Here is a 57,671-nt window from a genome sequence, read left to right as displayed (position 1 = left end):
CTACTGCAGTTGCCGCATCTTCCAATGCCTTAGCATAGCGCAATTGTCTGAATGCTTCCTCTGCTTCGAGTAAACGTGCATGAACATTTGGATGCGACGCACGATAACGATTTCCATACTGAATAATTTTTTCAGTTAGCTCTACATTTTCTAACATTTCTTTTGCTTTATGATGTACATCTTCCATGCATGCCTCTGCCTTTTCCAAATAACCATCGACCAATGTCATATTTAAAGGAACTTCCTGCAAGCTTTGCATAGCAACATAAATATGCTCTTCCGCTTCTTCTAATCGGACATCCATTTCTTCTGGGATACCTGGAATATTGGCTTTTTGAATCATACGATCCGTATCATGCAATAATATTTTTAAGTCATCCAGCTTTTCTCGAGCTTTGTTTTCGTCGATGCGAAGATTTTTTAAACGGTTTGCGAAGCGATCCTGCTCTTCGTATAATCGATCAATCTCTTCCGCAATTTCGTTCAGTTCTTCCTGAAGACTTGAATAAGCTGATTTCTCTTCCTCTACTCGGAGAGCAAGCATGCTAAATTTCTTATCTAGCTCCTCTAGCTCTTTTAGACAGCTCTGTGGTATTTCAGCTTCTTTTTCAGGTAAACGATAACTTTGCTGTACATAAGTCGCTTCTTCATTGATCGCTCTAGTAGCTGTAGTTACTTCTCTCAAACGAATAGCTGTCTGGTCCTTATAGCTATCCACGTACTTTTTAGCTATTACTTCTTTTTCCAATAGATCATAGAACGTTTCAATTTCTTCTTTTATCTCTCCCACACGAATCAATGGCTTACCAACATCTAGACTAATAATAGAGGTCTTTAACTCTGCAAGCTCTGCTTCTAAATCATCTAACTTTTTAGTCATTTCTAAATGCTGCAAGTAATAAGAACTTGCTTCCATTTCCTTTTGACCGTTTCGTAGCTCATGTATCGTAGCAGGGATTTTATGCTGAATCTCAGTAAGTAAAGTTGGAATTTCATGTATTTTATGAAAGAACTTTTGTCCTTCATCTTGTATGTTGATCACTATTTCTCTAGCGCTTAAGTAGTTTCCAGTATCCGTTAGCTGGTCAAATTCCTCAAAGAGTGGTAAGAAGGATTCTAATTTAGCCTCTAGAGCAGGAGCTGCTTCGCCAAAAGAATATTGATGGGCTAACAATGTTTTTCTTGCTGAACGATGTTGGTCCTTAAGCTGTTCTATTTCTATGCGGTTTTTTTCCTCGCTACCGATTAGTTCCTCTAACTCTTTGATAATACCTGACATTTTCTCATCACAAGTAGAAATCAAAGTTTGAAGTTCTTTTTCGATTTTGGTGGCCTTCATAAAAAGGAACTTATCTACATATTCTTCCGCATCAAACAAAAGAACGTCAATCTTAGGCATATGTACATCCATTACTTCGGTCCAATTATTGCGCCATCTTTCAAACATTTCTTCTGTTTGCCCATTCATATTTAGCTGTTTAACTTTAGTCATTTCCTCTAAAATAGGCTTGTTTTGAATTTGGTGCTTTTCATGCTCTAAGCGAGCTATTTCTGTTTGGTGTTTCTTTCGTATGATAAATGCAATGATTGCAATTACTAAAAGTACAATGACTGCTGGGATGATATACCTCATCGTAAGCCCCCTGTTCCTGTTCCAAAATCAAAAAGTGCGAATTGTATCTTACTATATATATTACCATGCTTTTTATGTTATTGTTTCATTAAATAAGAATAAACCTAAGAAATGTTAAAAAATAATGTAACTTTCTACAAAAGGAGCCCAACTGCTATGAAAAAAGATGGACATATACATACCCCTTACTGTCCTCATGGAACACTGGATAGTTTTAACCAGTATATTGAAAAGGCTATTCTAAATGGTTTTCAAGAAATCACTTTTACCGAGCATGCTCCGTTGCCTTCCAGCTTTATAGACCCCACGCCAGATAAAGATAGTGGTATGGATTTTCATCGCTTAGAGGCATATTTAACGGAACTAAATCAGTTGAAAAAACAGTATAAACGAGATATTGTTATATCTACAGGCTTAGAGATTGATTATATTTCAGGTTTTGAATCAGAAACTACGGAGTTTTTAAACAACTATGGAAGTTATTTAGACGATTCCATTCTATCCGTACATTTTTTACACGATCAAAATCAATATGTATGTATCGATTATTCTAAGGAAGTTTACCTGAGATTCGTCGAAAAACTTGGTAGTCCTATGTCTGTCTATAAATTGTATTACAAAACGTTGATGGATTCAATAACGAGCGACTTAGGAATATATAAGCCAAAACGGATTGGACATATTACCCTTGTACATAAGTTTCAGCATGCACTTTCTGAAATTGTTGATGATCATGAAGACATCTTAGGTATATTAGTAGAAATGAGGAATAGATTGTTAGAGTTAGATGCAAATAGTGCAGGCTTTGCTAAGCCTTTTTGCAAAGAGAGCTATCCTCCAATTCCCTATATTTCTTTGGCAAAGGAATTAGGTGTACCTATAGTTTTTGGATCAGATGCGCACCAAGCAAAAGATTTACACCAGTATTATAAATGTTTTAATAATATCTTGTAGATTGGAGAATGTATATGTTTCAAACAACTAACTATTCAACTGACTTGTCCGCTAGCTATTCATTATTGTGTAAACAGCTAGATGCTCTTTTAGAGGGCGAAACTAATGCAATTGCCAACTTAAGTAACGCCTCTGCTCTTTTAAACCAATTCTTCGACAAAATTAATTGGGTTGGATTTTACCTAGTCGAAGATGGTGGACTTGTGCTTGGGCCATTCCAAGGTCTACCTGCTTGTGTTCGTATTTCACTTGGTAAAGGCGTATGTGGTACAGCAGCGGAAACACAGGAAACAATTATCGTACCTGATGTTCATGCATTTCCTGGTCATATAGCTTGTGATGCCGCTTCACAATCAGAAATTGTTGTTCCTATTGTAAGAGAGGGTAAACTTCTCGGAGTTTTAGATATTGATAGCCCTATAAAAGATCGATTTACTGCTGAGGATGGAAAAGGACTAGAACAGTTCGTAGATGTCCTTATTAAGCATATATAACTTCTAGTTAACTAGATTGAAAGAGGATGTGATGACTTCTGTCATTTCATCCTCTTTCGTTTTGTTACAATTTATCTAAGGCTTGCTCTAAATCTCTAATAATGTCTTCTGTGCTCTCGAGACCAACTGACAGCCTTAGTAATCCATCGGTTATACCCATAGCAATTCTCTCTTTGCTAGGTACTACAGAGTGGGTCATAGTTGCTGGATGTTGGATTAGTGTCTCGGCATCCCCTAGGCTTACTGCAATTTTAATGAGCGAAAGAGCATTCATAAGCTGCTGTGCTTTTTCCTTACCACCCTTAACAGCAAATGAAATTAGTCCTCCCCCGTTTTTCATTTGCCTTTTTGCTACCTCATACTGAGGATTTTTTTTATCGAAAGGATAATAAATGGACTCAATAGAAGGATGGGACTCTAAAAATGTAAATACTTTTTCTGCGTTACTAGAATGTCTATCCATTCTGACATGTAACGTTTTTAACCCTCTAATCAACAGCCACGCATCAAATGGTGATATGATGCCGCCAAAGTCCTTCTGAACAGTCGAACGAATTATGTCCATTTGTTCTTTTTCCTTACCTACTAGAATCCCTGCTATAACATCTCCATGACCGTTAATATACTTCGTTGCACTATGCAGTACGAAGTTTGCTCCTAAGTCTAACGGATTTTGTAGATATGGAGAACAGAAAGTGTTATCCACTACTACCGGAATTTTGTGTTTCTGTGCAATTTTGACGATTAATGCGATATCTACGATTTCCATCGTTGGATTGATCGGTGTTTCCACGTAAATACATGTCGTATTTGGTTTAATAGCTGCCTCAATTTCTTCTTCGGTTGACAACTTTTCCAAGCTATGCGAAATATTATATTTTTCCTCCATTATGTTTAGTAACCCAAATGTACAACCATAAATTCCTCTTGTGCATAAGATATGGTCACCCGCTTTAGTTAAATATACTAGGATTGTACTTACTGCGGCCATCCCCGACCCAAAAGCAAGCGCACCCTCTCCATTTTCTATCGCTGCCATTCTTTGCTCTAGCACTTGAACAGTCGGATTACCTAGTCGGGAATAGATCCCTCCTGCTTCCTCTCCTGCAAACCGTTTCGCACCTTGCTCTGCATTTTCAAATGCAAATGTAGAAGTTTGATAGAGTGGAACTGCTAAACTGTCACGATGGTCCTCTGTGGCGTATCCTTGATGAATAAGTGATGTTTCTTTTTCCATTGATGATTTTCCCAAAATCGTGCACCCCTTTTGTAAACGCTTTCAAATATAGTGTACACATATTTCCAAAAAAAGAAAAGGCAACTCATCTTAATGACAAGTTACCTCATAGATACATAGCTGGTTTTTTCCATTATTTTTCGCTTCATATAGTGCAATATCTGCATGATGAAACAAATTATGAAAGTCTGCATCCTCTCTTTTACTCCACCCAGATAAACCAACAGAAACGGTCACACTTGGATTTGTATAAATAGGGATTATTTCTAAGAGGTCCGCACAAATTCTCTTACCTTCCTCCACAGACATCTGGGGAAAATATAGAGCTAGCTCTTCTCCACCCCATCTTGCACCTATTCCTACATTTTCTACTCTTTTCTCTATTACCTTCGCAATTTGTTTAAGAATGCTGTCTCCGATCTGATGGCCATGGGTATCATTCACTTGCTTAAAGTTATCAATATCCATTAATACGAATATCCCACTAGTATCATTAATCATAGACTCCTCTACGTATCTATCTAAATAGCTTCTTGCGTAGAGATTCGTCAGGTGGTCACGATCAACCATTTCTTGTAATTTATTGCGCAGCGCGGAATTAGTAAGGGCCAAGGAGGAATGCTGTATTAAGGATTGCATTAATTTGAAGCTATCAAAGGAAAAATAGTACGGATCGCTGTGCAATACTATGCTAAACCCAGTAATATTTTCTTGTTCTCTTAAAGGAATTGCCACAAGAGATCGATATGCAACGTTCGCATTACTTAGTCGATTGAAATCAGCCACAAACAGTGAATCCTTAAGCTTTTTAAATTGGTTTCCTACATGTTGAATATACATTTGACCTTCTAATGTGTAAAAATAATCAGAGTTTGCCACACTTATCGAGTATTCATCATCCTCTATAAATACAAAACAAACATGCTCTGGCTGAAATGATTTTATTAGTTGATTTCTTAAGAATATGACCATGTCTTCTTGTGATAAATTCATATTCAATTTATGAGTCGTCTCATTGATTAATTGTAAGTCACCAACTAAACGGTGAGACTGAATAAACAACTTAGCATTTTCTAGGGCGTTTCCAGCAGTAGCAGCAAGCATCTTCATAAATTCCTTCTGCCTGATTGAAAACAGATAATCCATCGGGGTAGATACTTGTAGGATACCGTAGATCCCCTGCTTCCCCTTAATTGGTATATTTAATAGTTTCATCTTCGAATTTTCTACTAAATCTGAAGTTATTTCTCCGGATACGTACGCTTCAACAGTACTTGGTCTCTCCGAGGTATAATCAAATAGTTTATATGGAACAGAAGTTTTACGATCTTGATCGTTAGAGAGAATCAATGTATTTTCAAAGTCAGGAAAAGCATCCTGAACAGCCAATAGTGTGCCTTTTAAGATTTGATCTACCTCAAGTGTAGAATGGAACATCTTTGTCACGTTAAAAAGATTTCTGTATTGCTGCTCCTGTTCTGTTAAGAAGATAGACTTTCTAACCATTCTTACTAATTTACTAATGATTAATATAAATTCATTTACTTCAGATGTCTTAGCGAATTTTTCCCATTTCTCTGTTGCTTCCATTACTAACATCCCAAGAATCTCATGATCCTCGCTTCTAAGCAAAATAGAAACTTCACCACACTGTTTTTCCCCTTTTCTTATAAAAGGAATCTCTGCATAGTCTTTTTCATAGAAGAAACCTTCTATTTCTATCCATCTAATGGCTTCTCTTTTTTTAGCGAGTGAGTGATTCCAATTCAGTTGAATGAAAGTATGGGCATCCTGTTTATAATAGGTGGCAAACCTAACGTCAAAAAACTCAGCCAACAATACTTTGAGTTCTTCAAACCAATTAGTCTCACTGTATTGACTGAAAGTATAATCGGTCCATAAATCAAAAACTCTACCTTTAAATTTTGTTAAGTCTATATCGTTTGCCATCTATTACACCTCTTAGCTTTCGGAGAGAAGTTATGATACTTTTATCCCAATACCCTTATAATTCAATTTGACTATAAAATTACCGTCTTGTCAATATATTCAATTTCCCAAAATAGCTATAATATTAATTAACTAATGTATATGATTGACTTTCAACAGTGCACGAGATACAATAGTCTTTGTGTAAAATAAATGCAGCAGTTGTATGGATTAGATTGTTCATTTTGTTCCTCTATTTAAAATAGATGGTGTATCCCGTAACCCTCGGCTGCTAGGGCGATGATACATGAAAACGAAATGGCTGCTAGTCTGAATGCATCTGGTTCTTATTTTACAACAAAATAAAACCAATACAAAGGAGGAGTCATTCATGGCTCGCTATACAGGTCCAGCATGGAAATTATCACGTCGTCTTGGTATCTCACTAAGTGGTACTGGTAAAGAATTAGAAAAACGCCCATACGCACCAGGACAACACGGTCCTAACCAACGTAAAAAATTAACTGAGTACGGTCTTCAATTACAAGAAAAACAAAAACTTCGTCACACTTATGGTGTTAACGAACGTCAATTCCGTACTTTGTTTGATAAAGCTGGTAAAATGCAAGGTAAACATGGTGAAAACTTCATGATCCTTCTTGAAACTCGCCTTGATAACATTGTATACCGTTTAGGTCTTGCTCGCACTCGTCGTGGAGCACGTCAATTAGTTAACCACGGTCATATCATGGTTGATGGTAAACGCGTTGATATTCCTTCATACCGTTTAAAACCAGGTCAAGAAATTTCACTTCGTGAAAAATCTCAAAACCTAGATGTTGTAAACGAATCTATGGAAGTTAATAACTTCGTACCAGAATACCTTACATTTGACGCAGACAACAAAGTTGGTACTTTCGTTCGCCTTCCAGAGCGCAGCGAATTATCAGCTGAAATCAACGAATCTCTAATCGTTGAGTTCTACTCTCGTTAATTCTGTCGCTTAGTAACCGACAAGCAAAACCCTAGGAATGTGGTTAATTCAACCTCCCTAGGGTTTTTTCTTATGTTTATCCGTCTCTATATATCCGAAGAGAGAAAATCAGGTCCCTCTTACTAGACGGTCTTAACATCTTAGTATGTACGTACCGGTGAAATGAGATGTAAATAAGACGCATTGCCTATTGGTTCCATTATGATCGGTCTCATGGATTCACCAAAGCTTATTTTAACCTCTTCTTCCTGTATAGCTTTTAAAGCATCCATTAAAAAACTACCATCGAGCGAAATATTTAAGCTTGTCTCACCAGTAATCTCCGTAATGGGTAAGATTTCTTCAATTTTTCCTATCTCTGAGGAGTTGGAGGAAATTTTTATTTTTGAACCATTCATTATTTCAAGATGAACATTGTTATTCTTCCATTCGCTTGCAAAAAGACAAGCTCTATCTATCCCCTTTAATAGCTGATTGGTATTAAGAGTAATTATTGTGTTCGCATTACTTGGGAACAATCCGTCGACGTTAGGATAATTGCCATCGATCAATCTAGAAAATAGAGAGATTGTATTTGTTTTAAATGTCATATACCGGTCTGATATAAAAATATGTATTACACTATCTTCATTACTTATTATTTTGGCTAGTTCATTCAAACTTGTTCCTGGTACGTTGAAAGACCCCTCTATATTTGATTTTATTTCAATATCTCTTAAAGCCAAACGTTGGGAATTGGTTGCCACACACTTTAATCGCTGATCTTTAAATGACATGTTCACTCCGGTTAAGACAGGCCTAGACTCACTCTTTGAAACTGCAAACACAGTTTGTTTAATAATTTCCAGTAATTCAACACTTGGAATTTTAATATATTTATCCTCATCGATTTTAGGGAGGCTAGGGTAATCATCTGCATGAAACCCGTATAATTTCGTTACAATGTCTTCGGATTGAATGGTTACTACTTGTTTTTCATCTACTTTTATATGTATTTTTCCAGGTAGCTTCTTAACAATTTCACTTAAGTATTTTGCTGATACTACAACACTCCCTGGCCTATAAACTTCCAGCACTTTTACTCCATCATTCATCAAAGGGATAATTGTCTCAATAACAATATCAGAATTACTTCCCACTAGCGTTAAGCTATTTTTATCAGCAGTAATTTTAATACCTGTAAGAATAGGAAAAGGCGTTTTGAAAGTCACGGCTCTATTAACATCTAAAATTGCTTTACTAACAAAATCATTATCAATTATAAATTCCATCTAAAGGTTCACCTCATTTTAATCATAAGTATTCCTAATTCGACAAACTCCTTCCCAATACCTCCCTTATACATGACTCCGCTTTTATTTATAAAAATCTTTGTGATAGTCATAAGATCGTATTGTTGATGAAATGTTACACTTAAACGAACGTCACAGTTAGTTGATAAAAATATTTTTTTTTAAACAAAGGAGGGGTAAATATGATTTGGTTAATAGTACTTCTTATTCTTTTTATTATTATCGCTTTTGCTCTCCTAGTTGATTGGAGAAATAAGAAAATTAATAACAATAACCAGAATCCAATAAATCCAAATGCAAAACCAGGGGAAAGTTCTAATCATACGTTGGGAGATAATAGATATTCAAATGGTGAATAACTAAATTACACCTAAATTAGTGAAATTACACATAAAAGAATCACATAAAAGTGCCCTCGTAAAGTCAGCTCTCAACGGCGATCAACTGTTCTAGCATAATCTCTATTTTAAGATCCCTGATTTCTTGTAAGATATCTCTCCATTCTTAATGTTTGGAGAGCAGGCAACGGTTCCATCGGGAATAGCGCGAGCTGAAGACCCCGGACTGAGCACAGCGATGGAAACGGCTGAAAATGTGCCCGCGGAAAGCGTTCGCCGCAACGGAAAACAACTACTTTGCCAGATCGTAGAACTTACGAAAATTTCTAACTACACAAATTACAAAAACAAAAAAATGAAGATCACTCATTTGAGTAATCTTCATCTTTATATATGCTAAATATCATTATTTCGTAGGCATTTCTATGTCCACATATTTGTTGTGCTATTTAGTGTACTTAACAATCCTTGATTATATTCTACCCATTTCTTCATTTCTCGCTCTACCGCTTTGTTTTGCCATTCAAACCAAAAGGTCGGACACTCGCTGCAATGGCTTTCGACACCTTTATTATTGCGCAAATCCCTACATGTAAATAACGTTTTTTTACGGCAATTATAGCAATAAATTTCTTTTTCATCTAATAGCATATACGTCCCCTCCAATTACAATAAATTATTGACCATAAAGTGGATATTAATACCTTTAAATGGTTGTACTGGAGATTTAGTATCATTTAATCTACTTCATTTATAATCTGCCTAAATGAAAAAAGTCTCGAAACCAATGGCTCCGAGACTAGATAGTTATATTCTTGCATTTATAAACTGTATACTTCTATCTGCTATTAGCTCCTTATCGGCGTCTAACGTAGCAACATGGTAGCTATTTTCTAGCTCCACAATTTCCTTTCCAACAGAGGAAATTGCTTCATATATTTGAAAGGAATTCTCTGGAGGAACTACATGATCCTCTGTAGATTTAAATATTAGAGCAGGTGCAGTTATTTTAGATAGATTATCACGTACTAGCCTTGATAGTAGAATGATATCCGACATAGATTTCACTGGTGTTCTTGGGTAAGCTAACTCCTTTATCCCTGCCTGCTTAATGTCAGAACCAATTCCCTCTACAAATCGAGTCTCACTTTGAGAAAGGGTTTCATAATTTTCAATCATGTCAGGCATATAGACGGCAGCGTTTATCGGCATAATGCCTTTAATGTCAGGGTAGTTTTCGGCCAAGTATAAAGTAAGCGTACCACCCATAGATAATCCACAAACAAAGATGTCGGAGCAAGTTTCCTGAAGCTTATTCAACCCTTTTTCCACGTCTTTTATCCAGTCTTCATAGCTTGCACGCTCCATATCCTCTGGATCTGTACCATGACCGGTAAGTCTCGGTCCAAAAACAGTAAAGCCTGCTTCGGCAAACCTTTCCCCTAAATAATGCATACTTTGAGTGGAGCCTGTAAATCCATGTATAACTAACACCCCTACATGATTTCCCTCGTAGAAAAACTCCTCTGCACCCTCTAGCACTTCATAATTCACGATTCCATCCCCCTTATAAGTTTTTACTTAACGACATTTCACACCATTATTCCTCTACCACGTTTCTATCTCATATAAACTCTATTTTATTCAAGCCAACCATTTTCATTTGCTTTGTTTACTGCTTGTTGTCTACTTTCCACGTGAAGCTTTTGGATAGACGAGGATAAATAATTACGGACAGTACCCTTCGTTAAGAATAATCGTTTTGTGATTTCTGAAGTAGTTAACCCTTCTTTAACGAGACGGAGGACGTCCCTTTCTCGGTCATTCAGAGGATTCTCTACTTTCATGAAAAGAGTGGCTGCTAAATCTCTGCTAACAACCCTTTCACCAGCAGCCACCTTTCGAATAGACTCTATTAACAAATCAATTGGCTCGTCCTTCAGTAAATATCCAGTTACGTTACTGTCAATCGCTTTTTGTAAATATCCCACCCGTGAAAAAGTAGTTACTATCATAACTTTACTTGGAATCTGCTCCTCTTGTATTTTTCGAGCGAGCTCCAGTCCCGTCATATGTGGCATTTCAATATCTAAAATACATACATCCGGTGTTTCCTTTACAATTAGCTCCCAGGCTCTCTGACCATCTTGTGCCTCTCCAACAACCTCTATATCTGCTTCAAAGGATAGTAAAGAAGAAAATGCGCCTAAAAGCATTTTTTGATCCTCAGCAATTACTACTCTTATCACTATGTATCCTCCTTACGAATGAATTGGTAATGTGATTGTTATTATAGTGCCTCCAGAGGAACCCTCTTTTACAAGTACGTCGCCTTGTAAAGAATGCATCCGCTCCTTCATCGAGACTATACCATTTCCAAATCTCTTCATCTCTAAACCAATTCCATCATCCTTGATATGTACGTAGAACACCTTATCTTTAAACTCTGTATAGATTTCACAACATTTCGCCTGACTATGTCGAAGTATGTTTGTTGTCGCCTCTCTAACACAAAGAGATATCATGGTTTCCTCTACATTAGATAATGGTTGGCGAAAGTCGTGATTAGATTGAACATTAATTCCCGCAGATGTTAGTACTTGCTCCGAACGTTCTAGCTCACTTTCGAGAGATATAAATTTCATATCCGTCACCAGTTCACTTACCTGCTTCATAGCAGTTCTTGTAGTTGCTAAAATATCGTCTAACTCACCCTTAACCTTAGCTTGTTCCGTGCCTACTAATTTGGAAGCAAGCTCTGTCTTCAGCTTAATAATTGTTAAAGTATGGCCAATTGTATCATGTAGATCTCTAGCAATTCTCTGTCTTTCTTCTTGCTGAACAAGCTGTTTATTTACTTCGGATAATTTAGATTGTAAACTCGATGTTTTTAAAAGAAAATACCGTAGTATGGGCAAAGCAAGCTGAATAATCATTAACGCTACTATTACAGCAAAGTCAATGTTATCGAGCTGCTCCTTCCAAAGAAAAAGGAAAAACAAGGAGGCAATTCCTACTATCCCAAGTCCAATGTGAAGTTTAAACTTAGCTCTCCCCAACAAATCCGCAAACAAAAAACCAAAAGTAATAATTACAGAGCCCTCGAAAAAGCTTAATACGATTAGAGAGGAGTAACCTACCATTACAGCACATAGAAGTCGCCAGTCCTTATGCCACAATGAAATATAAAAAGAACTAACAATCATCAATAGAAATATAAGCTTTACGCCATTGTGTAAGACTGAATCTGATAGCATGACAACAGTAATAAGAAAGATAATGGAGGCTACATCAATGATTAAGTATTTGGTCGCCTGATCTTGTGGGTAAAATTTTATGATGGTCACCTCTATTTACAAAATTATTTGGAGACTACAGCTACCGCTTTTCTTCTTAACCACTCTAATGGTCCAGTTCGAAGCTTGTTAATACAAAAATAGGCAAATAGGAATTGAAAAAGTGTTATACTGAGCCAAATGCCGATTATAGATAGACTTCCTACTTTCCCACCTAATCCAAGACCCCAGCCATAAAAAATTATAGAGGCTAAAAGATTCTGTGAAACATAGCAGCTTAGTGACATTTTCCCGACTTCTTCTAATCGAGACCAAAGCCACTCTACCTTTCTATATTCTACTAATATACCAAATAATCCTATATAGCCAAGAGACATGATTGGTGCGAATAAATAACGAGCTGGTAAATCGAAGTCCCCACCAGGTATAAAAATAAGGAGATTTAATGGAATTCCTATATACAAACCTAATTGAAACAATTTTTTTCGCTTATGTTTACCAATCTCTGTTTTAGAAAATGTGCCCGAGCGCATAAGAAAGACGCCTAATAAAAACAAGCATATATTCATTGGAACGATTAAAATAACTTCTAATCTAAAGTAAATAAAATTGAATAAGCGATTTTCCACCTGACTTAACCATGTTCCGCTTTCATATAGGGCAGCTCCCTCATAAGTCCCCAATGACATGTTTAATCCCCCTAGTAGAGAAGCTACTAAAACTAATAGAATAATGCCAGCATGAAAGCCACCTAATCCAATCATTATTTTTTTCATAAAGGCATCTCCTCGTTTAAGCACAAGAGCAACGATTAAACCAGTGATCGCATAGCTCATCAGGATGTCATATTCCATTACTAGGGCAAAATGTATAAATCCCTCGACAAGTAAAAATAATAATGTCCATACATACACGCCTGGCCACGCATTCCCTTTACGTTTCGCCTGCTGGTATTTTATCTCTAGACCTACTCCAAACATAATGGTTAATAACCCTAGAAACTTACCGTTTACGAAAAAAAGAACGAGCATCCTCAGAAAATCGTCTAATGACCACCACCCGGTATAGTTAAAAGTTGTTGTATAAGATAGGTCTCCCAAATAAGCAAAAATCCAAATATTAGTCCCTAGTGTTCCAAGCACTGCAAATCCGCGAAGAATATCAATTAAGCGCAATCTTTCATTTGTCATCAAATTATCCCTCTTTCGTCTGAAGTAAGAGCTCCTGCCCTTATCTAAAATAATAAAGTGAATTGAATGATGCTAACATTCACAGCAGTCAGAAGTATAAGATGACACATGTCATAATTAATCAAAAAAGACAAGCGATGAACCATCTCGAAAATTTCCGAAATGGTTCATTACTTGCCTTTTCATCTAAGTTTTCTATCGTGAATGCGTTTTAACCAATCCTCTAAATAGGCATCAAATAGTATGGGCCTTTCAATTTGTAGATTATGGCCTGCTCCATCTAAAATGGCGTACGATCCCTGATGGAAGTTGTCTTTTAAATGGAAAGCATCCTCAAAGCCCACTACATCGTCCTGCCTTCCAAGTAAGAAAACAGAAGGTTGATCAAATTTTGGTTCTTTAAACCAGCTACCAAACGAATAATTACCGGAGATTTTTTCTAGAAATGGTTGATCTGCTCGATTCATGCCACTGACGATTTCTTTCGTCCATCGATTGTATGTCAGTTCATTTAATACGACACAGTTATCCTCAAATGCCGCTTTTATATCGCTTCCCAAGGTTTGTAAGAATAGCTCATCCTTTGCTGCTGTTTGTTTAACAGGAAGTGTTCTTTTATCACGAGCGGCATAAATAACGGGGCAAATAAAGAAAGCGCCTAGAACAGAAAAACTTTCCCTAGCGATTACTCCACGTGCCAAATAACCTCCATATGACTCTCCTGCTATTAAAAATGCCTCATTTTGGATTTCCTTTTCTATAAAACCAGTCACTATATCTAACATATCATCGGTATTGTTTAGATGAGCGAATTGCTTGGATTTACCCATTCCAGGTAAGTCTATGTATATTCTTTTATAGGCAGCTCCTGACTTTTGAAAGAAAGGCTCCATACATCCCTTCATCAACTCCATATCAGGGGAAAACCCATGAAGCATTAAAATAGGGGTTCCTTCTCCGTATATTTCAAAATAGATTTCTACGTCCTTTATTGATGTGTACATATTATTGTTCTCCTCCATTACTGACAAGCGCCAAGTGGATTACCATCCGGATCAAAAAACGTAAAGTACTTCTTATCCCCATCGCCGTCTAGTGAGTTTACCGCAATTCCTTTAGACTTTAACTCATCGTAAAGCTTCTCTATATCCTCGGGTATAAAGTTAACATATTTCCCTACGCCAAAATTATTCGAAGGAAATTTCATAGGAGTATGATATTCGACCTTGACTAAACAAACGACAGTCGGTGATTCACTTGATATTTTCATGACTGCAGCTTCTTCCTCTATATAGTTTAGCTGGAAACCTAGTACCTCCTCGTACCAGCGTGCTGAAACCTTAGAGTCCCTCACAGGGATAAAAATCCCCTCTACACCCTTAAGTAATGACTTGTTCAAGTTGTATCCTCCTCTCACGTCTTCTGTATAACTATTCGTTGGCTCACTGGATTTTCCTTCTTTATTTGATACCTTTCGTGAAAGAAAAAAAACTTGAAGCTGTTAAATATCAGCTTCAAGTTTTTTAGTTCTTTTCCATATTCTCGATTAAGTCTAATAATCTTTGTCTTTTGTCATCGGCTTCTTCATGAATGATTTTAAATTCATAGCCAGTCTTTTCTTCATTAATTGAAATCTCTAGAAGATCTCCTTCTTTAGCGTCAATTGTAAACTTTTCTTTTAAAATAACTAGCTTGTCCGATTTATCATTCTTACCAAAAAGAATAACAAAAAAATCGTCGAAATGATCAAGTATATATTTTTTCGCTTCCATGTATTCTAACCCCCTTTTTTAAAAAGCTTATGTATTTAAAAATAATAAGAATTTATTTTATTTATTTTCAGAGTAAAGTTCCTAAATCTTATTCTATACTATATACTTACTTATTTTCACCTATTTTGTCTACTATTTATATAAACTTTTTAAAACGTTCATAATTCCACCTTTTTAATGAAACAGAAGAAATTTTTTCTATTTTACTTAGATATTTATTACATTTTATAAAAAGTTGACTAAGACATTATAAATTAGACGTTTTTTGACAAAAAAAGTTACTTCTCAATAGTATGAGAAGTAACTTAAAAATTATACGAATTTAATCATTTTATAATTTTTCTTTCCTCTTCTAATAATCATAAATTCATCTTCTAGTCTATCCTCTTGCCCTACAACATAACCAATTTCTGTAATTCTCTCTCCATTGATCGAGATAGCACCATTCGTTACATCTTCACGAGCCTGTCTTTTAGATGGAGACACTGTCGCTTCCACTATAAAGTCAACTATGTTTTTATCCTCTTTTTCCATTTCCACGGTTGGAACATCCTTAAAAGCATCTTTCATTTCACTTGCTGTAAGTGCTTTTAAGTTTCCACTAAATAGCGCCTGAGAAATTCTCACTGCTTGGTCTAATGATTCTTGACCATGTACTAGGCGAGTCATTTCTTCTGCAAGTGTTATTTGGGCTTTACGTAAGTGCGGCTCATTTTGCACGGTTTCTTCTAATGCTTCAATTTCAGCTCTCTCTAGGAAAGTGAAAATCTTCAAGTATTTAATCACATCTGCATCGGCTGTATTAATCCAGAATTGGTAAAACTCATACGGTGAAGTTTTTTGAGCATCTAACCACACAGCGCCAGAGGCAGATTTACCGAACTTCGTACCATCCGCTTTCGTAACCAAAGGAATTGTAATACCAAATGCCTTTGTTTCTTCTTCATGTGTTTTACGAATCATTTCTAAACCAGTCGTAATATTCCCCCATTGATCGGATCCACCTACTTGAACACGGCAGCCATAATGATTGAATAAATGGTTGAAGTCGATACCTTGGATTAATGTGTAGGTAAACTCTGTGAATGAAAGTCCTGAATCTAAACGTGAAGCAATAGAATCTTTCCCAAGCATGTAATTGATATTAATAAGTTTTCCGTAGTCTCTTAAAAATTCAATAACAGACATTGGTCCAATCCAGTCCCGATTGTTTACCATCTGTGCTCCATTTTCAGATTGAAAATCAAAGATTCGTTCCATCTGCTTTTTAATCCCTTGGACATTTAAATCAATTTGATCAGTAGTTTGCAGCTGTCTTTCCTCCGAACGACCGGAAGGATCTCCAATCATTCCGGTAGCTCCTCCTACTAAAAGAATTGGACGATGTCCGTGCATTTGAAATCTACGAAGTGTTAGGAGTGGAACGATGTGTCCAATGTGCATACTGTCTGCAGTTGGGTCAACTCCACAATATAGAGAGATTTTTTCAGTAGATAGTAGTTTATCCATTCCTTCTGCATCCGTTTGTTGATACAAAAGACCTCTCCATTGTAGGTCTTCAATTAATGAGTTTGTCATTTTGTTTCCTCCTTTTATTGGATTGAGCAATACCAAACAAATTGCCTATAAACAAAAAAGTCCCTACATGATAAAAATCATGCAGGGACGCTTAGTCATTAGCGCGGTACCACCCAGCTTGAAGGATCAATCCTTCCGCTTTTTCACATGTAACGTTGTGAAAACGTATAACTCCAAGCCTGTAATTCGCTTTTATACACTGACTAACTTTCACCGACCGTTAGCTCTCTAAACAGTATGTATAATCACTACTTCGGACTTTTCTTCGTTAAATGATATACCTATTTTACCTAATTTGTTTCGGATGTCAATAAGTATCGTCTAACATATTGGACTATGATATAATATTCATGATTTGGAGGTCGAGAAATAAATGAATAAATGGATGGAGAAATTCCACTTATATAAAGAGAAAGTAGATGCCTGGCAATCAACCAAGTGGGCAAGAAGGTTACGTATATCTTCAAGTGTCGTATGGAATTTATGCTTAATATTTTTAGTAGTCGGCCTCATACTTGGAGCATTTGCTACAGCTGTGGGAGCAGGCTATTTCACTTCTTTAATAAAGGATGAACCTTTAAGAAAGAAAGAAGAAATGCGAGCAGCCGTGTTTAATTATGAAGAGACTTCTGAAATTTACTTTGCAGGGGATGTCTACCTTGGGAAGCTAAGAACAGATTTGGAAAGAACTGAAACAGATCTTGCGAATGTCTCCCCTTATGTCATTGATGCAGTGTTAGCTACGGAGGACGAATACTTTAAAGTCCATAACGGGATTGTTCCTAAAGCCATCTTCAGAGGTCTATTACAGGATATGACGAACTCAGATACTCAAACGGGCGGTTCTACATTAACCCAACAGCTAATTAAAAATCAAATCCTTACTAATGAAGTTTCTTATGAACGAAAAGCTAAGGAAATTCTTTTAGCAATGCGACTTGAGGAGTTTATGAGCAAGGACGAAATTTTAGAGGCATATCTTAATATTATACCGTATGGTAGAAATGCAAACGGTCGTAATATCGCTGGAATCGAAACTGCAGCACAGGGAATTTTTAATGTAAAGGCTAAAGACCTGACTCTCCCACAGGCTGCTTACATTGCGGGTATTCCACAAGCCCCTTTTAAATACACCCCTTTTAGTAATGGTGGAGTATTAAAAGAAGGCGACTCGTTAAAGCATGGTATCGATCGCATGAAAGTCGTATTATATCGGATGAAAGAAACCGGATATATAACAGAAGCGGAATACCAAGCATCCGTTAACTATGATATTACAAAAGACTTTAGACAAAAGGAAACATTGCCAGAGGAAAAATATCCATGGCTTACCTTTGAAATTGAAAAGAGAGTTAGAGATATTTTAAGTGTGCAGCTAGCTCAAAAGGATGGAATCGATTTAGAGGCATTGGCTAACGATGATCCTCTAATTGAAAAGTATAATATTATGGCACAGCGTGCTGCTAGTACAGGCGGGTATCGTATTCATACTACTATTAACAAAGATATGTATGAAAAAATGCTTCAGGTAAGAGATGCATTTGAATCTTATGGACATACTTATACTAATATTAGTGTTAAGGATCCTATTACTGGAGAAACAATCACAAAGGATTTCCCTGTACAAGTTGGAAGTATGCTAATAGAAAATGGAACTGGCCGTATTCTCTCGTTCTTAGGTGGTCGAGATTATAATGTAGAGCAATATAATCATGCTACTCAGGCAGTACGCTCCATGGGTTCTACGATTAAGCCATTGGTAGTTTATGCTCCAGCTATTGAATATGGTGTAATTGGAGCAGGAAGTCCTCTTGCAGATGTTAAATTTAATATAAATGATAATGGAAACAAATGGGAGCCTTCTAACTATACAACGGAACAAGAGCTTGGAATTATTTCCGCTCGACAAGCAGTAACCACTTCTCAAAACTTATCGACCATTAGACTTTACGATCAAATAAAAGACAAAAAGCCAACTGATTTCATGATGAAAATGGGCTTTGAAAGCATCGAAGAAGATGAATATGCTAACCTTGCACTTTCGATTGGAGGCATGAGAAAAGGTGCTTCTTTAGAAGAAAATACAAATGCATACGGAACTTTTGCGAATAATGGTCAATTTGTTGATGCATATATGATTGAGAAAATTGTAGACGTGGAAGGCAATGTTGTTTATCAGCATCAAGTAGAGCCTGTCGATGTATTTAGCCCGCAAACAGCATATATTATGACTGATATTTTAAGAGATGTTATGACACAGGGTACTGCTAAACTGGCAAGCTCTCGTTTAAAATTCCAATCTGACTTTGGAGCGAAGACTGGTACAACACAAGGACATAGTGATTCATGGTTAGTAGGCTACAATCCAAATGTTTCATTGGGTGTTTGGCTTGGTTATGACGAGCAAAAGCTAACATTATTCCATATGAACAATCGTTATGGGCACCCAAGTGTACGTATTAATACACTTTGGTCGAACATGATGAATGCAATGTATGACATTAACCCTGAGCTAATAGATGCACCAAATGCTTTCCAAGCGCCTGAAGGAGTCGTTTCAAGATCATTCTGTGGTATTTCTGGTCTAGCACCTTCTACTGCTTGTGAGCAGGCAGGTCTTGTAAAATCTGACTTATTTAATGCGAAGGTTATGCTTCCTACGCAGGCAGATGATAGTCTAGTATCCTCATCTTATGTAGTCATCAACGGTAGTAAATATCGATCATTGGATTCTACTCCAAGCGAATTTGTTACAGCGGGTGGTCACGGAGTAAGTGAGGACTTCATCAAACGAATGCTTGGTCGATTTGGTGGAGATGCGAGTAAGCTATTCCCGAACGACTCAACATTTGCTAGCAATGTAGTATCAGAAAAGGTATTTGAGGCAGACGGTACGCCACCTGCTCCAGTAACTACCTCTTTGACAGGTAATACAATGACATGGACGAAATCGGCTTCTAGTGATGTAGTCGGATATCGAGTATATCAAGTCGTTAATGGTAACAGAGTGCTAATGGCGACTAAGAAAGAGGCAGAAAATTATAGCTATCAAATCACTTCTCCAGGACAATATGTAGTAGTAACAGTTGATATTACCGGATTACAGTCTGGTGCTTCCAACATAGCTACCATTAATGCTCCAGAACCTGTAATACCAGTTCTTCCCCCGGAGGAACCGGTAGAAGAAGTGCCTGAACAGCCTGTCCCAGGTGATGGTAATGGCGGTGGCGGTGAGGTAATCATTACACCTCCAGTCGAGCCTACCCCACCACCGGAAGAAGAATCTACACCATAAAATAAAAAACGTGAAATCGTATGGACGCCAAAGGTCCTCATCGATTTCACGTTTTTTCTATAAGCTTTTACTTAAGACAGGTTGTGTAAAATCCTAGACTACAAAAAATATCCTTTCCAAAATCAGGTATTATATAATAAAGAAGCTTAGGAGGAATACGATGAAAAGATTAAATTTAATTAAATTTATAGAGGATGATTTTAGTTATTATTTCAGCCTTGTATCTAATGAATCTTGTGGTTTTAATGAGTCCCATATCGAGTATTACATTCAAAAACGAACGAAATGAAATAAAACTCCGTTTAATTTTTAGAGAGTTATTATTTTGTTTCTTCTTCATCTATTTTAGTATTTGTAAATGCTGGTTTTATAAATGGAGAAATAGTTAAATCATTTACGGATGTCGCATTATTTTTTTGCTTAATCTCAAAATATTTATCGACAAGTCTTCGTGCTATAGGCGTAGCAAAATTTGTTTTGTATGATGATTCCAACGAAGCGTGTGGGATAACGAGGGCGTATGCTATTTCAGGATTTTCATACGGTGCAAAACCGATATGTGTTAAGTTTACAGTATTAAATGTTTGCCACATTTCTGTATCAAAGTAACTAGATTGAGCAGTACCTGTTTTTCCTCCCCCTGTAAACGAGGCATTCCCAAAGGCTTTATTCGCCGTACCTCTGCTACTAAAGTATACAAGTCTCATCCCCTGACGAACACGTTCGATTTCCTCGCGTGTATTATCTACTGTATTTAATATAGTTGGCGTAATTTCTTTTACTAAGTTACCAAGTTGGACGCCATCTTCAGAAGGTTCTCTAATTTCTTTCACAACATGTGGTTGAATTCTATTACCACCATTAGCAAGCGTTGAAACAAATTGAGCTAATTGCAATGTAGTGTAAGTATCATACTGTCCAATACTTAAATCTAGTAGCTTACCATCTTCAAATCCATCTGGAACCCTATTCACTTCTCCTGGCAAATCAATCTCCGTTAATGCTCCGAGTCCAAGTTGAGCATAACCACTCCTCATTTTAAGAAAGGCATCTTTCCCAAAATTAATAGGTTGGTTTGGTCTATAAGTACTTCCAGCAATACCATATGCAGTTTTAAACATATATACATTAGAAGAGAGCTCTAGAGCTTGTAAATCATTGATTCGTATACTTCCGGAGCGGTTAAATACAGAACTTTTTGGTTGAGATCCCTTAATTAGGATAGGTTCATCCACTAACGAGCCCCCGATTGGATATACTCCCTCCCGATAACCTGTAAGTATAGTACCTGGCTTCACAGTGGATCCAACTTCGTATGCATTAGTAAATGTGCCGAATGCGTAGTCATAAACTTCTTTTGCACCTGTTTTCTCATTTTTCCCAAGCCGCTTACCTACTAATGAAAGTATTTCACCGGTATAAGGATCTATCATAATAAAATAAATATTTTGCAGATATTGACTTCCACTGTTTTTACTAAATTTCAGTAGTTCTTCAGTTAATATTTCCTCATGCGCCAATTGAACTTCACTGTCCATTGTTAATACTAAGTCTCTCCCAGGTTTTCCTTCATAAACTGTCTGAGTATCGACAACTCTTCCTTTCCCATCCGTTATATTTTTAACGACACTTTTTTGACCTTGGAGCACTTCCTCATATTGTTGTTCAATATAACTTGTACCTACACGGTCATTTCGAGAATAACCTCTAGATAGGAAATAATCTAATCGTTCTTTTGGAATACCTGTTTTTGGCAATGTAGTTGAACCTAATATAGCTAGTGAAGAAGTTTTTACTCTTCTCCAATCGGTTGTCGTATTAACCCCCTCTAATTCACCCAGTCTTTCTGAAACCCGAGCAAATTCTTCAACAGTAACCTCTTCTTTTATGTCATCTCCTTTAATAATCTGAGGAGTTAATGCATATCCTGCTGCCATTTCTCGATAAATTGCAATTATTTCTAATTCTTCTGGAGTAAAAGAATTTAACTGTTCATCCATAATTCTACTTCTAACCAAACGGTCGATCGCTCTATTTTGTTCTTTTTTTTCTATTTCTTTATCTGTTTCTATTTCTTTTCGTTCTTCTTCTGATACCAATTCTTGTGCTTCTTTTGGATATTTTTTTAGCCAGAAATCTTGTAAATCACTCTTGGTAATATTGTTTGGTTTCTTTTCTATCAATGCACTTAATTTTTCTGCAATTATATACATATCTTTCGACTTCGTTGTTTGCATTTTTGTATACGTTATAGCTCGTAGCGGAAGATTATCAACCAATATTCTTCCTTCTCTATCAAATATTCGGCCACGGGGTACACCGGTATTTATCCGGACTTCTTCAGCCTTTTCTAAATCACTTGTATAGTCTTCTCCTTTAACGATTTGTATGTATCCTAGTCTTAGTATTAGCATTGTAAAAAGTAAAAATATCGAGAAAAACAATACATTCATACGAAAAGTAATAGTTTTTCGTTGTTTAGATTTCGTGCTTTTTGCATGTTTGTTGGAGGTCTTTCGCATGGGAGCACCTTCTTTATATAATAATTCTCTTATTTAGAATTTCTGAGGAAACAAGCATTATTCCAGTTTTTATTACGATATTCCTAGGCTAATTTTTAAGACCCTAGTAACAATACAAACCAAACCACCTATATAAGGGATTAACTTCAATAACTTAAAAAGATATTTCTGAGTTTCTTTTGTAGTTTATAAAAATTGAGCCATAATATTTTAATTTATTGGTTTATTATACCATTTATATTACTTTGTTTGACAAAATATCTATTTTTAACCTCTTTAGCAAGGTTATTGATAAAAATTAATACTGGTTGAGCTATAACCCATTCCCCTTCCCTACTTGCGTAGTAGTGATGTAAGAAAACAGACTGACTTTATAATTTAAGTAAAAAAACGTGAAATCGTTTTTCCCGATTTCACGTTTCCTTAAATGTTAGAATAGTTATGTCCAAATTTCTTTACTAATCTTCCATCGTAGATAAATCACCAGTTGGAAGCTGTAATTCCCATGCCTTTAATACTCGGCGCATAATTTTACCGCTTCTAGTTTTAGGTAGCTTATCCTTAAACTCAATTTCTCTAGGAGCAGCATGAGCGGCAAGACCCTTCTTCACAAATTGCTGAATGTCTGCAATGAGCTCATCAGAAGGCTCATACCCTTCATTTAAAGCAACAAATGCTTTAATAATCTCTCCACGGACTGGATCTGGCTTTCCTATTACTCCTGCCTCAAGAATTGCAGGATGCTCTAACAATTTACTTTCTACTTCAAATGGACCTACACGCTCACCTGAGGTCATAATTACGTCGTCTACTCTTCCTTGAAACCAGAAATAACCATCATCATCCATATAGGCAGAGTCTCCCGAGAAGTACCATTCATCATTGATAAAATAGGATTCAAACTTTTCTTGATTTTTCCAAACCTGACGCATCATAGATGGCCATCCTTTTTTGATGGCAAGGTTACCCATTGTGAATGGCGGGACCTCTACTCCATTGTTATCAATAATTGCAGCCTTAATGCCTGGCAATGGTTTTCCCATGGAACCGGGCTTAATCGGAAGGCAGCCATAGTTACAAATCATTTGAGCGCCTGTTTCAGTCATCCACCAAGTATCATGAATTCGTTTATTGAATACCTGCATCCCCCACTTAATAACCTCAGGGTTAAGTGGCTCACCAACTGATAATACATGACGCAGGGAGGTTAGATCATATTTCTTCACGATGCCATCCCCAGCACCCATTAGCATACGAAAAGCAGTTGGAGCACTGTACCAGACAGTAACCTTGTATTCTTCTATTGCTTTATACCAAGCATCAGGCGAGAAACGCCCACCTAAGATCAGAGAAGTTGTTCCAGCCAGCCAAGGTCCAAATATTCCATAGGAAGTTCCAGTAACCCATCCTGGGTCTGCCGTACACCAATATATATCATCTTCTCTTATATCCATAACCCATTTCATGGACTGATAGTGTTGTACCATCGCGTAATGAACATGTAATATTCCTTTAGGCTTACCAGTAGAGCCAGAAGTATAATGTAGTATAAGTCCATCTTCTTTATCTACCCATTCTATTTCAAACTCATCAGAGGCATTGTTTAACGCCTTATTAAAGTCTACAAATTTATCATCCTCTTGAATATTGTCTCCCACTAAAAAAACAGTTTCCAAATCTGGTAGACGGTCTAAAGGTATTCTTCCTAGCAATTCAGGTGTAGTCACAATTGCCTTCGCTTCGCTGTCGAGCAAACGATCATACACTGCCCCTTCCATAAAGGCTTCAAACAATGGACCAACAATTGCGCCCATTTTTACTGCCCCTAGCAAAGCAAAATATAATTCCGGAGATCTTGGCATAAAAATAAATAGGCGGTCCCCTTTTGCTAAATTAGAGTGCTCTTTGTAAACGTTTGCAGCTTTGTCTGTCCAGGTTTTCATGTTAGCAAATGTATATGACTCCTTGCGATCAACATCTTGATAATATAAGGCTACCTTGTCCTTAATATCTGATGCTGCATGACGGTCAATCGCTTCGTATGCCATATTCACCTTGCCTGTCTCATACCAGGAAAAAGACTTTTCAGCTTCCTCCCATTGAAAATCCTGAGCAGTTTTCTCATAGTCCTTTAATTGATACTCCTCTTGTACTACTGGTAACGCTTCGATTTTCATCCCAATTCACCCTTTCTAAATATACTCTCTTATATTCTACAATACTCTCATAAAGTAATGCTAATGTTTTAACTTTTTTGAATGTTTTGTTACATAACTGAAGTAATCGCTTTCTTTCTAAAAAATCATGTATAATAGTGGCAACTGTAACTAAATTATAGGTGGTGAATATGTGGAACATAAAAAAGTATTTTATTCGATAGAGAAAGAGACAAAGCATGGTCCAATTACTATTGAAGGACCCGTAGCATCTGAAGAATTAGCCAAGTTGACTTTCCATGAGGATTTAATAGCATTTCGAAATCCTCAACAACAACATAAGGCAATTATCGAAATTGCAAAGTTACCAGAGGGTAGGATTATCATTGTTAGAGAAAAGGACATGATTGTCGGATACTGTACGTTTCTTCATCCAGACCCACTAGAACGTTGGTCCCAAGGGAACATGGAAAACTTAATAGAATTAGGGGCTATTGAAGTTATTCCAAAATACCGTGGAACTGGAGTCGGAAAAGAATTACTCAGAGTCTCTATGATGGACGATGCGATGGAAGATTATATAACGATTACAACTGAATATTATTGGCATTGGGATTTAAAAGGAACCGGTTTAAATGTATGGGAGTACCGAAAGATGATGGAAAAAATGATGATGGCTGGTGGCCTTGAATATTTTGCAACAGATGATCCAGAGATCAGCTCCCATCCAGCCAATTGTTTGATGGCCAAAATCGGTAGCCGTGTGGACAATGAATCCATCCAGCAATTTGATCAATTACGCTTTATGAATCGCTTCATGTATTAAGGAAGATGTTTTAAATTTCTCACAAAGGGGTTTGGTTTTATGCTTGTAGAAGAAATCATGAATACATCAGTACCTACTTTAACACCGTCACATACTATAAATGATGCTTTAAAAGTCTTAAAGGAGAAACGTATTAGGCACATACCAATTGTTAATAAGGAACGTGAAGTTTTAGGGGTGGTAACAGACCGTGACTTAAAGGAAGCAACTCCCTCCTCTCTACAGGATAGAAAAGATGCGGAAATTTTAGATTTACCATTAGAAAAAATTATGACTAAGAACCCTATTACTGGGCACCCTCTTGATTTTGTCGAAGAAACAGCTAGTATTTTCTACGATAATCGTATAGGTTGCCTACCTATAGTGAGTCAAGGAAAGCTAGTCGGCATGATTACAGAATCTGATCTTCTCTATAAATTTATCGAGCTGACAGGTGTGCATCAGCCGGGATCTCAGATGGAAATACGGGTACCCAACCGACCAGGCGTCTTATTTGAAATATCTAAAGTAATTTATGAGCAAAAAGTGAATTTACTTAGCGTCTTAGTATATCCCGATAAAAATGATAGTGAATACAAGATTCTCGTTCTACGTGTCAAAACGATGAATCCTCTCAAATTGGTTCAAGCAGTAAGAGATGCCGGCTTTGAGGTTTTATGGCCAAGCCAGCCGGGATTGAATGTATGAAAAAGAATGCTGTTTTTATCTTCTCAGAAAATCAGCTTGGTTATAAATTTTCAGAAACTCATCCCTTTAACCAAAAACGCCTGACACTTACTGTTGACCTTTTAATGGAAATGAATTCACTATCACCTTCGGATATTGTGGCACCCCGTATAGCAACAGATGAAGAACTATGTTTAGTGCATGACCCTAGTTACATTGATATTGTTAAAAAAGCTAGTCAAGAGACAGAGAGTACCTCCAAATATGAGAGTTATGGGATTGGAACGGAAGATACCCCAATTTTCCCCCAAATGCATGAAGCAAGTGCCAGCTTAGTTGGAGGCACACTTACTGCTGTAGACTATGTAATGGAGGGAAAATCCAATCACGCGGTAAACTTAGGTGGTGGACTGCATCATGGTTTTAAAGGCAGAGCCTCTGGATTTTGTGTCTATAATGACAGTTCCGTTGCGATTAAATATATGCAGGAAAAGTATAATGCTCGTGTACTTTACATAGACACGGATGCTCATCACGGTGATGGCGTGCAATGGAGCTTCTATGACGACCCTAATGTTTGTACTGTTTCTATTCACGAAACCGGAAGATATCTTTTCCCTGGAACCGGAAATATTACCGAAAGAGGAACTGGTGAAGGCTATGGAACTTCTTTTAATTTCCCCATCGATGCCTTTACAGAGGATGATTCTTTTCTGGATATTTATCGGACAAGCTTAACGGAGATTGTCGAATGGTTTAAGCCTGATGTTATTTTAAGTCAAAATGGTGCCGATGCTCATTATTTTGACCCCCTCACGCACTTGTATGGAACGATGAATATCTATAGAGAAATACCTAAACTTGCCCACGAGCTAGCACATAAGTATTGTGAAGGTCGTTGGATAGCGGTTGGTGGTGGTGGATATGATATTTGGAGAGTCGTCCCAAGGGCTTGGTCTTTACTTTGGATGGAGATGAATGACATTCCATCGCCAACTGGGAATCTTCCAAAGGCCTGGCTCGATAGATGGAGCGCAGAGTCACCTATTCCCTTTATCCCAACGTGGATGGATCCAAATCCACTCTATGAGCCTATTCCTAGAAAGCTAGAGATAACGGAAAAGAACAAGCAAATGCTAGATAAAGCTTTGTATCAGCTGCGAAGTCAAAAGTCATACAAAAAGCTAGACTAATAATTTATCATAAAAAAACAGGGTGGTTATTAACTCCACTCTGTTTTTATTTCTCTGCATTATTTAAAATGGCAAAGAACTCTTCCCCACCCTTCATCTCGTAGTTTTTCTCTGAACTGATAACATAAAGGGAACTCCTCTTTGAATCAAGGAACATCGCATAGCCTGTATTTAGTGTGATGTTAATTCGATAATCATGATCAGCAGTTGATTCGGCTGGTATAAATTTTGCATTCTTAAAAATCTTTATGAGATCGTGCTGTCTTTCTAATGGAATTTCAACTTCTTCAAATATATTTTCTCTTTCTACATCAATACTATGAACATTTAAGAATTGGTTATCTAAATTAAAGTTTGCATTTTCTAATATGTCTGTCGCAGAGTACTCCTGGTTGCCCATTCCAAATCTCATAAAAATTATACCTATAGTTACGACAATAACCGCTATCCATGCAATTTTCTTCACAGAACGCCTTCTCTCTATACTTTTTAGAAGTCATAATCTTATTAATGAATACTCAAGAAGGATTTTTATAAATTAGCATCTTACATATTTTCTTTTAAAACCAAGTCTATCCCTATCTATTTCTTTTTGTATATTGCTATATGCATCCAGAAGGCTACTTTTTTTCTTATGCTGATTTATTTCTATTGTTCCTATTGATTTAGCAGTTTCTATAGCCTTTTCATGAAGCGGCAAATAGGAAACACCCACGGTGTAAATAAAATTATTCATAGAGGATTTAACTCGCTCTGGCGAATCATGTATGCTTTTACTCACAATATCCAGCATATTAGATATCTTACTCTTAGAAAATTCCTCATCTTTTCTATTTCCTAATAGCCAACAATAACAGCTCCAACCAGCTGACCTTGTTAACTCTTCATCACATGCAATCCATTGATCGGCAACGTCTTGCGCAAGATCAGACTCGGACAATGTAACGGCTACAACGTAATCAGACAGCATATAAAAATATGCCCCCTTTACCCAACGCTCAAAATCAGACACCTTCATAGCTTTAGGATCTGCAATAATTCCTGCGAAGTACATCGCATCGTAATTCCCTGTCGCATAAAGCTCCTCCGCTAACTCCTGATTAATTTTAATCTTCTTTGCAATTGGCTTCATTGCCCCTGTAGCTACCCCAAAAAGCGGTTCCCGGGCACCATTAGAAAGGTATATTTTTTTAGTCCGTTCCTTACCTAACGCTTCAAGCTCCTGCATTACCGTTTCAATATTCATGATTAGCTACTCCCCCACTTTATATTTTTGACATACGCTTATTTCTAACATTCATTTCATCTTAAAAATAATAGATTTCTAATTTATAGAGATTAAATTATAATAAGCTGTAAGAAAAAGTAATTTTTAACTACTGTGTTAAATATAATTTCGTAAGATTCATAGCTAATACTATTAAAGATTGCCGAGAAAAGAGGTATACATTTGGGTTTTACCATTTTATTGTTTATCGGTTTGTTATTCTTTGTTATCTGTTTTATCGTAGGTGCTTTCTATTGGTATAGTGATAGAGGAAATAAATTTTAAAATTCGCAAAGACTTTTACTATCACTCTTTTGCACCCAAGCAAATAAGAGCATCTTACCTGATCATCTTCGCATACTTTGCCCAACTTAGATGTTTCTAGACCTCTGCGTAAATATACCGATTACTATGATAATCGTACCATTAAGTACAAACAAAAAACTAAAAAATACCATAAGCATCCCAGTTGCAAACCCACCAGGGTCAAAGGGACTCACACTTGCATATGTAACAAAAAAAACTAAAGGCGTTAAAAGTAAGACAATTATTCCAGCCCAGATTCTTTTCCTTTTATTTTTTCCAGCAATTTTGAATGCCATCAAGTTTGTTATACCCAAGACAATGAAGAATATTAAAAGAATTATAATCCCTATCTGAACCAACTCCTTTTTACCTAAATAATACCATATTTTATTTATTAATGATTTTTTATTTAAGGAGTCCAATAATATGAAGACTTGGAAGTGTAAAACCACTAACCAATTTTTTGATTACTTGGATTTTCACGACTGCGTAATATCGTACAACTTTTATTATGTGAATACATCTGTGTAAGAAGTAACAAAAAAATGAGGTGATATTATGGGATTTATGTTCAATAAGATAACACTTTTTAGCATAAGCTTTATATCAATTTGTTTAATAGTAATTGGATTTATATTACAAACCATCCTTATCCCTTTACAAGATATCGATCTTATAAGTAATAATGAACTATTGGAATATCAAAAAGAATATGCAATAAATTTTCCCTTAGGAACAGGACTACTCCATTTAGGTCAGTATCTTATGGTTTTAGTTATAATTCTATTCATTATTAAGTTTATAAAATTAAAAAGTAATAATCAAAAATCAGATGTATAACTATCCAACTAAAATATTTGTTCTTCAACTAACGCGTCCTTTATCAAAATATGGCCATCATTTCGGTTGTCTGTCTGTTGTTATGTCCAAAACAATAAGTGTGTTGTTTAACTTGTGTTCAGCAATCGGGCTCAATTCTCGAACTATGAATTGTGCTATTTCAACAATAGGGCCATTTAGTTTGATATGAATAATCTTATTCCAATAAAAAAAGGGGAGAAACTTTGATCAATGTTGGTAGAATTAAGAAATATTAATGAAGATAATTACGAGGAGTGTTTGAATTTACGTTCATCGGTTACCAATGATGACTTTGTAGATTCTGTAGCGTGGTCTTTAGCGGAGGCGTGGGTGTTTTACGATGCTTCTCGTCCCTTTGCGATTTATGCCGGTGATGTTATGGTGGGCTATGTTCTAATGTATATTGGCGAAAATAACCCTCAAATCATTAATTTCATGATAGATAGAGATTTTCAAAAACAGGGTTATGGGGTGGCTGCCGCTAAGCTTTGCGTTGAATACCTGTGTAAAGAGTGCAACGCAAGTAAAATTTCTTTACCAGTTGAACGTGAAAATAGCGTTGCTCAAAGTTTTTGGAGTAAGGCAGGCTTTGAGATGACAGACGACATGGAGAACGGTTATCTCTTTATGCGGTTATACATACCTGAAAAATGAGCTTGAAGTTAAGTGCCGTTTCCAAAAGACATTACATACTTCCTTTTTGAGGTTGCACATATGTTAATTAGTTGAATAAGGAATTGATTAGAATGCCAATATTTTAAGCATACCCACTTACTCCATTCAAAACGAATGGGGTATTTTAAATTTAATAGGAATTTTAATTCTATACTTGTTGAATTTTGTGTTCTATAAATATAGAATGAATATTAAGAATATAAATTATATTAAAGAGGTGTTAAAGTGGATGTTTTAAATCTTACAAGTAAGAGAAGAGAATCCTATCAAATTCAACTAGAATACTCAGTTTTGTGGGAATGTGCTTTGGGGATAGCTGCAATAACCAATACCCCATTTATTAAAACTTTAGAAAACCCAGAGGATCATTGGGAGGACCTGAAAAAATCCTTCTCAAAAGAACTATTAGAGCATTTGAACTTTGTTGAAAGCAACAATACTTGGAAAGCCCTACTACAATTGCTACATAAGAAAAGATTTAACGATTTATTGGAGTTTACTTCCTACATAATGGATATTCCAGATACAGATTTTAAATTTATTTGTTTACCCTTTGTTGGCATGAAATTTCAACTCATAAGAAATAAAGCAGCATTAGGCGAGGAAGCGGCTATTGAGGAAATGAAATACTTAACAAGCAACAATCCCTTTTTTCCACGATACATTAAATTCATTAGTACAACAGATGTCAGCTTTCTAAAAGAACACCTTATAGTAGTGATGAAAGGTTGGTATGAAGCTGTTATTAATAAAGATCTAGAAAAACTTAAGACAATACTACAAACTGACTATGATATGAAAAAGCAAATGTCTGACAAAATGACTTCTGAAAGACTGGTTGAATGGGCAACTGGAGGAATTGTTTATATGCCAGAACCAAGTGTAAACAATGTTCTTTTAATACCCCAATATATATATCGCCCTTGGAATATAGAGGCAGATATTGAAGGCACTAAAGTATTTTATTATCCCGTAGCGAATGAAAGTATTACCCCCAATAATAGATACACACCAAATGACTTTTTAGTACTTAAATATAAGGCATTAGGAGATGAAGTACGAATGAGGATTGTTAAATTACTGTACGAAAATGACCGTACTTTACAAGACATTACTACTCAATTAAACGTTGGTAAATCTACAATTCATCATCACCTCAAAATTCTGAGATCAGCTAAATTAGTGGAAATCATTGAATCTAAGTATTCACTTAAAAGGAATGCGGTCGCATTTTTATATGAAGAACTAAACCTATATTTAAGAAAGTAATGAAAAAGAGGATAAAAAGGAAGGCGACTTACTATTGATAAACAATCCTAGCTTTCGTTCTATTTGGCTGAGTAGTGCAACTTCGGAATTAGGCGGTGCTCTATTTACTGCATGTAATTCAATTTTAATTTACGAGTTAACCGGCTCACCCACTGCTTTAGGATTGGTATGGCTGATTTACTACATACCATCTTTTTTTATGCAGTTATTTATTGGACCATATATTGATCGTTGGAGTCGTAAATGGATAATGATTAGTTGTCAGTTAATCCGAATGTTGCTCGCCTCTATCTTCGTCTTATTTCTTTTTCAAGATAACTTTACGATAACTTTTATTTATATCGTTCAAATTATCGTTGGAATAATTATGCCGATTTTCACACCGGCAAATCAAGCCATTTTACCAACGATTATTGAAAAAGAAAAACTACCACAAGCAAATGCATCGTTAGAGTCCGTACGACAAGTCATGGCGGTTATGGGACCGCTTTTATCAGGTGTCCTAGTAGATGTCTTCGAGATAGAGTGGATACTAGTTATTATATCAATCGCTTTTACACTAAGTGCTCTTACTTTGTTAAAAATTAATGAAAATTATATAAAAATAGCTGTTAGAAAACCGTGGATTGTAGAGTTTAAAGAAGGACTTCAATCCTATTTCAAACATAAATTAATTGTATGGCTGGGAATATTTTTCGGCTTTGTCCAATTTGGTGTAGGCGTAACGATCGTGACAACTTTGCCTTATATAACTACGATATTAAATCAGCCTTATTCGGCCTATGGTTTGTTTATGGCGGCTTTTCCAATTGGTTACACAATAGGTGCATTACTTAATTCCAAGCTAATAAATATTAAGGGTCTGGGTAATCTTTTTACTGCGTTATTCATTGGAGGATGTACATATATTTCGTTAGGTATTACACCGTGGTATTTTCTTGCAGTCTTGACAGAATGTATGGCGGGTATGGCTATAGCTATTTTTAATATATATAATATTACACTCATACAACGTTCAATTCCAAATCATTTAATGGGAAAAGTAACTTCGGTTCGCTTGTTGATAATGCGAACAATGTTACCATTAGGTATTTTATTTGCTACAGTAACCGTTCAGTTTTTTAGTATTCGAACATTATATTTTGTAATTGGTAGTGTGATATGTATTACATCATTGGTTGGGTATCTATATTTAAATAAGCAGCGTGTTTTAGATATCAGGAGTTTGTGAAACGTTTCCCTTAAACTAACACATCCTTTAACATAATATGACCATCATTTGGTGGTTTATTTTTATGTCAAAAATATCGTTAATCACAGATATGCGGATGCGTTAGTAAAATTAAAATGAGCCAGGAGAAAATATCCTAGCTCATTTTTTATATGTATTTAAAATCACACTTTACCTCTAACATAGTTATGTCCTACAATATTTTCTTTAAAATTAATTCATCATTTAGTGGGATTCCATCATGTCCAATTAAAGGTATGGTAGGTTTTAAATTTCGTGCCTTGTTTACACCATTAGGAATAATAGATGTAATTCTATAATTTCTTTTTTGGTAAAATCTCAAAGCGTTCAAATTATCATTTGTCGTTACTAGACTTACTACTTGGAGTTTCTTTTGCATTGCTATGTATTCAACCTTTTCCATTAATGAAGAGCCAATGCCCTTTCCTTCTTGGAGACTATCTAATGAAATAACCTCCATTTCATTATCTTTAGTAACATAAGTAACTAACCCAACAATCTGATTGTTATCCTCGAATATGAAGCCCTCCAATTGATCGCATAGATAGATCCCTGTTGAAACTACCATCTCAGTACTTCCCCAATTTTCCTTAAAAAATGAAACAACCTTTTCTCTATTTTCTATCGTTATTTCTTTAATACTCATTTGCTAATACCCCATTTCTCTCAATTATTTATTTAAGATTACTACATTAAATATCATCCCTTTTTCCAAAGCAGTCCGTATAAACCTGCCATTCCTTTAACAAAGCTTTAGCTTAAGATATATTATCCTAAACTAGTATTATTTTACTTTCAGTGTATCACTTTTCAAAAAAACAACCACAAAAAAAGAGCCATGAAATTCATGACTCTTTCTCCATATATTTTATTTTACTGTTTTTCTTTCTTCAATACGATAAGGAAGCACTACATTTTGTTCCTCGATTTTTTCCTTATTCATAAACTTCGTAAGGAGTCTCATAGAAACTGCTCCTATATCATATAAAGGAAGCACAACGCTAGTTAGTTGTGGACGAACCATTCGAGCAAGCTTAGAATTCTCAAAGCTAATAATTTCGATATCATTAGGAACATTTAATCCACTATCCTGCGCTCCGTGAATAAGCCCGATTGCGAGTTCGTCACTTCCAGCAAAAAATGCTGTTGGTGGATTCTCTAATTTCCTTAGTTGCTCCCACGCTATTAGACCATCGTCATACGTGTTATCGACACCTACTATTAAATCCTCATCTACATCGATACCTGCATTTTCTAACGCCTCTTCATAACCTGCAAGCTTAAAGTCACGATTAATAGGAGAAGAAATGGAACCCGATATAAAAGCGATCCTATTGTGTCCATTTTGGATTAGTCGATTTACTGCATCGATAGCTGCCTCACGATACTCTATATTTACAGAAGGGAAAGAATTAGAATGCTCCACGGTGCCTGCCAGAACAACTGGCACATTGGAACGGTTCATCTCATGTAGCATTTCCTCTGAAATATAGTCACTCATCATAACTACACCATCTACCTGTTTACTTAAGAGGGTGGTCAATAACTGAACTTCTTTTTCTTCCTGTTGATCCGAATTGGTTAAGATAATATTATAGCGATACATCGTAGCAATATCCTCTATCCCTCGAACAAGCTCGGCATAGAACACGTTTGATATATCAGGAATAATAACCCCTACCGTTTTTGTTTTTTTACTTGCCAAGCCTCTTGCCACTGCGTTTGGTCGGTAATCTAATCGTTCAATCACAGTCAACACCTTTTGTCGAGTTGCTGGTTTTACGTTTTGATTGCCATTAACTACACGGGAAACAGTGGCCATCGATACGTTTGCTTCTCTGGCTACATCATAAATAGTGATAGTCATTGTATTCCCTCCTTTACTTATCTAATTTATAGTATATATGTAAATAATACTTTATATCCTTAATAACTTTCAATTATATAATAAAACCGACTCTTATTTAGAGTCGGTTTTGTGTCAATTTATGCGTGAATCTCATGATTTTTCATGAATTTTTGGATGGAATCGTAAAACTCATCAAATTGTTTTAAGTTCATCTGTTGAGCAGCATCAGATAATGCTACCGCTGGATCTGGATGTACTTCAGCCATTACCCCGTCTGCACCAATGGCAATTGCAGCTTTAGCGGCTGGTAAAAGAATATCACGACGTCCAGTGGAATGTGTTACATCTACAAATACTGGCAAGTGCGTTTCTTGTTTTAAGATTGGCACTGCTGAGATATCTAAGGTGTTTCTAGTAGCTCTTTCATATGTGCGGATACCACGTTCACATAGGATGATTTGATCGTTTCCTTGTGACATAATATATTCTGCAGCATGGATAAACTCATCTAACGTAGCTGCAATTCCTCGTTTTAAAAGGATTGGCTTATTAATTTGTCCAACTGCCTTTAATAGCTCAAAGTTTTGCATATTACGTGCTCCGACCTGTACGACATCTACATAGTCAAGTGCCTCATCTAAATGACTTGGAGTCACAATTTCAGAAACAACCGCTAAACCAAATTCTTCAGAAATTTGTTTTAAGATCTTTAATCCTTCTAATCCAAGTCCTTGGAAGTCGTAAGGAGATGTACGTGGTTTGTATGCTCCACCGCGAATTAGCTTTAGACCTTTAGATTGGATTGCAGCAGCAACCTCTGCAACCTGTGTATATGATTCTACAGCACATGGACCAAATACAAATGATGGTGCCCCTGTACCAATTTGTTCACCGTTAATCGTTACGATTGTGTCCTCTGATTTCTTTTTACGAGAAACAAGAAGCGCTTTTTTCTGATCATCGACTTGTAATTCTAGAGCCGTTTTAAAAATTTCTTTAAAAATATGCTCCACAGTAGATTGTGGTAAAGGACCATCATTGTGTTCTTTAAGATGATCTAGCATATGTCTTTCACGAAGAGGATCATATCTATTAACACCTTGCTTTTCTTTTACTCTACCTATTTCTTGTACTACTCCAGCTCTTTCATTGATCAAACGTAAAATTTCTACATTGACCTCATCAACTCGGCTTCGTAAAGCCTCTAAATCCATTTGATTCATAGATATTTCTCCTTTCGTTTCAGCTACGACTCTTTCTATCGCCTGAAAATTGTGATACATTTTAAGATATAAAATATATTATAATCAATTAATCTAAGAATGTCACGTTTTTTATTTTAGCGATTCAACTCGCTAAAGTGTTTTATCCAACAAAGGAAGTGAGAACTTGTCATCAACCCTATTTGCATTAGATATCGGAACCCGTTCGGTAGTAGGTATTATTTTAGAGGAACGAGATGGGTCTTTCCATGTGGTAGACATCCTCGTAGAAGAACATAAGGATCGTGCGATGCTGGATGGTCAAATACATAATGTGCTCAAAGTTGCTGAAGTTATACAATCTATAAAAGAAAAGCTAGAAGAAAAGCATGGTCCTCTAGAGAAGGTAAGTGTGGCCGCTGCTGGACGTGCTCTAAAAACAGAACAAGCTGAAGTGAAAATGGATATAAAAAATCGCCCAATTTTCTCTGAAGAGGACGTGAGCAGGCTGGAACTCTCTGCAGTGCAGCATGCACAGAATAGTTTGGTGCATCCTGATATCGATAAACAATCCAGCCATTACTATTGTGTTGGCTACAGTGTACTTTATTACAGATTAGATGGTGATGAAATCGGCAGCCTAGTTGACCAGCAAGGCGATGAGGCTTCAGTAGAAGTAATTGCTACCTTCCTACCTAGAGTAGTTGTAGAGTCCCTTATATCAGCTTTAAAGCGTGCAAATCTTGAGATGGAAGCATTAACACTCGAGCCAATTGCTGCTATTAATGTTTTAATCCCCCCTTCTATGCGACGACTGAACGTAGCACTAGTGGATATTGGGGCAGGAACATCAGATATCGCTATAACTGATTTTGGAACTGTCGTTGCTTACGGCATGGTTCCGTATGCTGGAGATGAAATCACGGAAGCATTAAGTGAGCATTATTTGTTAGACTTCCCTCTTGCTGAAAAAGCTAAACGAGCGATTAATAATAATGAATACATACAAATTCAGGACATACTTGGTTTTGAACAGGACGTACCAAAAGATGAGGTAATTGCAGCCTTAAAACCAACGATCACAGAACTTGCTAGTGAAATATCAAAAGAAATCTTACGTTTAAATAATAATCGTTCACCAAAGGCTGTCATGCTTGTAGGAGGTGGCAGCTTAACACCTACCATTACGACTTCGCTGGAACAAGCTTTGAGTCTGCCGGCTAACCGAGTTGCTGTAAGAGGTATAGATGCGATACAAAATTTAACGAAGGAAGAACATATCCCTGTCTCTCCTGAGCTAGTTACACCTATTGGAATTGCTATTGCTGCAAAAAAGTCTCCTATTCAGTATATGTCAGTAAAAGTGAACGAGCAGGTTGTTCGTTTATTTGAACTGAAGGAAATGACAGTGGGTGATGCACTTTTAGCAGCAAATATCTCTACGAGAAAGCTATATGGGAGACCAGGAGTGGCCTTATCGATTCATCTGAACAACCAAACAATCCATATTCCTGGTGGTCATGGTCAGGCTGCAATAGTCAAAGTGAATGGCTTGGAAGCTACTACGAAAACAATTATTAAAAATTTGGACATCATAGAGTTAATGGAAGGTAAGGATGGAACTCCAGGAACTGCGACCGTACGAGACCTACTTGATGAGGCAATAGCTCAGTCCTTTAGCTTTGAAGGAGAAACTCATATAGTAGAGCCAAGGATTTTTATCAACGGGGTACCATCTTCGGCTGACACTGAATTGAAGGAAAGAGACAAAATTACTATAGAGACTGTTCAAACAGTCGAACAGCTTTTACATTATATTGGTAAAGAAATGTATATTCATAAGTTAAAACCATACACCATAACGATAAATGAAAAGAATCATTATATCCCTACTTTAACTCCTACCCTTCTCATTAACGGAGTAAAAGGGAAACTGGAAAGTCCCATAAAGGACAACGATGTAATCACAATTAGCTCTAGTGAAGCTCCGACTTTAGAAATACTTGCTAATGCATTAGATAAAAAAATAGATGCTCAAATAGAAATTACCTTTCAAAACGAAAAAGTAAAACTTTATAAGGAGTGCTCAGTTGTTAAGATCGGTGAAGTCACAATTCATGCAAATGATGTTGTGCGTACGGGTTCAATACTTGTATGGGAAGAAATAAATACTACACCATGGATTTTCCAGGACGTTTTTCGATTCTCGGAATGGACCCTTCCCGAGAATGCCGGCTCTTTTCAAATCTTAAGAAATGGACAACCCTCTCGATTTGATGAAGAAATTTTCGGTGGAGATCATTTAGAAATACTCTTTAATTAGTGGAGAAAATATTGTACTCAAAACAAACATGTAGGAAGTGAAAAATTGAAAGATTTACAAACATTGCTACGCAAACACGAGTTACTGCACCAAGAGTCAGCTATTTTAACCGCGGCAAGACAATCAGTTAAAATCATTAAAAATAAAATGGAGGAAGAGCATATTCCGTTAGGTTCCTCTAAAATTGGTGGTTTACCGGACTTTCCTGAAGATTGGGAGTTTCCGAGCTACAACAATCGCTTGCTCTCTTTTTTAGGGCAATTTAACCTAAAGGAAATAGAGCCATATAAAGCGGAAAATATTCTTCCGGTTAGTGGGATACTTTATATATTTTATGATGTGGTAGAACAGCCCTGGGGTTTTGAAGAAGACGAGGGATGTTTTAAGGTTTTATACTTTGATGGAGATGAAAATGAGTTAAAAAGGAAAGAATACCCGGAAGAGACAGAAGATTATTTCCCTTTGCCTGTTTTTAAAGTTACATTCACAAATGAGCTAACATTACCGGAGTATACGGAAGATATGGAGTTTAGTGATGAGGATGAAGAAAACTACTCTGAAATGAGGCACGAACTTATCCAGCCAAGTGATGAGAAAGGGAACTACGAACCGGCTCATTATATGTTAGGGTATCCATTTAGCATTCAAAATGATGTTTTTGATGAATTTGATTTAAAACCAGAAGAAGCTGTTCTTCTTCTACAGATTGATTCAGATGAAGAAGATTTAAAATTGATGTGGGGCGATTCAGGCATCATATATTTCTGTCTGGATAAGACCTCACTAGCTAATAAACAATTCGATAAAGTTCAATTTACATTGCAATGTTTTTAATCCTTAAATACAACAAAGGGCTACCTTACATATATACACGGCTTTGATTCAGAGAAGAGTTTTTTCCTAATTCCACTAACCAGGGACTTCACTTCAAAGCATAAATCCCCTTAAAAACACAAAAGTGAAATTGCAATATGCAATTTCACTTTTTGTATGGCATGAGATTAAATATCTCCGGCCACATCTTTTATTATTTTGTTGTATTAGTTTTAGAATCTGAAGTTTCTTCTGCAATTGCTTCTTTAATAGCTTCCGCTACAGCTGTTGCGTTTTCTTCTTCATCTGTTAGCTCTTCTGTCGTTTTAGAAATGGTTTCCATGAATTCCATTGGCTCTTCGCCCTCGGAAGAAGCAGTGCCATCATCTAATGGAGAAGCAGGAGCACCTTTAATATTTTTCACTTTTTCTACAAGCTGTCCAGATTGCTCCTGAAGCTGTTTAGATAGCTGAGTTGTTTTCTCTTTAGCAGTAGAAGAAAGATCCATTGTTTTATCCTTCAATTGACCTGCTTGTGTGCTTAACGTACCACGAAGCTCAGTTCCAGTCTTTGGTGCTAATAATAGAGCAGTTGTAGCACCGATAATACCACCGATCACTACACCCATGATAAAGTCTTTACCGTTTACTTCCTCGTCCTTATAAACATTGTGACGACTCTCATTATAAGAAGGCATTGGTGGATAGCTAGGCTGTCCTTGTCGGTCATATGAAGATTGGTTTGCATAGTACTCTTGGTTAAATTTTGCATCATTGTAATTTGGTTTGTTTGATTCGTAATTTGTCATATTCCATTCCTCCAGTAAGATTATTTTAAATTATCTTTTTCAAATGTATAAAAGCCTGCTTGCTCCATTGCTTTACGCTCTTTCCATTTGTCGCGGATCCCTAAGAAAATGCTACTCCACTGAACAACCTGAGCAATCTTTTCTTCGTTCTTCTCCACTTCTGATGTAACAGATGTAGATAAACGTTGAATCGAATTGTTGAAGCCATTGACAGATGTTCCTACATTTTTTACTGCTTCTACCACAGTATTTAGCTTCTCAGATTTATCTTGAATATCTTCAGCTAACTCGTTTGTTTTATGCAAAAGCTCGGCTGTTTCTTTTGTCACATTTTGTAAATGTGTCTCTAACCCATTCAATGTTTCGGCAACATTGTTTAAGGTCTTTTTAACGGAAGACAAAGTCACCGCCAGGCTTATACATAAGATTAAAAAAGCAATGGCTGCTACAATTGCCGCTATGTATAAAAGATTTTCCATGTGGACACTCCCCATTTCTTGTTATGTAATATTTTTACCCCAAATGAATCAAACTAAACTTCTTACTCTATATACTATACTACTTTTTTTTGAAAACTCCTCTAAAAAATGCTTAATCTACATAAGAGATTAAGCATTTTTATTAATTATTTAGTTTTTTTTCAAATGCTTGTTGATATTTTTGGACATCTCCTGCGCCCATAAACATATACACCGCATTTTCATGATTTAGTAATTGCTCCACGTTGTCTTCCTGAAGGATATGACTACCTTCTATAAGATCACCTAGTGTTTCAATCGTTAATGTACCAGTATTTTCTCTAGCAGAGCCAAATATATCACATAGGTATACTTCATCAGCCAGGCTTAAGCTTTCCTTAAATTCATTTAAGAATTTTTGTGTTCTTGTATACGTATGTGGCTGGAATATTACTACTAGCTCTCTGTCCGGATACTTTTGACGTGCTCCTTGGATTGTTACTGAAATTTCTGTAGGATGATGTGCATAGTCATCAATTATTACACGATTTTCTATAACAGTCTCAGTGAAACGGCGTTTTACACCCTCAAATGACTCCAAGCCGCTCTGAATGACCTCTGCAGGCACTCCTTCATAATGGCAAAGAGAAATAACCGAAAGTGAGTTTAAAATAACATGATCCCCGTACATTGGGATGGTAAAGCGATGATAGAACTCGTTTCTTACAAATACGTCAAAGGAAGTTCCCTCTGTCGTCTTTTCAATATTACGAGCAGCAAAATCGTTGTGTTCGCCAAATCCGTAGTAGACTACTGGCACAGATGCTTTAATACGTTGAAGATGAGCATCATCCCCACACGCTATAATACATTTCTTAACCTGCATAGCCATTTCCTGAAAAGCGTTAAATACGTCTTCAATATCGCTAAAATAATCTGGATGATCAAAATCGATATTGGTCATAATCGCATAGTCTGGGCTATATGCCAAGAAATGTCTGCGATACTCACAAGCTTCAAATACAAAATTAGAGGCGTTTTCAACCCCATTACCTGTACCATCACCAATTAGATATGCCGTTGGACTATACCCACTTAAAACATGCGCCAGAAGCCCTGTCGTTGATGTTTTCCCGTGAGCACCAGTGACAGCTATGGATGTAAACTGATTCATATATTCCCCTAAGAATTTATGATAGCGGATTACTTCCAATCCTAATTCCTTCGCTTTGACAATCTCTGGGTGAGTATCAGGGAATGCGTTCCCAGCGATGATTGTCATACCTTCTGAAATGTTATTCTCATCAAAAAGCAACACATTTATATTGCGTTCATGTAATGGTTTTTCTGTAAAAAAGTACTTTTCAATATCTGATCCTTGCACTTCATGACCTTCATCATGAAGGATTTGTGCTAACGGGCTCATACCCGATCCTTTAATCCCTGTAAAATGATACTTTGTCATACGTTGTAAACCTCCTGGGATTATTCCCACTTATATACATTGTCTAAACGTTCGTCTATTAGACGTATTCCCCATTATATCACTTTTTAGTACGTAATATTAATAAATATATTTAACTAAAAATTTGGTCTAAAGTGTCGTTTTTCAGTAACACTTCTCTCGCCTTACTGCCTCTTTGCTCCGAAATGAATCCAGCCTCATGCATAGCATCGATTAGTCTAGCCGCTCGGTTATAGCCTAAATGGAATTTTCTTTGAAGCAAGGACGTTGAAGCAGTGCCCTGTTCTACAACAAATCGGCAGGCTTCCTCAAATAAATCATCTTGCTCGGCTGCAACCTCCGACTTTTGAATTAACTCATCCTGCTCAAATATATATTCAGGAGTACCTTGACTTCTAGCAAATTCAATAACACTTTCAATTTCCTCATCCGTTACATAGGTACCTTGAATACGGACTGGACTTGACATACCATTTCCTTGATATAGCATATCCCCGCGACCAAGCAATCGTTCGGCACCTTGTTGATCCAAAATAGTACGTGAATCAATTTGAGAAGATACCGAAAAAGCAATTCGAGTCGGTATATTCGCTTTTATCAGACCTGTAATGACATCCACTGAAGGACGTTGAGTTGCCAAAACAAGATGTATACCACAGGCTCTAGCTTTCTGTGCAATACGGCATATAGCATCCTCGACTTCTGTTGGTGCCATCATCATTAAATCTGCCAACTCATCTATAACAATTACTAGGTATGGCAGTTTTTGAGCAAACTGTCTTTTTTCAGTTGCCAAAGTATTATATCTGCTAATGTCACGCACACCAATATGAGCAAATAACTGATAACGTCGTTCCATCTCCTCGACTGCCCATTTAAGTGCTGCCGTTGCTGCCTTAACATCTGTAATAACTGGGCTCACTAAATGAGGAATATGGTTAAATGGAGCAAGCTCTACCATTTTTGGGTCAATTAACAATAACTTAAGCTCATTAGGTGTTGCTTTATAAAGGAGGCTTACAAGTAAGGAATTAATAAATACAGATTTCCCTGAGCCTGTTGCACCTGCAATTAAACCATGTGGCATTTTTCTTAAATCAATAGTCACTGGTTTACCAGTCAAATCTAAACCAAGCGCTGATTCTAAAGGAGAATCTGATTCCTTAAAGACATCTGTATTAAGTACCTCCGAGATTCGAACAGCACGTGACTTTCTATTAGGTATTTCAATACCAATGGAACGCTTCCCCGGAATAGGAGCTTGTATACGAATATCCTTAGCAGCTAGTGCAAGCTTTAAATCATCTGCCAGATTACGGATTTTACTAACCTTCGTACCATGTCCAACTGTGATTTCAAACTGTGTAACTGCTGGACCTTGGACCATTTGGACAATCTCTCCACTTACTTGAAAGTACGAAAGTGCTTCTACTAATGTAAAAGCTTGATTTTCCATCCATTCTTTATCCTCATCCTTAATTTCGGGTGGTAACAGATAACTAAAGGAAGGTTTTTCATACGTAGATTGAGGTTCCTCCTCTAATGGTGGATTAACAGCAATTGTTTCCTCAATGACTACTTTTTCCTGTGTAGGAGCTCCCATTGGTTTTTCTTCCACGACGGAACGGTTAGATGTAGGACTTTGATAAAGAGGGATTATTTTATTTTCTAGTTTATTCAACTTTTCCTTATCTGACTTCAACATCAATACGTTAAACGGTCTAATTTTTTCTTTTGACTTAGTTTCAGTGACTTTAACGTCTTCTTGTTGTGGTTGCAGTTTCTCTACTTCCATATATTGTGGCTGATTTTCGACCTCTAATACCTGTTCTTTCAGGTCCTCTACTTCAACTTCTTGTTCTCGCACTTCCTCTACTGAAACTTCTATAACCGATGAAGGAGAATCTAGTATTTCAACAGCATCTTCTTTCTCTAATACTTCTGTAGCTGCGATCATTTCCACCGCTTGTTCTTCTTCTTTTAAAGTAGGAACATAGCTTTCTACTTCGTTATTCATCGGCTCAAGTTCTTCTTTTTTACCTTGCTGCTCTAGCTCAGAAACAGCATATTCTTTTATATTGTCAGTTTCTATCTCCAATATTTCGTCTGGGGTTGTTACCATTTCCACCGCTTGCTCTTTTTCTTTTGGTGTAGGTACATAACTTTCTACTTCTATACTCGTTGACGTAGGTTCTTCTTTTATTGTAACCTCGTTCAAAACAGGAACTTCTGGCTCTACCGTCACATCATTTTTTTCTTGCTCGTATAATTCTGTAGTCGTTACCAATTGTTCCGGTTTTTCTTCTTTCAAAATAGGAATAACTGGTTCTACTTTTTTATTTGTTAAAATGGTAACTTCTTCTTTATCAACTTGTTCCTGCTGGTAGCTGTTACGAAGATTACCTTTTGGCTTATTATAGCCGTACACAGGAGAAGGCACCTGCGTAGGAGTGAAAGGCCGTTTTTTCTTTTCTATAATAGGCTCGTCCACTATTACTTTTTCCACTCTTTTAGTCGTTGGTTGTAATTTCCTTTGCTGCCAGCCCTCATAAATGGGAGGAGCTTCATATATTTTCTTCTCGGGTTTTATCGGCTCTGGCTCTATAATTTCCTTTTCTTCCTTTGATCCGTACAAAAATTCATTTTTTTCGCTGTCCGATATTAATGGAAAGCGGAAAGGAGTACGTGGTTCTCTTGGAGTTAACTCCTCTACTTCCTGTTCTTCTATATGTTCTTCCTCATTATTAGAAAATAATTTTTTAAACCAATTCATTTACATCACTCTTTCTACTCGATACCTCTATTTTACCAATAATTAAGGTATACGTCTGTTAAAAAATAAAAGATAGTAGAAAAAAAGCATACCTATTAGGCATGCTTAAGAACTTCTTCTTACTTTTATGATACAAAGGCACTTCCTATTTCATTGTTATCTTCCAAAACAAGAATTCCTTTTACTTCTGGAGCGTTCGGTAAAGCTAGCTCTCTTGCAGAGCAAAGCATACCACTAGAAGCGATGCCACGAAGCTCTGCATCTTTGATAACCATACCAGACGGCATGACTGCTCCTACTTTAGCTACCACTACCTTTTGTCCAGCATCCACGTTTGGAGCTCCACATACAATTTGTAGCGTTTCATTGCCCACGTTTACTTGACACACCTTTAGTTTATCCGCGTTTGGATGTTGTTCTAAAGATTCCACAAAACCAACTACAAATTTAGGAGATAAATCGACCTCTAATGTGTAGTCTACATGATTAGTGTTCAATACCTCTTGAATTTTAGCAACAAGCGCTTCATTTAGATCAACTTGTCCGTTTGCTTCTAAAGGTGCATATTTACTGAAGCCAAATATGTTAATGGCAAGAATCTCAGAAGTTTGCACGTCTTTGACAAGCGTCACATCTCCAATAATGTCAGTAGTAACCTTTTCTGTTTTTTCAGGCGTGATTTGTATTAACAAAACGTCACCTACACCAGCTGCGTTGTAAAAAATATTCATTTGTCTTCTTTCTCCTTTGTTACTCGATTTTTAGCCAAGATAAAAATAGGCTCTAAATCTCCCTTTTCGTATATAAAAGATAATGAGGTGATCGGCACAGTTCCTACTGTAAAGAAATGCATAGTCATTTGAGCTAATACATCGTAGCCTGTCTCATTTCTTATATCACCAATAATCATAACATCTTGATGGGGTACAGAAACAGTCATATCTCCAGAAATCTGTTTTTTCATATCTTTTAGAAGCGATTCATTCAATATTCTGCTTGCATCATAGCCATCATTATTGTTAAAAAAGTAAAAAATATTACCGGCAACTTCATCTGTCTTATAATTTGTTTTTAAGTTTCTGACTTGGAATAGAGCTCTCTCACGTATTTCAGTCTCACGTAAGCCCCAGCTTGCTAACATTTTCTCATCTATTAAACGATACGTGTTACCTAAATCTAAAACATAATAGATTCTTGTTTCTGCTGTATGATCCTTCGTAACAAAACGATTGCCCTCATTTGATTTTAAAGGAAAGGATGTAGAACGAATAACTGGGTACACAGCGAAATTCGGGTCCAGCAGTCCTTCCATCTCCTTTTCCATCGCTAAAAAGGTTTCTAATATAGTGTAAACTACCTCATCTATTGCCTTTTCTTTTTTGGTCTCATATCTTGCCAAAATCGGAGGAATGGATAGATCTATTCCTTTTCCTAGTTCCTTATGCGTTATGCGCAGTTTGTTTGTTTCACGATTGTAATCATACGTATATTTATCTTCTGAAATTTTTGTTTTAAATATTTTTATTAACTCAAGAGCTTTCAAAGTATCCTTCCTTTCACAATTCTTTCGCTACCTATGTGCATTCTATCTTTGGGAAGCATATAAAAACAACTATTATGTACTAAGTACTACTCCTATTTACAAAATGTAAAAACGGTTCACAAATGTGAACCGTTTTCTATTAAATAGATTGAAGAAATGATTCAATTTCTTCTCTTGTTTTGCGATCCTTGCTTACAAAACGACCTACCTCTTTACCACGGTCATAGGCGACAAAGCTCGGAATACCTAGAATATCTAACTCCACGCATAAATCTATAAACTTGTCCCGATCAACTGAAATAAATTGAAATTCAGAAAATTGTTCTTCTATTTCCCCCATAAAAGGATCAATAAAATGACAATCAGGACACCAGTCAGCGGTAAATTTAAATACAACTCTTTCATTGTCTCTCAATTGTTTAAATTGTTCTATAGAATTTAGATTTTCCATGTTACCCCTCCTACTTCGTTTGAATAGATCTTACAATCGTCATCATCTGTTCTAGATTATCTGATACGTCTTTCTCTTTCGAAATCGTTGTTAACTTAGTTCCGCCTATACTGGATACTAACTCATATCTATCTTCACTATTCTTCAGAATTGCTGCATAACCAAAACGATTGTCCGCTTCAAAGGTCTCTTCCTTAATTATATTTATATTCTTATTAGACATCATTAAGTCGTAATACAATTTACTCGTAGACAATTCATTTGGGTTTATAAACAAGATATAAGAGTCTTTTCCTTTTGATAGTAGAATATTAGTTTCATCAGAATCTTCTTCAACAGAATATCCACTTGGTAAAAATAGTTTAATGTCATTTACTTCTTTGTTAGGATCTTCAGCATCCTCCGTAAAAGCCTTCTCTGCTTTTTCTAGGCCTTTAACAGCTTGTTCATCTAAAGATGCACAGCCTGCACATAAAATGACAACTAGTGACGCGAGAATTCCTCGCATCCATTTTCTCGTCAATTTCGTTCCTCCATTCAAAGCATAACTGCTATATATTTTATCGATGATTTAATTTACTTGCAACTAGTATAGCTTATTGTTCTAGATAGGATTTCATTCATATAAATCTATTTTATCATGCTTAAGCTTTAAAAAGAGTTCATATTGACCTATAAGTAATAACATTATGTGCTCAAACATATCATTTCTTTTTATTATACCATTAGTAAATACGCCAATAGCTCCTTCGTTGTGACGAATCCCCTGTTTGTTGGTATAGGCGTCCATTATAGGACCTAGTTCCCCTCCAGCTCTCAGCTGCTCTGCAATTTCATCGGGTAATGGTACACCAGCTCCAGTAGCAGTAAACACTTCCCCTGTTTTCATTGCTAGTGCTCCCCAGTTGCAAATGTACATAGTTCCATCGATTTCTTGTACTCCGCCCTCTAATCCAATACTGAATGTTCCATCTAAAATCTCCATTGCATGTTTGGCTCGGTTGATAGCACCTTGTCTAGTCTCCTCATTACTCATTGGTTGGTCGGACACTAAAGAGGGCACGTCCTGATTTATAAAAATAGCATTGGGATAATATAATCTCCCTACTGTTTCTACTGCTTTAGTTTTAGCTCTATTATTAGTTGCAATCAGTATTTTATGCATCGTTTCATTTCTCCTTCTTTAAAACAGAAACTGTCTTAGCCATAACTCTAAAAAAAAAATGCCACGAGGGCATTTTTTTATACATTTGCTTTAATCGTTTCTAGAGTAGTGCGGTCACACGCCTTAACTAGCTTCACGATTAATTCTCTCGCTGCAGCGTAGTCATCAGTATGAATGATAGATGATGATGTATGAATATAACGTGAACAAATACCAATAACTGCGCTCGGAACGCCTTCTAGTGACGTATGAACACGTCCTGCGTCTGTACCACCTTGGGAGATAAAGTACTGATAAGGTATGTTATTCGTTTCAGCCATATCTAATACAAATTCTCTCATACCACGATGAGTAATCATAGATCGGTCAAAAATACGTAGAAGTGTACCTTTCCCTAACTGACCAAACTCATTTTTATTGCCAGAAGCATCATTAGCTGGACTAGCGTCTAAAGCAAAGAATAGATCTGGCTTAATCATATTTGTTGAAGCTTGTGCACCGCGAAGCCCAACCTCTTCCATTACGTTTGCACCGGAGTATAGCATGTTCGGTAATTGTTCATTTTGAACTTCTTTTAATAATTCGATTGCCAGACCACATCCATAACGGTTGTCCCAAGCCTTCGCCATTATTTTCTTATCATTTGCCATTGGAGTGAAGGGGCAAACAGGAACAATTTGATCGCCAGGCTTGATGCCCATACGCTTAACATCCTCTTTATCATCTGCACCCACATCAATTAGCATATTTTTAATATCCATTGGTCTATTACGAACTTCATCACTCAACAAATGAGGTGGAATGGAGCCTATTACTCCTGGAATTGCTTGGTTATACGCAATGATTTCTACACGTTGAGCAAGTAAAACTTGGTTCCACCAGCCTCCCAGTGGCTGAAAACGAATCATACCGTTATCCGTAATACCGGAAACCATAAACCCTACCTCGTCCATGTGTCCAGCAACTAAAATCTTCGGTCCATTTTCGTCACCTTTTTTTAACCCGAATATCCCACCTAAATTATCCTGTACAATTTCATCTGAATATTTAGTCAGTTCACTTCGCATAAAGGCACGAACCGCATGCTCATTTCCTGGCGCTCCTGGTAACTCAGTTAACGTTTTAAATAACGCGCGTGTTTCTTCATTCATTATTAAAGCCTCCTAAAGCCTCGTAAAGTTAATATTCACTCTTTAAATACATTCCCTCTCTATTGTAATAAAAGATTGAAGGGTTTACTACTAATAAATTTCGACATACGAAAAATTTTACGAATTCCATTTATATGATAAACTAAAATAAACACAAGGGAGGAATTAGAATGAAATTAAGAGACTATATGATGGGATTAGGTACAGGAGTTGTATTAGGTATTGTTGCAAGTCAGGCTGCCACTAAAATAAATCCAAACAAACCAGCAGATCTAGTGCTTAATAATATAAAGAACTCCTTTAAAGAAGAAGGTCCAATCGATGGTTCATGGATTTATATGAGTCCAGAGCCGTTCCAAAAAGAAGCAATCCGTTTTGAAGTGTATAAGGGCGGAATTTCTAGAATTAAAAATGGAGAGCTAGAGCAATTTGAATTTGCAGCTGACTCTAAAACTGGTTCTGTAGTAGACATAGCAAAGCTTTAATCATGTCCTTTTAGTTATAAAGCATAAAACCTCTTATTAGGTGTAAATTATCCGTAGGAGGTGATGTTTCATGAGTAGTAAGAACAACAAAAAAACCATGAATAAAAGAACACATAATAGCCAGGAGCTATACAAAAACCCTACAGTTAACCCTGATACAGAACTCGGGATAGACTTTGCCGAAGTCTCTAAAAATAAGGTGACAAAGCATATTACAAAAGAATCGAATAAATAATGCAAAGGTGAGTTTTATAACTCACCTTTTTTTATTTGTGAAAGTGTTGCGTATATGGGGCTAAGTGTTGTGGGAATTGGGAAAATGTTGCGCCTTTGCTCCAAAGTGTTGCGGGTAATGAGTGAAGTGTTGCGCTAATTTGGCTAAGTGTTGCGATTATTGCTTCAAGTGTTGCGCTAATTACATGTAGTGTTGCACATACGAAAAGTGTTGCACTTTTACTCCAAAGTGTTGCGGGTAATGAGTGAAGTGTTGCGCTAATTAGAAAGTGTTGTGGGGTGCTCACGAGCATTATTACCTAAATAATTGATACATTCCTTTCTTCCTAACGTATCCCTAATTAGAAAGCGAGGTGAATTTATCAAAATGGGTAAAAGTACAAGTATAATTTTTGTAGTCCTTCTGAGTTTTGTGATCAGTTACATTTTTTCATCAGCATTTGCTCATTATGGTTTAAACACAACGAACTTAATCACCGGGTTCATTATAATTGGTTTGACTCTCTCTGCCGTTTCTTTGTTTGGAAAACTATTTCCTGAAAAAACAGTTGTAGAAAATTAATATTTTTTTTAAGAGTTTGGGGGTGTTTTTTTATAAAAACTACTCCCAATCTTTTTTTCATACTTTTTGCATCGTTTTACTGTTTAAAAAAACCAAATTTGATACTCCTTTAATAACATTTCTAAATCTTGTTTGTTTCTATCAAGATAGAGACCTTTTATACCAGCTTGCTCGGATCCGTATATATTTTCTTTTTTATCGTCAATAAAAACACTCTCCTCTTTACAAACTGATAGCTTCTTTAACGCAAGTTCATAAATAGCTACATTTGGTTTCTCTAACTGAACGGAGGAAGATAAAATAATAGCTTCAAAATAGCAACGTATTTCTAAACGATCAAAAACCAAGTCCATACTTGGCATTGCATTAGATATAACAGCTAATCTATAATTTTTACTTAAATTCTCTAATACCTGTTTAACCTCTACGAACAATTCACAGTTTACTGCGTAATGAGTAAATAGAAATAATTCTTTGGCCACTTCTTTATTTTTCAAATACTTAGCAATGGCCCCATAATAACGCTCATAATATTGTTTCTCTTCCTCCCAAGTAGTGATAAATTGCTTTTCAGTTTCATTAGCAATATGTATGGCAGCTACAACTTCAGAACGTGTATATCCTCTTTCCAATAGTAAATTAATAATTCTTTGCTCCCCTTTTACAAAGGTATCAAATAGGACTCCGCCTGCATCAAGGAAAATTACTTTTGCATCCCTACTTAGTTTGCTCATTTTTTCTCCCTTTACTTCTAATCTCCGCTTCTATCTTTTCAACAGAATTTATTATAATATCTGGTCGATCTAAATGAACGGAGTGAGTAGAACCTTTAGCAAAAATCAAACTACTCTTTTTAGTCAAATAAATTTGTTCCTTAATCAGTTGCTCCCACTTATCTTCTAACAAAGTTATCTCTGTTTCCGGTAATCCTTCCCGTATCCCTATCGATACACAATGTTCTTTGTCTCTGCCAATTACTATTAAAGGTAGGTCTGGACAGACCTCCATATTTTTAATTACTTGAGCGTCATGCTTCCAGTTGCTAATTTCCAAATACATCGCCTTATAAAGAGTTGGGTTTAATGGAAATTTCAATAACCTTTTTTGTATTTCTGGAGGAAAGCTAAGTTCTTTTTTAGTCAGAATGATTGGTTCAATTAATGACTTGATTTCATTTGTTTTCATAGTGCTATAAGATAAACACTTTTGAAGCCAAGCATCATCTGTAGAGTCTTCATTCATAACAGGTAAATTTAAGTCATCCAATACAGCAAAATCGACAGAAGTAGAATCCACTAAGACTACCCCTCGAATCTTTTCAGGATACTGCTTCATAAAATGCTGAACACATAATCCCCCGTAAGAATGTCCAACCAAGGTGACAGGTTCAGTGATATGAAGTTTGTGAATAATCTCCACCATTTCATTTACCACCTTTTGTGTATTGCGCTCTCTTCCACACAATTCACTTTTTCCAAGTCCTGGTCTATGAAACATAATGACACGATTTGATTTACTTAGTGCTTCTGTTAACTCATACCACTCATCGAATGAGGATGCCATCCCAGAAACGATTAGTATTGGGCTACCTGTTTCCCCTTTAATGATGACTTCAATTTTCTGATGGCTTAAACTTAAACATCTCCTAATAACTCTCACCTCACCATTTTTTCGTCAATTGTTACTTACTTCTATATGTTTAGCCAAACCCCTGCTCCAAGTTGCTAAAAACTACTCTTCACACCATTTTTATATAAAAAAACCAGCTATAAATGCCAATAGACATTTATAGCTGGTGTATTTTTAAGAATGCGTTCTCTCTAATTTTTCTACAATTTCCTTGCCATCCGTTGACCATTTAATCATACGGTGATAGGCATCATGGTAGAAGCTGAACCAATAATTGTTTTGTAATGCTTCGTGGACCCATTTTTGCTTAGCAAATACAGAGGTCATTGGGTAGTCATCGTAAGCCAATACCCATAACGGATTTTGATGTGCATGTGTTGGCATAAGGTCTGCCATATGGATGATTGTTTCATCCTTTTGTTTTAATAGCACAATACTATGACCATCACTATGACCCCCAGTATGAATCATCTCAATATCTTCTAAAAGCTTAATAGAATCCTTGAATGTAATGACCTGTGATTGAATGGGCTCCCAGTTTTCCTTCCAATATGTATTGCTTGAACGGACATTTGGGTTCTTCATTTCATTCCACTCTACCTCTGAAACATAGATGGAAGCATTCGGAAAACTGGAAACTAATTCTCCATTTACCCATTTAGTTAGTCCACAAGCATGATCGAAATGTAAATGAGTCATTAAAATGATGTCGATATCCTCTGCAAGTAGACCTAGCTCGACCAGATTGTCATCTACCACTGACTCATCTGTAATGCCATAATTTCTGATTTGCTTGTCTGAGAACTTTCCAAATCCTAGGCCCGCTTCTAGCAAAATGTTCTTCCCTTTATGTTGAATCAATATTGGATCTGAAGGAAGTTCAATTTGATTTTTTTCATTGACCGGGTATTTCTTTTCCCATAAAGGTTTAGGCACTACTCCAAACATGGCTCCCCCGTCCATATGTGTCGTGCCACCTTTTAACCAAATTAATGTCATCTCGTGAAACTTATACGTATCCATACTTTCATCCCCTTTGAATAGTATTGATCTTTTATTTTTGGCTAATAAATCTAGACTCTAGACGATAGATTGGTTGACCTTTTGCTGAGAATTTCTCTTCATATTCAGTCATAATATTATCTTCTGGCATATTCGCATGTAAATCAAGCGATACATACGTTAACAGCATTCCATAGGCTGACATGCTTGTTAGAGAATATTCGAATAGACCTCTATTGTCTGTTTTGAAATGAATCTCTGCATTGTCTACTAAAATAGATTCATAAAGTTTTAAAAAGCCTTCATGAGTTAAACGTCGCTTTGCATGTCTAATTTTTGGCCATGGATCAGAGAAGTTTAAATAGACGCGGTGGACATCATTTTTTTGAAAATATTTTGCTAAGTCCGCACCGTTAACTTTTAATAGACGCAAATTTGGTAAAGGCTGAGCTTCTATTGCATTTTCTAATGCAGAGACAATGACACTGTCATAGAGCTCGATTCCTATATAATTGATATCGGGATTTTGTTTTGCCATTCCAGTTACAAATTGGCCTTTACCAGTTCCTACTTCTATATGAAGTGGATTTTCGTTATCGAACACTAAATTCCATTTTCCTTTTTGCTCTTCCGGATTTGGAATAACTATTTCTGGATGAGAATTTATAAAATCCTCAGCCCAAGGTTTGTTTCTTAATCTCATTACCTTAACTCCTTTTACTTGGTGGTTTTGCTAATTTCCATGCATTATGCTCTACTCTAAATGTATAGATGTTGCCAGGAATCGTCATGCAGGAAAATTCTCCGTCAACGTGCCCATACACTTGATCATTCATTTGAATGGCAAACTCGCTTGCTTGAATTTGTTTTACTTCTTTATAAGCAGTGTGTTTACCATAAAACACTGTGCCAAATATAAATAATAGCTTAGTTCGCTTCAAATGATGTACTACGGTTAGTTCGATTAATGAATCGTTTGGTATAGAGGAAGGAGAGATTTTCATGCCTCCTCCAAAATAGGGTTGATTACACACAGTAATAAACCAAACATCTTCAAACTTTATCGTATCTCCTTGATTTAGTAAAGAGAAAGAGAATTTTTTAAACTTAAATAACTCTTTCACAAGATACAGAATGTACACTAATTTACCTAATCCTAGTCTATTTAACCACTTTTTCCATTTAGATTGATTGGCTGCGTACACAACATGTGCATCAAAGCCAAAGCCCGCATTATTTATGAAATGAAACGTATCTGAATTAGTGTTTAAAACACCGATGTCCATCTGTTGTGCCGTCTGATATTCTAAAACATATTTTGTTAGCTGCTCGAGTGTTTGAAACACAAAAAAAGCCCGAGCAAAATCATTTCCACTTCCAGCAGAAATAACTCCAACTCGAACATGATTATACCCTATAGTACCTGAGAGGATTTCGTGCGCGGTACCGTCTCCACCGATTGCAATAATAAGAAGAGGGTCTTGGCTAGCTTCTGCATATTTTTTCGCTATATCGGTTGCATGCCCACTATATTCAGTTTTAAGAAGCGTAAAAGCGAAAGGGAGATGGTCTTGCCATGACTCCCAAAGCTTTTTAGCTCTCCCCTGACCCGCTATTTCATTAACAACAATTAGTACATCATTCATTTTCTATCTCGCTTTCCAGCTCCCAGCTTGCTCTAGAATAGGAGGTTGTCTGAACCAGATTAAGTAATGCCTGCGCTGCCTTAAACTGCATATGCTTCATCGGAGATGGGGACGATTTTAAAGCTTGAAACCATGCAGGAAAGATTCTTGTATCTACTAATTGAGTCTGATAGGCAGAGCCTGGATAATCGATGTAACCATTTCTGGATAGAACTACCTTTCGGATAGGCAAATCAATATCTTCCTTTTTAAAAACCTGCAAGAGAATAGATTCCATTCTATTAAGACTGATCATCGGACTTAATACCTTACTTTCGCTCTTCCCACTTTTCTTCACCCAGAAACGATCCCCACTTCCGATAAATGCATCCAAGTCTCTGCCTTCTAACATGACTATACATATAATTTCAGTAGGCAAAACGATAATAATATCTAATTCCACAGGGGCTTTTTTCAGTTTAAGGATTGGGTAATAAAAGAGAAAATAATTATCAGGTAATTGTAGTGTGAAAAGACGTAACAAGCTATCTCTCATAAACTTTGGATCTACATAGGATTTTTCCATTAAAGTAGAGCTAGCCCATTTTAATTGAAAATGAAATAATTGGTCTAAATACATTCGTCGTAGCTCTTCTTTAGAACTCGGGTTATAAACAATATTAGGTTCGAAAAAAAGAGTAGTAGATTCGTCTGGAACTTCTTGATCCTCTACCTCTTTTTCATCCAATATCTCTGCAGAGATTTCTTCTTTGTTTCGTGAAAACAATTTAGAGATAAAGGATTTTTTTTCCTCTACCTCTAAATCATCCTCCTGCTCCTTCTCCATCCACGATGTATCTAGAGCTCCTCTTTCATAAGAAGCGTTGACTCGCTCCCATTGTTGTTTTTTTAAACGAACAAATTGAGTAGGATACCGCTTTAAATCAATTTGATAGCGGGATATATAATCCTGTAATTTGACTAACTGAGCCATTCCATTACCTCCCTCTCACACGTTTATACTGGCAAATTGTTCGTAACGTGGAGTGCTTGCAGGATTTATTTTGTAAATGATAAAACCGCGAACTTCAAAGGACTGTTTCTCCAGGTTAAACGAATCGTACATACAGGTCTCCGTTGACTTCCATTTTTTTGCAACGGTTATATGGGCATGGAAGTCCTTTGAAACGTTTAACTCTATATACTCCAGAACTTTTTGTACAACTGCATGGTGAAGTCTTTGCAATTCCTCATTTTCATCGACAGCGACATAAACTACTCGAGGAGTTTTAGCACTCCCGAAATGAGCTAGTCCCGCTGTTGTTAAAGTAAATGCTTCCCACTTTATCTCTTTCAAGGATTCGATTAAGTCAGCTAATATAGATTCATCTACTGCAGCTAAGTATGCAAGCGTAATATGAAGGTCCTCGAGAAGAGGCAACGTTTTATGTGTTTCATGCATATTGGTTGCCTTTCTAGCCTCTATAATAGACTTTCCTATTGCCTCGGGAACTTTAATACCTATGAAATAATGGTTGCTCATACATTTAAAGTCGTAGGAATTTTTTGTTCAAAGGCTTTCTGAAGCTTTCTTGTTAACTCTCCAGGTTTTCCGTTTCCAATAACATTCCCATCGATTGAGATAACTGGCATAACCTCTGCACTAGTTGAGGACATGATGAATTCATCCATTTTCAGTGCTTCTTCTTTAGTAAACGCCTCTTCCACTACCGATAATCCAATCTCTTCACAGCAATCTAACAACACTTTTCTAGTAATACCATTTAAAATCAGGTTGCTCACTGGATGTGTATACAAAACACCATCTTTAATGCCGTACATGTTAGAGGAAGAGCCCTCTGTTACCGTATCTCCACGATGTAAAATAGCTTCAAAGCAATCTTTTGTAACAGCTTCCTGTTTAGCTAGTACATTGCCAAGTAGGTTTAATGATTTAATATCACATCTTAACCAACGAACATCCTCTACAAAACAAGCCTTAATCCCACTTTCAAGCTGAGCAAGTGGACGTTTTGTTTCTTTCGTGTAAGCTGTCAGGACGGAGCTAACTGCTGGATTAGGAAAGTTATGAATACGAGGGCTATCCCCACGAGTTACTTGTAAATAGATTTGACCATTTTGAAGCTCATTCGTTTCAATTAGCTCATGTATCATTTGATGAAGTTTGTCTTTAGTATAAGGAATGACTAATTGAATTTTATCTGCACTTGCGTATAGACGATCAATATGTTCAGTCGCTGTAAATAAATCTCCGTTATAAATTTTAATAACTTCATAAATACCATCGCCAAACTGATAGCCTCGATCTTCGAACCCAATTTTCACTTCATTCTCTTCTACGATTTGGTCGTTCCACAAAATTTTTGTCATAATAATTCATCCTCTCCTTATTTTTTACCAGCAAGCTCCACTATTGCATCTGCATAAATAGCAGTAGCTTTTATCAAATCCTCGATGTCCACATACTCATCCACCTGATGGGCTATATCTGGTCTGCCTGGGAACAGCATTCCAAACGCAACGCCTTTTTTTAGAACTCGTGCGTATGTTCCACCGCCGATAGATAATAGTTCTGCCTTTTCCCCTGTTTGACGCTCATATACCTTTTGAAGGGTTTGAATCAGTATATCCTCTTTATCGACATAATGTGGCGTAGAGTTAGAGCCTAAATCAAGTGTTATACCTGTATTTTGTAACTTTTCTCTACAAGCACTTAGTTTTTCCTCAAGTGGATAGCTAACTGAATAACGTAGACTTACTTGAGTACAAGAGCCTTGGGCAGGTGCATAATGAATAACTCCTGCATTTAATGTAGTTTCACCAGACACTTCATCTGCATAGTTTAAGCCTATTGCATGACCTCTGCTTTCTTCACCGAAAGCCATAACAAGGAACTCACAGAATGCTTTAGAATGTGTGGTTAAAGGCAATGATAACAAAAATTTAGCAAGGAGGATTCCAGCATTTACTCCATGGTCTGGCTCCATTGCATGAGCTGATTTACCACGAACTAGCACCTTAACAACTGGGCCTTCTGGAAGGACTTCGCCAGTAATTCCGTGTTCACTTGCAAAGTTATTAAATTTTTCTTTAATCGAATGAACCCCACCAAAAATA

55 protein-coding genes and 1 other annotated feature (2 of these 56 only partly in view) are annotated in these 57,671 nt (G+C 36.5%); of the genes, 15 read left to right on the top strand and 40 right to left on the bottom strand.

Annotation, left to right across the window (positions count from 1 at the left end; all coding sequences use genetic code 11):
- Positions 1-1,633, bottom strand: partial view of a septation ring formation regulator EzrA gene (gene ezrA / locus MKX96_RS07145; protein ID WP_340883008.1) — the 5' portion only. It extends 68 nt beyond the left edge of the window; only the first 1,633 of its 1,701 coding nucleotides appear in the window; it begins with the start codon at positions 1,631-1,633; its stop codon lies beyond the left edge, outside the window.
- Between the two features lie 156 nt (positions 1,634-1,789).
- On the opposite strand from ezrA, the gene hisJ reads away from it, so the two are divergent.
- Positions 1,790-2,587 carry a histidinol-phosphatase HisJ gene (gene hisJ, locus MKX96_RS07140; protein ID WP_340883007.1) on the top strand — a complete coding sequence of 266 codons (798 nt, stop codon included), beginning with the start codon at positions 1,790-1,792 and terminating at the stop codon, positions 2,585-2,587.
- A 14-nt stretch (positions 2,588-2,601) separates the two neighbouring features.
- Positions 2,602-3,081: a GAF domain-containing protein gene (locus MKX96_RS07135; RefSeq protein ID WP_340883006.1), complete on the top strand. Its 480-nt coding sequence runs from the start codon at positions 2,602-2,604 to the stop codon at positions 3,079-3,081.
- Positions 3,082-3,145: 64 nt separating this feature from the next.
- Here the strand turns inward: MKX96_RS07135 and megL are convergent, their stop codons facing one another.
- Together megL and MKX96_RS07125 are read right to left on the bottom strand one after the other, a co-directional pair.
- The gene (gene megL, locus MKX96_RS07130; protein WP_445678180.1) at positions 3,146-4,333 is read right to left on the bottom strand and encodes a methionine gamma-lyase; all 1,188 of its coding nucleotides are present in this window, start codon (positions 4,331-4,333) and stop codon (positions 3,146-3,148) included.
- Positions 4,334-4,408: 75 nt separating this feature from the next.
- Complete coding sequence (locus MKX96_RS07125) at positions 4,409-6,268, bottom strand: sensor domain-containing diguanylate cyclase (protein WP_340883005.1); 1,860 nt, start codon at positions 6,266-6,268, stop codon at positions 4,409-4,411.
- A 370-nt stretch (positions 6,269-6,638) separates the two neighbouring features.
- Here MKX96_RS07125 and rpsD point away from each other — a divergent pair, with 370 nt between their 5' ends.
- Positions 6,639-7,241, top strand: a complete 603-nt coding sequence (gene rpsD, locus MKX96_RS07120; RefSeq protein WP_169360926.1) for a 30S ribosomal protein S4 — start codon at positions 6,639-6,641, stop codon at positions 7,239-7,241.
- A gap of 140 nt (positions 7,242-7,381) precedes the next feature.
- On the opposite strand, the gene dnaN is transcribed toward rpsD, so the two are convergent.
- On the bottom strand, positions 7,382-8,512 hold the full coding sequence (dnaN, locus tag MKX96_RS07115) for a DNA polymerase III subunit beta (RefSeq protein WP_340883004.1): 1,131 nt from the start codon (positions 8,510-8,512) through the stop codon (positions 7,382-7,384).
- A 203-nt stretch (positions 8,513-8,715) separates the two neighbouring features.
- On the opposite strand from dnaN, the gene MKX96_RS07110 reads away from it, so the two are divergent.
- Positions 8,716-8,892 carry a hypothetical protein gene (locus MKX96_RS07110; protein WP_340883003.1) on the top strand — a complete coding sequence of 59 codons (177 nt, stop codon included), beginning with the start codon at positions 8,716-8,718 and terminating at the stop codon, positions 8,890-8,892.
- A gap of 402 nt (positions 8,893-9,294) precedes the next feature.
- On the opposite strand, the gene MKX96_RS07105 is transcribed toward MKX96_RS07110, so the two are convergent.
- The 9 genes from MKX96_RS07105 to tyrS form a co-directional block, all read right to left on the bottom strand.
- Entirely contained in the window at positions 9,295-9,522 is a 228-nt protein-coding gene (locus tag MKX96_RS07105; RefSeq protein ID WP_169361298.1) for a hypothetical protein, read from the bottom strand.
- A 156-nt stretch (positions 9,523-9,678) separates the two neighbouring features.
- The gene (locus MKX96_RS07100; protein ID WP_340885905.1) at positions 9,679-10,428 is read right to left on the bottom strand and encodes an alpha/beta hydrolase; all 750 of its coding nucleotides are present in this window, start codon (positions 10,426-10,428) and stop codon (positions 9,679-9,681) included.
- An 83-nt stretch (positions 10,429-10,511) separates the two neighbouring features.
- The gene (locus MKX96_RS07095; protein ID WP_340883002.1) at positions 10,512-11,120 is read right to left on the bottom strand and encodes a response regulator transcription factor; all 609 of its coding nucleotides are present in this window, start codon (positions 11,118-11,120) and stop codon (positions 10,512-10,514) included.
- A 12-nt stretch (positions 11,121-11,132) separates the two neighbouring features.
- Entirely contained in the window at positions 11,133-12,218 is a 1,086-nt protein-coding gene (locus MKX96_RS07090; RefSeq protein WP_340883001.1) for a sensor histidine kinase, read from the bottom strand.
- 14 nt (positions 12,219-12,232) lie between these two features.
- On the bottom strand, positions 12,233-13,357 hold the full coding sequence (locus tag MKX96_RS07085) for a DUF418 domain-containing protein (RefSeq protein WP_340883000.1): 1,125 nt from the start codon (positions 13,355-13,357) through the stop codon (positions 12,233-12,235).
- A gap of 182 nt (positions 13,358-13,539) precedes the next feature.
- Positions 13,540-14,361, bottom strand: coding sequence for an alpha/beta fold hydrolase (locus MKX96_RS07080; protein WP_340882999.1), 822 nt, complete (start codon positions 14,359-14,361; stop codon positions 13,540-13,542).
- A 17-nt stretch (positions 14,362-14,378) separates the two neighbouring features.
- On the bottom strand, positions 14,379-14,756 hold the full coding sequence (locus tag MKX96_RS07075) for a VOC family protein (protein ID WP_340882998.1): 378 nt from the start codon (positions 14,754-14,756) through the stop codon (positions 14,379-14,381).
- A gap of 124 nt (positions 14,757-14,880) precedes the next feature.
- Positions 14,881-15,129 (bottom strand): hypothetical protein, encoded by a 249-nt coding sequence (locus MKX96_RS07070; RefSeq protein WP_169361292.1) that lies wholly within the window; start codon positions 15,127-15,129, stop codon positions 14,881-14,883.
- 312 nt (positions 15,130-15,441) lie between these two features.
- Positions 15,442-16,707, bottom strand: a complete 1,266-nt coding sequence (gene tyrS / locus MKX96_RS07065; RefSeq protein WP_340882997.1) for a tyrosine--tRNA ligase — start codon at positions 16,705-16,707, stop codon at positions 15,442-15,444.
- Positions 16,708-16,787: 80 nt separating this feature from the next.
- Positions 16,788-16,982 (bottom strand) — a binding site (T-box leader).
- A gap of 98 nt (positions 16,983-17,080) precedes the next feature.
- Between tyrS and MKX96_RS07060 the strand changes: the two genes are divergently transcribed.
- Entirely contained in the window at positions 17,081-20,002 is a 2,922-nt protein-coding gene (locus tag MKX96_RS07060; protein WP_340882996.1) for a transglycosylase domain-containing protein, read from the top strand.
- Between the two features lie 320 nt (positions 20,003-20,322).
- Here the strand turns inward: MKX96_RS07060 and MKX96_RS07055 are convergent, their stop codons facing one another.
- Positions 20,323-22,524 (bottom strand): peptidoglycan D,D-transpeptidase FtsI family protein, encoded by a 2,202-nt coding sequence (locus tag MKX96_RS07055; RefSeq protein WP_340882995.1) that lies wholly within the window; start codon positions 22,522-22,524, stop codon positions 20,323-20,325.
- A gap of 458 nt (positions 22,525-22,982) precedes the next feature.
- Positions 22,983-24,701 (bottom strand): acetate--CoA ligase, encoded by a 1,719-nt coding sequence (gene acsA / locus MKX96_RS07050; protein WP_169361289.1) that lies wholly within the window; start codon positions 24,699-24,701, stop codon positions 22,983-22,985.
- Positions 24,702-24,873: 172 nt separating this feature from the next.
- Here acsA and MKX96_RS07045 point away from each other — a divergent pair, with 172 nt between their 5' ends.
- The 3 genes from MKX96_RS07045 to MKX96_RS07035 are packed head-to-tail and all read left to right on the top strand — an operon-like array spanning position 24,874 to position 27,365.
- Positions 24,874-25,506: a GNAT family N-acetyltransferase gene (locus tag MKX96_RS07045; protein WP_169361288.1), complete on the top strand. Its 633-nt coding sequence runs from the start codon at positions 24,874-24,876 to the stop codon at positions 25,504-25,506.
- Between the two features lie 39 nt (positions 25,507-25,545).
- On the top strand, positions 25,546-26,193 hold the full coding sequence (locus MKX96_RS07040) for an acetoin utilization AcuB family protein (RefSeq protein WP_298468321.1): 648 nt from the start codon (positions 25,546-25,548) through the stop codon (positions 26,191-26,193).
- A complete protein-coding gene (locus tag MKX96_RS07035) occupies positions 26,163-27,365 on the top strand; it encodes an acetoin utilization protein AcuC (RefSeq protein ID WP_340882994.1) in 1,203 nt (400 codons plus the stop codon). Before MKX96_RS07040 ends, MKX96_RS07035 begins: the two co-directional genes overlap by 31 nt.
- 46 nt (positions 27,366-27,411) lie before the next feature.
- Here MKX96_RS07035 and MKX96_RS07030 read toward each other — a convergent pair whose 3' ends face one another.
- The 3 genes from MKX96_RS07030 to MKX96_RS07020 all read right to left on the bottom strand — a co-directional run bounded on the left by MKX96_RS07030 (position 27,412) and on the right by MKX96_RS07020 (position 29,237).
- Complete coding sequence (locus MKX96_RS07030; protein ID WP_340882993.1) at positions 27,412-27,831, bottom strand: hypothetical protein; 420 nt, start codon at positions 27,829-27,831, stop codon at positions 27,412-27,414.
- A gap of 72 nt (positions 27,832-27,903) precedes the next feature.
- A complete protein-coding gene (locus MKX96_RS07025) occupies positions 27,904-28,611 on the bottom strand; it encodes a DNA alkylation repair protein (RefSeq protein WP_340882992.1) in 708 nt (235 codons plus the stop codon).
- Between the two features lie 392 nt (positions 28,612-29,003).
- The gene (locus MKX96_RS07020) at positions 29,004-29,237 is read right to left on the bottom strand and encodes a hypothetical protein (RefSeq protein WP_340882991.1); all 234 of its coding nucleotides are present in this window, start codon (positions 29,235-29,237) and stop codon (positions 29,004-29,006) included.
- A gap of 772 nt (positions 29,238-30,009) precedes the next feature.
- On the opposite strand from MKX96_RS07020, the gene MKX96_RS07015 reads away from it, so the two are divergent.
- The 3 genes from MKX96_RS07015 (at position 30,010) to MKX96_RS07005 (ending at position 32,974) form a co-directional block, all read left to right on the top strand.
- A complete protein-coding gene (locus MKX96_RS07015) occupies positions 30,010-30,453 on the top strand; it encodes a GNAT family N-acetyltransferase (RefSeq protein WP_340882990.1) in 444 nt (147 codons plus the stop codon).
- A gap of 246 nt (positions 30,454-30,699) precedes the next feature.
- The gene (locus MKX96_RS07010; protein ID WP_340882989.1) at positions 30,700-31,743 is read left to right on the top strand and encodes an ArsR/SmtB family transcription factor; all 1,044 of its coding nucleotides are present in this window, start codon (positions 30,700-30,702) and stop codon (positions 31,741-31,743) included.
- Positions 31,744-31,777: 34 nt separating this feature from the next.
- Positions 31,778-32,974, top strand: a complete 1,197-nt coding sequence (locus MKX96_RS07005) for an MFS transporter (RefSeq protein WP_340882988.1) — start codon at positions 31,778-31,780, stop codon at positions 32,972-32,974.
- 193 nt (positions 32,975-33,167) lie between these two features.
- Here the strand turns inward: MKX96_RS07005 and MKX96_RS07000 are convergent, their stop codons facing one another.
- From MKX96_RS07000 to MKX96_RS06990, 3 genes are all read right to left on the bottom strand, one after another.
- On the bottom strand, positions 33,168-33,641 hold the full coding sequence (locus MKX96_RS07000) for a GNAT family N-acetyltransferase (RefSeq protein WP_340882987.1): 474 nt from the start codon (positions 33,639-33,641) through the stop codon (positions 33,168-33,170).
- Positions 33,642-33,863: 222 nt separating this feature from the next.
- Positions 33,864-34,862 carry a catabolite control protein A gene (gene ccpA, locus MKX96_RS06995; RefSeq protein WP_340882986.1) on the bottom strand — a complete coding sequence of 333 codons (999 nt, stop codon included), beginning with the start codon at positions 34,860-34,862 and terminating at the stop codon, positions 33,864-33,866.
- A 119-nt stretch (positions 34,863-34,981) separates the two neighbouring features.
- Positions 34,982-36,067 carry a bifunctional 3-deoxy-7-phosphoheptulonate synthase/chorismate mutase gene (locus tag MKX96_RS06990; RefSeq protein WP_169360027.1) on the bottom strand — a complete coding sequence of 362 codons (1,086 nt, stop codon included), beginning with the start codon at positions 36,065-36,067 and terminating at the stop codon, positions 34,982-34,984.
- Positions 36,068-36,233: 166 nt separating this feature from the next.
- Between MKX96_RS06990 and MKX96_RS06985 the strand changes: the two genes are divergently transcribed.
- Both MKX96_RS06985 and MKX96_RS06980 read left to right on the top strand, forming a co-directional pair.
- A complete protein-coding gene (locus MKX96_RS06985) occupies positions 36,234-38,369 on the top strand; it encodes a cell division protein FtsA (protein ID WP_340882985.1) in 2,136 nt (711 codons plus the stop codon).
- A 45-nt stretch (positions 38,370-38,414) separates the two neighbouring features.
- On the top strand, positions 38,415-39,203 hold the full coding sequence (locus MKX96_RS06980) for a YwqG family protein (protein WP_340882984.1): 789 nt from the start codon (positions 38,415-38,417) through the stop codon (positions 39,201-39,203).
- Positions 39,204-39,396: 193 nt separating this feature from the next.
- Here MKX96_RS06980 and MKX96_RS06975 read toward each other — a convergent pair whose 3' ends face one another.
- From MKX96_RS06975 to MKX96_RS06930, 10 genes are all read right to left on the bottom strand, one after another.
- On the bottom strand, positions 39,397-39,990 hold the full coding sequence (locus MKX96_RS06975) for a YtxH domain-containing protein (protein ID WP_251556315.1): 594 nt from the start codon (positions 39,988-39,990) through the stop codon (positions 39,397-39,399).
- Between the two features lie 20 nt (positions 39,991-40,010).
- On the bottom strand, positions 40,011-40,469 hold the full coding sequence (locus tag MKX96_RS06970; RefSeq protein ID WP_340882983.1) for a DUF948 domain-containing protein: 459 nt from the start codon (positions 40,467-40,469) through the stop codon (positions 40,011-40,013).
- A 142-nt stretch (positions 40,470-40,611) separates the two neighbouring features.
- Positions 40,612-41,913 (bottom strand): UDP-N-acetylmuramate--L-alanine ligase, encoded by a 1,302-nt coding sequence (murC, locus tag MKX96_RS06965; protein ID WP_340882982.1) that lies wholly within the window; start codon positions 41,911-41,913, stop codon positions 40,612-40,614.
- A gap of 112 nt (positions 41,914-42,025) precedes the next feature.
- Complete coding sequence (locus tag MKX96_RS06960; protein WP_340882981.1) at positions 42,026-44,686, bottom strand: DNA translocase FtsK; 2,661 nt, start codon at positions 44,684-44,686, stop codon at positions 42,026-42,028.
- A 125-nt stretch (positions 44,687-44,811) separates the two neighbouring features.
- A complete protein-coding gene (gene ytpR, locus MKX96_RS06955; protein ID WP_340882980.1) occupies positions 44,812-45,417 on the bottom strand; it encodes a YtpR family tRNA-binding protein in 606 nt (201 codons plus the stop codon).
- Complete coding sequence (locus MKX96_RS06950) at positions 45,414-46,229, bottom strand: DUF1444 family protein (protein WP_340882979.1); 816 nt, start codon at positions 46,227-46,229, stop codon at positions 45,414-45,416. Before MKX96_RS06950 ends, ytpR begins: the two co-directional genes overlap by 4 nt.
- A 139-nt stretch (positions 46,230-46,368) precedes the next feature.
- Positions 46,369-46,680 carry a thioredoxin family protein gene (locus MKX96_RS06945; protein ID WP_169360019.1) on the bottom strand — a complete coding sequence of 104 codons (312 nt, stop codon included), beginning with the start codon at positions 46,678-46,680 and terminating at the stop codon, positions 46,369-46,371.
- Positions 46,681-46,690: 10 nt separating this feature from the next.
- Positions 46,691-47,203: a hypothetical protein gene (locus MKX96_RS06940; protein WP_240949727.1), complete on the bottom strand. Its 513-nt coding sequence runs from the start codon at positions 47,201-47,203 to the stop codon at positions 46,691-46,693.
- Between the two features lie 93 nt (positions 47,204-47,296).
- The gene (locus tag MKX96_RS06935) at positions 47,297-47,845 is read right to left on the bottom strand and encodes a DUF84 family protein (protein WP_340882978.1); all 549 of its coding nucleotides are present in this window, start codon (positions 47,843-47,845) and stop codon (positions 47,297-47,299) included.
- 77 nt (positions 47,846-47,922) lie between these two features.
- Positions 47,923-48,996, bottom strand: a complete 1,074-nt coding sequence (locus tag MKX96_RS06930) for a M42 family metallopeptidase (RefSeq protein ID WP_340882977.1) — start codon at positions 48,994-48,996, stop codon at positions 47,923-47,925.
- A 170-nt stretch (positions 48,997-49,166) separates the two neighbouring features.
- Between MKX96_RS06930 and MKX96_RS06925 the strand changes: the two genes are divergently transcribed.
- Together MKX96_RS06925 and MKX96_RS06920 are read left to right on the top strand one after the other, a co-directional pair.
- Positions 49,167-49,481 (top strand): hypothetical protein, encoded by a 315-nt coding sequence (locus MKX96_RS06925; RefSeq protein WP_340882976.1) that lies wholly within the window; start codon positions 49,167-49,169, stop codon positions 49,479-49,481.
- 70 nt (positions 49,482-49,551) lie between these two features.
- Positions 49,552-49,716, top strand: coding sequence for a hypothetical protein (locus MKX96_RS06920; protein ID WP_169360016.1), 165 nt, complete (start codon positions 49,552-49,554; stop codon positions 49,714-49,716).
- Positions 49,717-50,360: 644 nt separating this feature from the next.
- On the opposite strand, the gene MKX96_RS06915 is transcribed toward MKX96_RS06920, so the two are convergent.
- From MKX96_RS06915 to pepV, 9 genes are all read right to left on the bottom strand, one after another.
- Positions 50,361-51,011, bottom strand: a complete 651-nt coding sequence (locus tag MKX96_RS06915) for an HAD family hydrolase (protein WP_340882975.1) — start codon at positions 51,009-51,011, stop codon at positions 50,361-50,363.
- Complete coding sequence (locus tag MKX96_RS06910) at positions 50,995-51,936, bottom strand: alpha/beta fold hydrolase (RefSeq protein WP_340882974.1); 942 nt, start codon at positions 51,934-51,936, stop codon at positions 50,995-50,997. Before MKX96_RS06910 ends, MKX96_RS06915 begins: the two co-directional genes overlap by 17 nt.
- Positions 51,937-52,080: 144 nt before the next feature.
- Entirely contained in the window at positions 52,081-52,929 is an 849-nt protein-coding gene (locus MKX96_RS06905) for a YtnP family quorum-quenching lactonase (protein ID WP_340882973.1), read from the bottom strand.
- A 31-nt stretch (positions 52,930-52,960) separates the two neighbouring features.
- Positions 52,961-53,611, bottom strand: coding sequence for a tRNA (guanosine(46)-N7)-methyltransferase TrmB (gene trmB, locus MKX96_RS06900; protein WP_340882972.1), 651 nt, complete (start codon positions 53,609-53,611; stop codon positions 52,961-52,963).
- A 4-nt stretch (positions 53,612-53,615) separates the two neighbouring features.
- A complete protein-coding gene (locus MKX96_RS06895; protein WP_340882971.1) occupies positions 53,616-54,554 on the bottom strand; it encodes a diacylglycerol/lipid kinase family protein in 939 nt (312 codons plus the stop codon).
- Complete coding sequence (locus MKX96_RS06890; protein WP_340882970.1) at positions 54,547-55,527, bottom strand: nuclease-related domain-containing protein; 981 nt, start codon at positions 55,525-55,527, stop codon at positions 54,547-54,549. Before MKX96_RS06890 ends, MKX96_RS06895 begins: the two co-directional genes overlap by 8 nt.
- Positions 55,528-55,542: 15 nt before the next feature.
- Positions 55,543-56,076, bottom strand: a complete 534-nt coding sequence (thpR, locus tag MKX96_RS06885) for an RNA 2',3'-cyclic phosphodiesterase (RefSeq protein ID WP_340882969.1) — start codon at positions 56,074-56,076, stop codon at positions 55,543-55,545.
- Positions 56,073-56,924, bottom strand: a complete 852-nt coding sequence (gene dat, locus MKX96_RS06880; RefSeq protein ID WP_340882968.1) for a D-amino-acid transaminase — start codon at positions 56,922-56,924, stop codon at positions 56,073-56,075. Before dat ends, thpR begins: the two co-directional genes overlap by 4 nt.
- 17 nt (positions 56,925-56,941) lie before the next feature.
- Positions 56,942-57,671 carry the 3' portion of a dipeptidase PepV gene (gene pepV / locus MKX96_RS06875; RefSeq protein WP_340882967.1) on the bottom strand. 662 nt of this gene lie beyond the right edge of the window, so 730 of the gene's 1,392 nt are visible here — the last part of the coding sequence; its start codon lies beyond the right edge, outside the window; the stop codon is at positions 56,942-56,944.

The organism is Psychrobacillus sp. FSL W7-1493 (assembly GCF_038004905.1).
GTDB lineage: Bacteria > Bacillota > Bacilli > Bacillales_A > Planococcaceae > Psychrobacillus.
This window is presented reverse-complemented; position numbering and strand designations above follow the sequence as displayed.

Coding starts and splice junctions, on each gene's coding strand:
- hisJ (WP_340883007.1), top strand. CDS start 1,790: ATGAAAAAAGATGGACATATACATACCCCTTACTGTCCTCATGGAACA.
- MKX96_RS07135 (WP_340883006.1), top strand. CDS start 2,602: ATGTTTCAAACAACTAACTATTCAACTGACTTGTCCGCTAGCTATTCA.
- MKX96_RS07125 (WP_340883005.1), bottom strand. CDS start 6,268: ATGGCAAACGATATAGACTTAACAAAATTTAAAGGTAGAGTTTTTGAT.
- rpsD (WP_169360926.1), top strand. CDS start 6,639: ATGGCTCGCTATACAGGTCCAGCATGGAAATTATCACGTCGTCTTGGT.
- dnaN (WP_340883004.1), bottom strand. CDS start 8,512: ATGGAATTTATAATTGATAATGATTTTGTTAGTAAAGCAATTTTAGAT.
- MKX96_RS07110 (WP_340883003.1), top strand. CDS start 8,716: ATGATTTGGTTAATAGTACTTCTTATTCTTTTTATTATTATCGCTTTT.
- MKX96_RS07105 (WP_169361298.1), bottom strand. CDS start 9,522: ATGCTATTAGATGAAAAAGAAATTTATTGCTATAATTGCCGTAAAAAA.
- MKX96_RS07085 (WP_340883000.1), bottom strand. CDS start 13,357: ATGACAAATGAAAGATTGCGCTTAATTGATATTCTTCGCGGATTTGCA.
- MKX96_RS07080 (WP_340882999.1), bottom strand. CDS start 14,361: ATGTACACATCAATAAAGGACGTAGAAATCTATTTTGAAATATACGGA.
- MKX96_RS07070 (WP_169361292.1), bottom strand. CDS start 15,129: ATGGAAGCGAAAAAATATATACTTGATCATTTCGACGATTTTTTTGTT.
- tyrS (WP_340882997.1), bottom strand. CDS start 16,707: ATGACAAACTCATTAATTGAAGACCTACAATGGAGAGGTCTTTTGTAT.
- MKX96_RS07060 (WP_340882996.1), top strand. CDS start 17,081: ATGAATAAATGGATGGAGAAATTCCACTTATATAAAGAGAAAGTAGAT.
- MKX96_RS07055 (WP_340882995.1), bottom strand. CDS start 22,524: ATGCGAAAGACCTCCAACAAACATGCAAAAAGCACGAAATCTAAACAA.
- acsA (WP_169361289.1), bottom strand. CDS start 24,701: ATGAAAATCGAAGCGTTACCAGTAGTACAAGAGGAGTATCAATTAAAG.
- MKX96_RS07040 (WP_298468321.1), top strand. CDS start 25,546: ATGCTTGTAGAAGAAATCATGAATACATCAGTACCTACTTTAACACCG.
- MKX96_RS07035 (WP_340882994.1), top strand. CDS start 26,163: ATGGCCAAGCCAGCCGGGATTGAATGTATGAAAAAGAATGCTGTTTTT.
- MKX96_RS07025 (WP_340882992.1), bottom strand. CDS start 28,611: ATGAATATTGAAACGGTAATGCAGGAGCTTGAAGCGTTAGGTAAGGAA.
- MKX96_RS07015 (WP_340882990.1), top strand. CDS start 30,010: ATGTTGGTAGAATTAAGAAATATTAATGAAGATAATTACGAGGAGTGT.
- MKX96_RS07000 (WP_340882987.1), bottom strand. CDS start 33,641: ATGAGTATTAAAGAAATAACGATAGAAAATAGAGAAAAGGTTGTTTCA.
- ccpA (WP_340882986.1), bottom strand. CDS start 34,862: ATGACTATCACTATTTATGATGTAGCCAGAGAAGCAAACGTATCGATG.
- MKX96_RS06990 (WP_169360027.1), bottom strand. CDS start 36,067: ATGAATCAAATGGATTTAGAGGCTTTACGAAGCCGAGTTGATGAGGTC.
- MKX96_RS06975 (WP_251556315.1), bottom strand. CDS start 39,990: ATGACAAATTACGAATCAAACAAACCAAATTACAATGATGCAAAATTT.
- MKX96_RS06970 (WP_340882983.1), bottom strand. CDS start 40,469: ATGGAAAATCTTTTATACATAGCGGCAATTGTAGCAGCCATTGCTTTT.
- murC (WP_340882982.1), bottom strand. CDS start 41,913: ATGACAAAGTATCATTTTACAGGGATTAAAGGATCGGGTATGAGCCCG.
- MKX96_RS06960 (WP_340882981.1), bottom strand. CDS start 44,686: ATGAATTGGTTTAAAAAATTATTTTCTAATAATGAGGAAGAACATATA.
- ytpR (WP_340882980.1), bottom strand. CDS start 45,417: ATGAATATTTTTTACAACGCAGCTGGTGTAGGTGACGTTTTGTTAATA.
- MKX96_RS06945 (WP_169360019.1), bottom strand. CDS start 46,680: ATGGAAAATCTAAATTCTATAGAACAATTTAAACAATTGAGAGACAAT.
- MKX96_RS06935 (WP_340882978.1), bottom strand. CDS start 47,845: ATGCATAAAATACTGATTGCAACTAATAATAGAGCTAAAACTAAAGCA.
- MKX96_RS06930 (WP_340882977.1), bottom strand. CDS start 48,996: ATGAATGAAGAAACACGCGCGTTATTTAAAACGTTAACTGAGTTACCA.
- MKX96_RS06925 (WP_340882976.1), top strand. CDS start 49,167: ATGAAATTAAGAGACTATATGATGGGATTAGGTACAGGAGTTGTATTA.
- MKX96_RS06920 (WP_169360016.1), top strand. CDS start 49,552: ATGAGTAGTAAGAACAACAAAAAAACCATGAATAAAAGAACACATAAT.
- MKX96_RS06915 (WP_340882975.1), bottom strand. CDS start 51,011: ATGAGCAAACTAAGTAGGGATGCAAAAGTAATTTTCCTTGATGCAGGC.
- MKX96_RS06905 (WP_340882973.1), bottom strand. CDS start 52,929: ATGGATACGTATAAGTTTCACGAGATGACATTAATTTGGTTAAAAGGT.
- trmB (WP_340882972.1), bottom strand. CDS start 53,611: ATGAGATTAAGAAACAAACCTTGGGCTGAGGATTTTATAAATTCTCAT.
- MKX96_RS06895 (WP_340882971.1), bottom strand. CDS start 54,554: ATGAATGATGTACTAATTGTTGTTAATGAAATAGCGGGTCAGGGGAGA.
- MKX96_RS06890 (WP_340882970.1), bottom strand. CDS start 55,527: ATGGCTCAGTTAGTCAAATTACAGGATTATATATCCCGCTATCAAATT.
- thpR (WP_340882969.1), bottom strand. CDS start 56,076: ATGAGCAACCATTATTTCATAGGTATTAAAGTTCCCGAGGCAATAGGA.
- dat (WP_340882968.1), bottom strand. CDS start 56,924: ATGACAAAAATTTTGTGGAACGACCAAATCGTAGAAGAGAATGAAGTG.